A 41,381-nucleotide genomic window follows, 5' to 3' on the forward strand; every position below is an offset into this window, starting at 1 on the left:
CAGCAATTCCAAATTCAGAACGAGTCTAGGTCATTTCAGCTAATTGACAACCCTTGAAGGCGTTTGATTTGTACAAGAGAATGAGGGTTTCAGCCCACACAATTTTTGAATTTGGAATTGCTGTACGATCTATAAACAATCGCTATTGACTATTCACCATCCACCCTCCACTACTTATCCGATCTATAAACAATCGCTATTGACTATCCACCATCCACCCTCCACCATCCACCATCCACTACTTAACCGCCACTCGTCGCTCTAAACTAGCTTGCAACATCGGTGTGTGGCTTACAGAGTCATTAGCGATCGTAAATAGCGGATTGGAGAGAATACCTGCTAGGGAAGTCGCGATCAATGTGGCTAGGGTAGCGACTTGGAGCGGGCGCATTCCAGGGAGATTCCAATTTGTAACTGGGTAGTTTCTGACGACATCAGACATTTCGTTGGGTTCTTTGACTACCATCATCTTGACGACGCGGAGATAGTAGTAGATCGACACGACACTAGTTACCAATGCTAGCAAGACTAGACCGTAAGCACCAGCCTTCCAACCTGCCCAGAAGATATAGATTTTGCCGAAGAAGCCAGCCAGGGGCGGAATGCCGCCAAGAGACAGCAAACACACGCTGAGTGCGAGGGTGAGGAATGGATCTTTTTGGTATAAGCCAGCATAATCGCTAATCCGATCGCTACCCGTCCGTAGTGTAAACAAGATGACGCAGGCAAAGGCACCCAAGTTCATGAATAGGTAGACAAATAGGTAAAATACCATACTTGCATAACCAGTCTCCGTACCAATTACCATTCCAATCATCACAAATCCAGCTTGAGCGATCGACGAATAGCCTAGCATCCGTTTCATACTCGTTTGGGCTAGTGCGACGACATTGCCCAACACCATGCTCAAAATTGCGAGGGCGGTGAAGACAAAGTGCCACTGCTCGATGACTTGCGGGAAGGCGGTGACTAGTAGTCGAATGGCTAGTGCAAATCCGGCAGCTTTGGAACCGACAGACAAAAACGCCACTACAGGCGTGGGCGAACCTTCATAGACATCGGGTGCCCACTGGTGAAAGGGTACCGCCGAAATCTTGAACGCAATCCCAGCAATCACAAAGATGAGAGAGACAACTAAGCCCAATGATAGACTACCACTCGCATTGGCAATGCCGATCGCGATTTCAGGGAGGGTAGTCTCGCCGCCAGATAGTCCATAGAGGAGCGAGACACCATACAGAAACACCGCCGAACTCGACGCGCCAATCAACAGGTATTTTAAGGCTGCTTCATTCGATCGCGGATCGCGCTTCATGTAGCCAGTCATCAGATAGGATGAGATACTCAAAGTTTCTAGTGACACAAAAATTGTCACCAGTTCAGTTGCCCCAGAGAGCAGCATCCCACCCAAGGTAGCTGTCAACAAGATCGTCACAAACTCAGCCAAAGCAGTCCCAGTCTGCTCTACATAGCTAATCGACATCAAGATCGTCACTGCCGCTGAGAGGGCAACGATTCCCCGAAATACCACACTGAGCGGATCGCTCGTATATTCACCAAAAAACGCGACCGGATTGGGATTGTCCCACTGCAATACTAGAGCCACAATCGAGGATAGCAAGCCGCCGACTGCGAAGTAGCAGAGGCTTCTAGCAGCACTCCGCCCCAAGATCAAGTCTCCCACCAGCACGCCCAACAGCGTAACGATGACGATGACTTCTGGCAGAATCGCCCCAGTATTTAACTGGACAACTAAATTATTAAAATCCATAAGTATTTAACTTTATAAGAATCGATCGCCGTCTTTTGCTTTGAAATACATACTTACTCCCTTCCCAGTGACAAGTTAGATTGTGAATAGTGAATGGTGGATGGTGGATGGTGCGATCGACAAGCAACAACCTATAGATTCGGCAAAGCCGACGCTACAAAGGACGTAAGTTGTCTATTTTTTAGGTGGGAATGGAGTAACAAGCTTTTCGATCTTACCGTAATGCCGCAACCAAGGTGAAGGGAGTTGAAAGTTAGAGATATTAACAGCTATTGCGCTATCATCCACCATTCACCATTCCCTCTCCACTCCCCTTACTCCCGATTTGACAACGAACAACAATTGATATCATTCAGACAAACCTTCCCCCATTGGAGTGCCCAGCGGACTAGTGCCACGCGATTATCGACACCAGTGCCAGCTTTTTCGAGAATATTGCTAATGTGGTTGTCCACAGTGCGCTTGCTGATATCTAATCGATCGGCAATATCTTTGTTAGTCAAGCCAGCAGTTATCAGTTCGATGATTTCTGTTTCTCGATCGGATAGCATCGCAGGTGTTTGCAGCTTATCATCATTGGTCATCATCCCTGCCTGTGTAAATACCTGTGTGGAGTCTAAATCATTATCGATAGGATCGATTCTAATCCCTTTCTCTCACAAGTGGCGAACTCGTTGGCGTAGCTGTAGCATTCACTGCTGCTGGCAATCGCACTCAAACATCGCTCGAATTGATAAAACTACCCATTACCCGCCCACAGCACCGTAACTTGGCATAGTAATCACAGCTTACCAGATCCTCGGATCGATCGGTCAAGCGATCGATCCCGATCCCATTCCTACCCATCTGGATGCCCGAACTGTGGATATAGTCTAAATCGCCCAAATGCAGCGCAACATGATCGGTTTTTATTGGCGTCCCAAAAAAGATTAAATCTCCAGGCAACAGATCGGCGATCTCGATCTGCTCGACAACAGCTTCCTGCTGATATGAGTCACGCGGGAGCCAAATCCCCTGCGACTGAAATGCCGCCTGCATCAAACCCGAGCAATCATAATCAGGTGCCACCGTACCACCCCATAAATAACGATTCGGTACCTGCATCGCCGCTTGAGCGAATGCGATGATGTGGGGGATACTAGCGGCAATCGTCGCTCGATCGATCTGCCGTGGTTGATAAATAGCTGTTGCCAATTCTAGCCGATCGAGATCGGCAAGTTTCAACCAAGCAGGATAATTATCCTCGCACAATCGCACAGGGATTGCCTGCTCGGTTGCAGTTAGCGATTCGAGTCGGAGCTGGCGATGAACGGCAGCTTGTGTCGCCAATCCTTGACAAAGTGGCGAACTGTACAGATCGATATTAGTGCGACACCGATATTCAACGGTAGTAGATAAGTCCATGATGATTAATTACCGAAGGTCATCGATATTTGTCCCAGCCTACTTAATATATTCCGTTCGGCAGTGATTTTCGGATCGATACTCAGCGATCGCCATCACATGAGATTCACAACTGAGCGGCTAAAATTGGCTTCATAGCATCTAAGCATGTCGGTTCGCTCTCAATCTAGATTTCTTGCTAGTGCAGAGTGACAATTACTCGATCGACAACCCAGATCGCGATCTCCGTATCTGGATGTAATTTTTCTGACGGATCTGGGTATGTTAATAATGCCGCCAGTTAAGTGCTCTCGATCGATTAGGCACACGGGGACATCACCAGTAGCAGCAATCATTCCAAATTTTATCTTTATTGAGGAGTCATCGATCGTGGCGATCCGACCACCCAAACCTAGCTCCGATGGTTTCACCTTGGTAGAACTACTCGTAGTTGTGATTATCACTAGCATCATCATGGGGCTGGCAATCCCGTCCCTAATGGCATTAAATAAACCGTTGCGTGATGGCACATTGCAATTCAAGAGTCAGTTGAGCTTGATTCGATCGAAGGCCATCTCTACCAATCAAGCCTATCGACTCCGACCTAAGTACCCTACTACAGCTCAATACCCAGCAGCAACCGCGCAGAACTCTACGCTCATCACACCCCACAGCTTTATTGTCGAATATGCCGCCAATTGTCAGGTAAGTACATATGGAGATCCTCTTCCTGGGGGCAATGTTGGTTGGCAATCAGCACCTGACTTAGACCTCGATCTACCAGCAGCGGCTGGTGTTGCACCTTTACCAGTAACTCAAGTAAATGGAACTGCTGTCACAAGCGCAACATTTACGATGGTACCTGCCAATGGCGCGTCACCGATCTCAGTTCCCGCCGATCCCTATTTAAATTGGAGTATTTGTTATGACAACCGTGGTGTTGCCTTCGCACCAGTATCTTTAACTTTAAAAGATTTTCAGGGTAACAATCAAGCTGTATCTGTACAGATTAATGTTGGGGTAGTTGGTAGTCCAGACATTCGTACCTACGATCGCACTGGTGCGGTAATCCCTGCCGATTCCCAGGGGAATCCTGTTTTTTAAAGTAGATTGAATTTTAAAATTATGAAATTAATATTTTACAAAATTAATCCCAAAGATCGTGGATTTAGCTTGCTTGAAACAGCGATTGCACTGACCACATTGGGCATCTGCCTTGCCTATGCTATGCCACTGTTTTTATATGCCAAAATCAATAACTCCAAGAGTGATATTCAGACTGGAGCACTGATCGTAGCGCAACGAGTATTTGATAACGTGCGATCGCAATCGATTACAAATTTACCTTCAAACGATGGTTATGCCTCGCCCTTGGCTACCAATCCTGTATCGAAACCCATCGATGTGGCAAACCCTACTCCACAGGAGGAACTATTAACTAAAGCGATGGGAAGGCAATACAAAACAACAATTACTTATTGTGAAGGTAATAGTGTTACCAATCCAGTCTGCGGTGCCCAATATCGACAATTTAGAGTTCAAGTAAGTTATAATGGAACCAATGTATACGATCTTCAAGGTACTTATACGGAATTCGACTAAAAATCGTAATTCTGAAAAAGGATTTACATTATTAGAACTAATTTTTGGTCTAGTAGTCATGGTCATCGTGGGCGGACTTTCCATGAAGTCTTTGCTCGAAGCTAGTGCTAGTTTAAATAAAGATAAAAAGAGTATTGATTCTAGCCAGAATTTATCTGCTGTCTTAGAAATTATTGGTAATGATATCAGGCAATCTGGAGAGAAAATCAACGATCCATTTTTTCCGACGATCGAATTTAAGATATCAACAGAACCAGGCTCGATGCTTGGTTCATCCAAAGTCGTAATTCGTCGTTCTGTAACCGATCCCTTAACTTTGTGCCGAGCTATTAACGCCGGCACAACCATTGCCAGTATTCTTAGTACAACACCACTGCCGATCGTCGTCGCAGATAGCACTCCCGCAACCGTAACCCTATCTCCCAATTGCGATCTTGGCACCCAGACTAGTCCATTGGCAGCGGCGCGCCCTCAAACGGGTTTGTTATTACCGCCACCGACTGCGCCGCTAGCCACCGCAACGTCGCTCCCATCTGGATCCCTAGGATTAGTCCTGCCCATACCATTGAGATTAGCTCGGGACTATCGATGTCAGCTTGCCGATCCCAATCCGGCGATGCCCTACAACTCTCCCTCACAGCCAGCGGACAAAGAGTTTTGTACTGGTTTGACAGCACCGCTCCCAAAGGTCAGAATAGCTTTATCTGATGGCAATGGACGCATCCTCGTTTTTAATCAGCTTGATGAAAAAGCCGATTCTAGTAACAGTTCTACATACAATAATAGCCCAAGGAAATATGGTATCGAGGTAAATACTACCTTTGCCAATCCTGCAGATCCGGCGATTGCCAGCAATGATATTGATAGTAATGGACAGGTCGATGTAACTTATAATGTCGGTAGCCCAATTTATTTAATTGAAGAACGAACTTATACATTAGACAACCAAGGCAATTTCCAATTGTCAGTAAATGGCGGTGTTCCGACAACTTTGTTGTCAAAAATCGCCCACTTTAGGGTTTCAGCCAAGACCTATACCGATGCAACCAACAAGACGGTCAATAAGACGCCAGCGGCTGCACCATCAAACTTCTTATCAACAGATATCTGTCCGAATGTAGCTGCTACAGCTCCAAATGTACCCCCATTTGCCGATCAACCGACAACAGCAGCCGCAACGGCGGACGCACCTCAATATATTTGTAAGCTCAATTTCAATAGCACTGTAGCACCAACACCCATCAACTGGAAAATGATTGCAGGAGTCAAAGTCGAGCTACAGTCCAAGTACAATGCTGCTGGACAAGCTTCTGAGACTTCCACCAATCCGGGGGACATCGCTCAAGTAGCTGCTGCGAAGCAGAAGCTATCTGCCAAGGCGGAGTTTTTTCCGCGCAATGTCCTCTCCAGGTAAGTGCGGTATGCTGGTACCAGAGAGTTGTAGTTAAGTCTGGGGGTACGGATGAGTGGACAAGGTTCGCAGACAGTAGCAGACAGATTTTTTGGGAGTATTGTTTATTTGCTCCCACTGGCGCGGGTATTCTCGTTTGGGGTATTCGTATTTCAACAGTTACCGATCGTCCAGGAATTATATCTACCATTAGCACCATTGCTCGCGATCGATAACAATCAAATTGGTGGCTTCGTCTTATTCTTCGGGTTATATCTCGGCGTAGTCGCCAATCCGAAGATTAGTCGGTTCATCAGGTTTAATGTGCTCCAGGCAATTCTGATCGGCATTTTGCTCTCTTTGTGTGGATTGCTGCTTCAGTATGTGTTGTTGCCGATTCTGGGGTTGGGACCTGTGACTCAAGTCTTGATGAATACTGTCTTCTTCGGCACTTGGGCGGCGGGGATTTATGGGATCGTCATGTCAGCTTTGGGCAAATATACGGAGATTCCGCAACTTTCCGAGACTGCTCAGATGCAGGTCGATCGCTACTAAAATGATTGACGCGATCGAGTCCGATCTGTCATAATAAGGGGCTGTCTATAACTACGCTCGGATCGGGTCGCAAACAACTTCAAATGTCTCAGCCAGCACATTGAGACTACCCGTACGGCATCACATCATCAAAATCTATGACTTACGCAATTATCGAAACTGGTGGCAAGCAAATGCGAGTCGAGCCAGGTCGCTTTTATGACATCGAATTGTTACCCGGCGCGCCTGATAGCACCGTCTCGATCGATAAAGTATTTTTGCTTGAAAACAATGGCAGCATCCAAATCGGTCAACCATTAGTAGCTGGTGTCACCGTCGAAGGGACTATCATGCGGCACTATCGGGCACGCAAGATCATCGTCTACAAAATGCAGCCCAAAAAGAAAACCCGTAAAAAACGCGGTCACCGTCAAGAAGTTACTCGCTTGATGATTGACTCGATCAGTGTCAACGGTGCAGTCATCGCTGAAGTTGAAGAAGCTGTCGCAGTCTAGAAATTCAACTTCAGCCATCTGAAGAGGTATGGTGGTAAGAAATTCTCGATCGCATCAGGTTTAGTCGTCGCAATACAATTTTAGTAATTTGAGGTAATTATGGCTTCTAAGAAGGGTACAGGTAGTACTAGAAACGGCAGAGACTCTAATGCCCAGAGATTGGGTGTCAAAAAGTATGGTGGTGAAGTTGTCAGAGCTGGCAACATCATCGTGCGTCAACGCGGTTCATCTTTTCACGTTGGTAATAATGTCGGTTTGGGCAAAGATTACACCATCTATGCCTTAGTCGATGGTGTGGTGACTTTTGAACGTCGTGGCAAAAACGGTAAGAAAATTAGCGTTTATCCCGTTCCAGTCGCAGCTTAGGATTGGTCGGCGATTAATTACAAAAATCGGGATATACATCGTGATATATCCCGATTTTTGCTTGCGTACTTTATTTGCAGCGATCGTCAACGCTAATATCGACCGGAAGCTCAGACCAGATCGATTCTGCTATGAAGATGCCGCCCAAACGAGGTAGAATATTAGGCATCAGTCTGGCAGATAGTGTCTAAATTGTGAAACACCTGTTCTAGAACGATTTGGTTTACGCCAACATGAACGGCGACGGTCAGAGTGCTAGTTTCTAGATACCACACCTCTTGGCGATCGCTGTTGAATTCACCAATCATCAGCTTTAACTAAACTAGTCATGCTCGATCCGAATCTGGACGAAATCCAGTTATTACCTGAAGAATATGCCCGCTATTCGCGGCATCTGATCCTCCCAGAGGTCGGCTTAGACGGTCAAAAACGCCTCAAAGCCGCCAGCGTTCTGTGTGTTGGCACGGGGGGACTCGGTTCGCCGTTGTTGCTGTATCTGGCTGCGGCTGGCGTTGGTCGATTGGGCATCGTTGATTTCGACGTGGTAGACCACTCCAATCTCCAGCGTCAAGTCATTCATGGTACTTCCTGGGTCGGTAAGCCCAAAATTGAATCGGCGAAAGACCGGATTCAGGAAATCAATCCTTATTGTCAAGTAGATCTCTACGAGACCGCATTAAGTTCGACCAATGCCCTAGATATCATTCGTCCTTACGATATCGTTGTCGATGGGACAGACAACTTCCCCACGCGCTATCTAGTTAATGATGCTTGCGTCTTATTAGATAAACCCAATGTGTATGGGTCGATTTTCCGGTTTGAAGGACAGGCGACAGTCTTCAACTATCAGGGTGGGCCAAACTATCGGGATTTGTACCCAGAACCACCACCACCAGGAATGGTACCTTCCTGTGCCGAGGGTGGTGTTTTGGGCATCCTCCCAGGCATTATCGGGGTGATTCAGGCGACCGAGACGGTCAAGATTATCCTCGGGCAGGGGACGACTCTCAGCGGTCGGTTGGTGTTATACAATGCACTAGAGATGAAGTTTCGCGAGTTGAAACTGCGTCCTAATCCCGTGCGTCCAGTTATTGAGACACTCATCGATTACGAGCAGTTTTGTGGCATTCCGCAAGCACAGGCGGCTGAAGCGGAGCAACAAAGTATGTTGGCAGAAATGACGGTGACGGAACTCAAGCAACTCATCGATAGTGGTGCTGATGATTTTGTCCTCATCGATGTCCGCAATCCCAATGAGTATGATATTGCCAAGATTCCTGGCTCGATTTTGATTCCGCTCCCAGATATCGAGCAGGGAAAAGGGATCGAACAGGTAAAAGCAGTCCTCAACGGTCATCGCCTCATCGCTCATTGTAAAATGGGCGGTCGATCGGCCAAAGCCCTCGCCATCCTCCAGGCAGCCGGAATTGAGGGTACGAATGTCAAAGGTGGGATCCAGGCTTGGAGTCGGGAAGTTGATGCTGCGGTCTTGGAGTATTAATCTCTAAATTTGAAATTTATCCCTCGATCGATGTCTATAACTGGGATCGATCGAGGGATTTAGATTGATAAAAACCAAGAGGATTAATTACGGATAAAACCCGCCTGAATACCGCGATCGGGATCGCGGAGTCTGATTCGGGCCAGATCGTAAGCACAGGGCAGTTTATTTGTCCAGCAGCGCGGCAATCCACTCGCAGGTGCAAAATAAGTAACATCATTCACTTGACGCTCGATCGTCGCAGTTTGCGCGATCGCGGGTGGTAACAATAGCAGCGAGTAACTTGTCTGAACCCTAATGATGGCAAGGACTAAAGCGATCGATAACAGTCCGAGCGACGCAAATTTGATGGGAGCAAGTGTCAGTCTGACAAAGATTGAGTCGATCGCCAGATGCGATCGGCAATAGGTAGCCAAGGCTAAGGCTGGTACGATAAATAAGTAAGGTAGCATAAACCGATTGAAAGGGGCTGTAAGTAAGAAGAATCCAATTCCTACTCCAGCGATGGCGATCGCGACGATCGAGCCATGACGGTGCGAACGGGTTTTGAGCAAATAAATCGCACAACCAATGGAAATGGCAATCATCCCTGCGGTGAACTTATTACCACCAGAGACAATCCAATGTTGAAATGCCCACACCCAAGGATGGATGCCTGGATCTGGTGTACCATACCAGCTAATCCAGTGATGGGTAGAATTTGCCGTCGCTCGATCGTTGACAATCGTCCAAGGTAAATCCAGGCACAATGCTGAAGATGGATAGAGCGGACAGCCAGAAGTAGTCACACTCGATAGCAAAAATGGTATCAACAATAGGCTCACCACTGCTAAGATTCCGATCCGCTGTCCGAGCTTAACACCGAATCCAGCTCGAAACACAAACCATAGCCCAGTCACGAGTAGCAGCGGTAGAGTAACTAACTTGATCGAGACAGCACCAACTGCCAGTATTAACGGTACGATCTGCCGTTCTTGGGCAAACTTTGTCGCAGCATTGGTCTCAACAGCAACAATCGCCCAGACTGTCATCGCCACAATCAGCAAAGCGGGAATATCTGGGGAAGGAGAAACCAAAATAGCGGGCATCAGATTGGCACCCATTGTCAACGACAGTACGCAACTGTAATAGATCGTTATAAACCAGTCGCTCAGTTGTGCCTGCTGCCGCAGTAATCGATCGATCCCGATCGAGAGCTGTAAAATTGCCAACAGTAAGACAAACCCATTGGCAGTCGCCATCGTCCGATCGCTCAACCACTCAGGATTTAGCGGCGCAGAGAAGGCAAACCAGGCAGAAGTAAAGCCAAAATTGGGAAAGAGTAATGCGAGTCCTGGCACCGTCCCGAACTTGGCGAACCAGTGAACCAGACTGTAGTGATAAAGTCCCGAATCATCCCAGATTACAGGTTGAGCAAACAAGGCAGCAATCGCGATTGCCGCACTTACATAGATCGAAATCTGCCGTTTTGAAATGCGCTTGGACAGTGCAAACAGCTCTAATCGCGTCGATCTCATCGAGAGTAGGAAAAAAATTATCAGCAGCCCACCACCGAACTGCGGTGATAATGGGACGACTAACGCACTCGCTAGGAGTGCAATCGCGATCGTCAGCATTCCCAACCACACCGCAATTATCGCCCGATCTCCGACTCGATCGACCGATCGAATTTTCAAGAGATTCAACAATCCGAATCCGCAGCCACCGCAACCAATTAGCAGTAGCGTCCATACTAGGATGAAATAAAGCATATCGATCGCATCTGTGGTTTAGGTAGGATTTGGCACTTGAGGTACAGATTGCCGTTCGGAAAAGAAACCGATCGCATTAGCCGCTTGAGACAAGAAGATCAGCGCACTCAGACAGATCGCGATGTGGGATGGCACTTTGGAAAAGGGATAAGTAATCAGTCGAAAATAAAAGGCTAGCGGCTCGACGGCAATCCGCTCCTGAGTGCGATCGGCGCGGATTTGATGAAAACAAAATGCGCCTCGCCCATAGTTAAAATGCTGTCGCCAAAATGTGGGCAAGCTGAGATGATGGGCGTGATAAATCTGCGCCTCTGGTACATAAACCATCCGACCACCGCGATCCAGCCAGCGGTCGCAAAACTCGCGATCTTCGGCGGCTGCTAGGGGAAATGTGCGATCGAACCCCCCGATTGATTTAAAGGCTGCTGTGGGCAAGGCGAAGTTATTAGAAGCAAAAAAATTGGCTTTCATCTCCCCTTGGTTGTAATAGTCGTAGAGATAATCGATCGCGAGTTGGCTGGCGGTCGAGTACAGATTTTCTGGCAGTGCATTGAGTGTCTGTCCGCCCAAGAGCGCGGTGGGGTTCGATCGAAAGCGATCGGCAAAGGCGGTAAGCCAGTTAGCCGTCGGACGACAATCATCATCTGTAAATGCGATGAATTTGCCCGTGGCGATCGCGGCTCCAGCATTGCGGGCACTCGCGGGGCCAGCATTTGACTGTCGTAATAGTTGCAGATCTAGCTCGGTTTTGAATCGATCGACGATCGGATCGAGGGGAGTTTTACTCCCATCATCAACGACAATTACTTCAAAATCAGCGTGGGGGTAGTCAAGTTTAGCGATCGCTTCGAGACAGATCTGGAGTCGATCGGGACGATTATAAGTGGGAATGACAATCGAGAATTGACACAGCGGCATAATTCAATATTCCTAACAAACAATAGCGGTAATTTAGTTTGATGTTTTGGCATTCGGTCGAGCCATAAACAATCGCACGATATTTAGGAGATGCTTAAATAAGTTGGGTGACAATAACCGAATCGATCCGATGTAAATAATAGCTCCCAGCACCGAATTTATTGCTACTATTAAAATTGGCGAACTCCAGCTCGAAATTAGAATCTGGCGAGTAGATAAAATCACAATTGACATGAAGATACTGCTAGCTAAAGGGACGGTAAACTGTTGTAAGTAAGTTAGCAACCGAACGTGAATTAAACGGCTGACAGCCCATTGACCGATCGGAAAAACTAGACAACTGCGAATCACAAAAGCTGCGGCAACAGCGACAATCCCCCAACGGATCGCGATCGCAAATCCAGTTAAATTCAACACCGCAGACAACAGCGATAGCCATAGACTCCAGCTCGATTTACCCATGGCAATGAACACCGAGCTTTTGAAGAAGCTAATCGACTGGATCATCCCAGCGATAATTAACACTTGTAATACGGGGATTGAAGGTAGCCATTGGTTGCCAAAAATTTGGACGATTAGTTCCGGCGCAAGCACACCCACACCTGCAAAAACTGGAAAAGCGATCGAACTGGTGAGTTGAGTTGCCGTATAAAAAGCCTGACGAAACTGCTCTAAATCATTTTGCAACCGTGCAAAAGTTGGTAGAGCAACTTTTTGACTTGTTTGGACGAGTAATTGCTGCATGACACTGAGAATCCGATAGGCGATCGAGTAGTAGCCCAATGAGATCGAACCCAGGAAATAACCGATTAATAAATCGTCAGCCCGACTATTTAAGAACTGCAAAAAATTAAAGCTGACGATCGGCCATCCAATCTGAAATAGTTCGCGAAAGTGGGCTACCGAAAATCTCAGTTGCGGTCGCCACGCACTCATTTTCCACAAGCACATAACCGCGACCAGCTCTTGTCCGAGCTGTTGACCAACCAAAGTCCAAATCCCATAACCAGATAATGCCATAGTAATACCGATGACACCGCCAGCGAACGTCCCAAACAGCACGCAAGTTGCAGTTGCTTTGAAATTAAAAGCCCTTTCGAGCAGGGCTTGCTGGACGTTACTACAGGCATTAATTACAAATAGCACAGAGCATACTTGCAAGATCGGAGTTAGGAGCGGCTGCCGAAATCCAGTGGCGACCCAATCTGCACCAAACCAGCCGATCGCCATCAAGCTCAGACCGATAGCTAGACTCGACCAAAACGCCGTATCGAGGTGTTCCGCTTCCAACTCCTCGATCTGAATTAAACTTTGGGCGAATCCCTGCTGCAAGAAGATTTGCAAGAATGCCAGAAAAATATTTGCCATCGCCGCCAGCCCGAAGGCTTCGGGAGTCAGCAACCGCGCCAGCACAAAAAAGACGATTAGCGATCCAGCTTGAGATCCCCAATTCTGTAAAACAGACCAAAAAATCCCCGCGATCGCCTTCTCTTTAATGCTCATCTATCTATGTCAACACCTCGCAAGAGTGTGTACTATGGCGATAATTGGCGAGCATCTGCTGATAGATCTCGATAAAGCGATCGGTACGTTTGGCTTCGCTAAAGTGGGTTAGAGCGCGTTCTCGCCCTGCTTGCCCCATCTTTTCTGCCAGTTGTCGATCGCTCAATAGCTGCAACAATGGCTCGGAGATCGCTGCGACATCTTTTGGTGCTACCAAGAATCCGGTGAGTCTATCTCTGACGATTTCGGTTTGACCGCCCACCGCACAGGCGATAACGGCGGTACCCCGCATCATTGCCTCGGTCGATACATTGCCAAACGGCTCCTCCCACTGCGACGGTACGACCTGTACCCATGCCCCTGCAAACTGCCGTTCCATTTCGGCAACGGGTAGATGTCCGAGCCAGGTGACAGCGTGGCTCACGCCCAGCTCGATCGCTAAGGTTTGCAGCGAACTTGCTTGAGTGCCTTGTCCAGCAATTAGCAGCCGCGCCTGTGGCACATGTGGTATAACGCTGGCAAACGCCCGCAGCAAGATTTCTACGCCTTTTTCCGGTACGAGCCGTCCTGCAAAAACTACAGTGGGCGGATTTTGCAGTGGCGGGCGCAGCGGACGTTCGGGTACGCCATTGTGAATGACTTCCACTGGGGCAATCCCTTCAGCTTCGAGTTGGGCTTTCATGCGATGGCTAAGCGCGATAACGCGATCGAAGACGTGTTGCCAGCGCAGCCAAAGCTGCCGTTGCACCATCAACATAGCCCAGGATTGCGGGGTTAGACAGTGCTGCTGCAAACAAGCTAGTCCTGCAATCATCTCGCATGAATCCCCGTTGGGTAGCGTTTTTGTCCCTTTCGGACAAATAGCTCGATACATAGCGGCCTGATAAACACAGGGCACATCTCTCAGTAGTGGTAAAATTAACGGCGAAAGTTGTCCCATAAAAATGCGGACATGAACCACCTCTGGTTGAAAATCACGTAAGATTCGCCGGAGTGTGAAGTAAGCGGAAGGGTTAATCGTTTGGGTTAAAACCTGTAAGCGTGTACTACTACCAAAACAAGCATCGTCAGCTAGCAGTTCACTCCCGGCCACCGGAATAATTTGGCTGGTTAATAAACGGACATCGTGACCGCGATCTCGAAGTCCTTGACGCAGCGACAGCATTTGCAATTCCGCCCCCCCCGTAGCTGTGCCAATGTCATTGAGCAATAATATTTTCATGCTGCTCCTGAGCGATTGAAGGGGGTACGGATCGGGGTGTAGGGGTGAAATATTGTTTGGCATAGCGATCTGTAATATAGCGATTGAGCAGCTTTTCGATCGGAGCCAACAAGCCGTACATCACCACTTTTTCCAGCCAACGGTTGCTAATGCCGAAGGTCAATCGCTTGACGATCGGCATTAAAATCGTGTTGCGTCGTCGCCAGCCTAGTGCTTTATATTTCTGTTTGAAATAACTGTTTTCGGTCAAATCCCATTTTTGTTGCAATCGACTCAGGCTCGCTAGTTCCCAAGCATCGCTCCAGCGCAACATATAAAAGTGCCAGTCGCTTAATGCCAGGGGCGATGAGGGTACGTAGGTAGCCAGACTGTCTGGCTCAAAGTACACAGTCTCCCCTGCTTGCGCCACTGCTAGACAGAAATCCACATGATCTTTGGTGTTGAGCATCGCTTCGTCAAATTTGCCGAGCCGATCGAAAATATCGGTGCGCACTAGGGCACAGTGAAATTCGCACAGCTCGGTTTGAGTGCGCTGAAGCTGCGATCGAACTTTTACCAAGGATTGCCCCTGTCGATACATCTTCTCGCGCAAACGATTTTTGCCATGCACATCACGAACGATTCGCAACTCGCCACCTGCAAAGTGAATATCTTCATGCAGGGGCAAATACTGACACATCAATGGTCCCACCACCGCCGCGCCTGTTTCATTCGCACAGTTCACCAATGCCTCTAGCCAACCTGGTGTCACCACGACATCATTGTCCACAAACACAGTATATTTGGTGTCAACGCTAGCTAAACCAAGATTGTGCGCGCGACTTGGTGACAGATAATAGTCGGTGCGGATCGACGTAAATCCTCGCGCCTGGGCTGCTGCTTCGAGATATTGCCGTACCTGTGGCGGCGAATTGCCATCTACATACACTAGCTTGTACGGCATGTGGGTATGCGCAAAGATACTTTCTAGTGATTCGCGAGTATAGCTAAATCGTTCGCGGGGAACGACGACGATCGTTACTTCAGTCATCGAGGTAAATTCTCCAATCAGTGCAAGTTACACAGCGGTTGCTCGTTCGAGCAAACTTTGTTCGGCAGTCAACTTTTGTTTGGCGGTCGTCCACTGTTCTTTAGTAAACTCTTCATGATAAGACCGTTCGACATTTACATTCCACAGGTCGTGCTGTTCGCCCAAAATATTCTGGACGGCAAGCATGGCTGTCAGCATCGAATGATCTTGATTATTATAACGGTGCATTCCATTTCTGCCGACGGTTTGGAGATTTTCAAATGTCTCTAGATAGTCCTGAATTACCTGGAGATGCTGACGATATTCACCGTCATAAACTGGATATGCTTTGCGTTGGCGGATGACGGTACCATCACGCACATCACCAGGTAGAACGCCGATATTCAGATCGATCGCTTCCTGGGTTGCCAGCGCGATTAATTCTTCGGTCGATCGATTCCACAATTCATCGCTATCATTGCAAAAATATTCCATTCCCAAGCAAGTTTTACCTGCTTCAGGTACCATTGCTGGACTCCAGTTCTTGAAGTTCTGAATTCTGCCGACTTGAAACTCTGGACTGTGAATATAAATCCAATTGTCAGGAAACAGATCGTCGCGATCGATAATCAGAGCCACAATCAGAAAATCTCGATATTTTAAGCCTTTGGCTGCGGCAATAACTGCTGGTGGCGGGAGCGGATCGAGACACTGTAACAAGGCAGTTACAGGCATCGTCGAAATAAACGCATCCGCTTCAATCTGTTGGAGTTCGCCATTTTGCTCGATCGTGATACTATCGATCTGGTTACCCGATCGCGCAATCCGCTTCACCGTTGTATCCAGTCGCACCTCACCGCCTTTTTGGTCGATTAATTCCTGAGTGCGTTCCCACATCATTCCTGGGCCTAAAATTGGGTAATCAAATTTTTTAATCAAGCTTTTGGCATTTTGACTACCAAACACCGCATTGATGACAACTCGCCGCAGGGACATACCATTAATCCGCTGTGCTGCCCAATCTGCGCGAATTTGGTTGCAGGGAATCCCCCACACTTTTTCGGTATAGGTTTTGAAAAAAGTCCGGTAGAGACGCTCGCCAAATTTATCGGTTACCCATTCTTCAAATGTCTCTGGCTCGGGTGTCAGCTTGAGAGTAGACTTGAGCTTGGCTTGGAAATAGCTCATCACCATCAACAAGCTGTTGGCGATGCCGACATTTGCGAGGGTATTGGATACAGATAGTGGGTAGTTATAAAACTTGCCCTGATAATAAATCCGCGATAGGCGCGGGACTTGAATGAATTCTGTATCGAGAATTTCATGCCAAAAGCGATCGACCTGCGGGACTTTGGTAAAAAACCGATGTCCGCCGATATCAAATCGATACCCTTTGTACATCTCGGTGCGAGAGATCCCTCCGACGAGGGGGGCTTGTTCTAGGACAATTGTTTCAATGCCACGTTTGACTAACTCATAGCCTGCTGTGAGTCCTGCTGGGCCAGCACCGACGATCGCGACTGGGTATCGTGTCATGTATTTTCCCCAATTGATTTGCTTGGTAAGGATTGTTTGAGCGCGTTCTATACAAACTATAGATTAAATTATTTAGCGGATTCTCGATTTATACATGATTGATATGTTAGCAGTTTTTTTGAGATCCATCTGCATATTGTCACAGCGTGTGGTTCACGATTCCAAAATTTCTAGGAAATTGGGTTCGCGGGGTGTAGTCGGCTGAAACAATCTATAGTATCAGCGGATAACTCCATCGCAAGACTTCATTGACAATAGAACATTAAGTCAGCTAAGATTTAGGATTTATGATGTCGAAGCCATACTCTATTGCAGTAGAAGCACTCCTTAGAATCAAGCATAAGATCGATATCGTGGTAGTTGGAGCCAATGATGGCATGGTTAACGATCCGATCTATGAATTCTGCATGAAAAATTCAGACAAATCGAGTATTTGTCTGATTGAGCCAAACCCTACTTTAATTCCATATCTGCGGGAAAACTACTCATCCCATCCCAGTCACAAAATTGCTAATTGTGCGGTTGGCAAAGACGGGATACTTACTCTTTATGCAATTAAAGAAGAGTTTTGGCAAGATTTTCAACCTGATTATGCCAAGGGATGGCCCGTACATAGAGCGTCAACAGGAATAACATCAGCAAGTAGAGAGCATATCGAGCAAGCTCTGGCATCTCATCCAAACATCAATCCAGAGGAAGCGATCGTGGCTCTTGATGTACCATCAAAAGCACTGGAAACAATTCTGCTAGAGCTTAGTTGGCAAATTCCTATTGATGTTCTTCAGATTGATGCTGAGGGACATGATGACTCAGTCATCTATGCTTCCAATCTGCAATTGACTAAACCAGCACTTATCTACTTTGAGTCCCGTCATATCCCAGCAGACCGAATTCAATTACTTTTAGCCTACTTGTCCAGCCACAATTATCGGACTTATGAAATCGGTGGCGATACCCTGGCAGTTAATGGTCGAACCAATCTAAGATATATTTATCTCAATGGCATTGTCATGTTCTTCGCGTGGGCCTGGAAACTCCTGAAACGGTAAATGCCATCTGTTAAATGTTAAGCTTTTTGGGTTCCTCCGAGCTTTTGGTGAAAGTGGACGAGCGATCCGCTTCACTAAATGGCGTAGATTACGTCTTCGATCGAACGAAATGTTTCCCTCAACGCAAGCAATCCGGCGATCGCCAACATCAGGAACGATCGACGTAGCCTCTCACGATCGATCTCACAATACGCTATTTGGCGGATGTGTGATAACTATGTAATCGGTGTGATTTCAGCTTTAAACGAAGATAAGATATTTTGACATAAATCTGCACGATTTTAGACCGATGCTTCATGATTCGGAAATTTCCAACAGCTTGGGCGCAATGTTTGCATGTCGGCTGAATGAGTGATATCGAATCGTACCGATCGCAAATGCCAGTCCACCATACAGAAAGTATAACCAGTGCCAAAATATGGTTTGACAAGCAAACCACCAGCCACGCTTGGAGTAGAAAAATTGGTAAACGGGGAAGTTCAGCCAGAGGAAAGCCCCTCCCAATCCAGCGGAGATCGCCACAGCACCGCTCCACCAAAATCTAGATCCAAGGGCGATCGCTAAGCAGTAAGCGAGGACGATCGAGATCCGACTAGACATCTTGAGATTGAGATCGTTAATAAACTGGCGATCGCGCCAAATCAGCTCAGTCCAAGGTAATGCTCGATAAAAAAACTCAGCTCTAAGTAGATTAAGCGGTTGCCAGCATTTGAGATGTTTTACCCAAATGGTTTTACATAACTCAATTCGATAGCCTGCCTTTTTGAGCCGATAGCCCAGATCGATATCTTCGACTGACGGATAACGATAATTCTCATCAAAGCCACCCAGTTCGAGGAACACATTGCGGCGAATTGCGCCACACGCGCCCCAGAACGTCGCAGCTTCTGTAGACCCAGTTTGATGAGTGTAATGATGAAATAAATTTTTGTATTGTGACAAAAAATTTAGCGCACCAGGCGCATCATCATAAGAGCCAATTAAGGCAGCGATATCCGATCGGTCTTCAAAGAATTTCATCACCTGCGGCAGTGTGTCAGCATGAATTGTCACATCAGCATCGAGAAATAACAATATGTCCCCTGTGGCAACTTTAGCACCACGATTTCGCGCTCGTGCTGGCCCGCCTGCTGTCGGAAATGTGAAGACTTTTGCCCCAAAAGAGCGTGCTAGTTGCTCGGAATTATCTGTCCCTCCATCCACAACGACAATGACCTCAGTCGCTGGCGAAATGAACTGCTTGAGACTAGATAGGCATTTTTGGAAACTCTTGCCGCCATTGTGTACCGGAATCACGATCGAAACTATCAAATTGCAGATCTCCTTGGATTCTAACTGCCAGTACTGAACGGCATAAATTAAGCGATCGGTTTTTATGCTCTCCCTGCTCCCGCTGCCACTTTGGCAATTTGAGAGCGACTTTCTTCATATTGTGGTGTTCGTCGGGAGAATTGACGCAAACATCTAAAAATTCGATCCGTCGTGTACAATTCAACAGCTTTTGGTACCATTATGAACCGAGATTACGATCGAAACTATCAAATTGGATACCTCCTTGAATTTTCAAAAGATGTTTGAAAATTAGGTAAGTGGGTAAAAATCGCTAGCCAAAGTGTCCAACGGCTCAGTCGGGCGATCTTTGGCACAAGCTGCCGTAGGCATACGTACCTTTGATTTGATGATGAATTGGTGGCGATGCCGTCAGAGACTTGATTAAAATAAGTTGCAGCGTGTTGACAACAGTCTCAAATTATATCTAGATTTTGAGTGTAAGCGGAGTATGAAGATAAGATTATGGGTGATGCCAAACGACGGAAACAAACCGGACTGCCGGAAGCGAAACGGATTGTCTCGTGGTTGCCACTAACGACAGATCAATCATCGGAATTTGTGCGAGTTAGCACTCGATTTGCTTGGATTGGGATTGGCTTGCTGGTGCTTGGCTGGGTGACAGTGCGCTTGATTGGACCAACTTTTGGATGGTGGCAACTTGTGGGTTAGATGTCTGCTGAGTACGGTAATTAGGGTAGCGATCGATCGCTACCGCCAGTAGTTAAAATGTCATAATGAGACATGGATATGAGTCTATCTACCTATAAATTAGCGCGACTCTTTACTGGAGAGACTACTGTGCCTACGGTAGGCTACGCCAACGACGACGCTCATTACAACTACGCCACAGATTGGATATGAACTCTTCAGAAGCACGCTCCTTAACTCGCTCATATAGCCAGGAAGATGTCCAACAAATTCTGAACATTGCGCTAGCACAGCATCCTAGCAATGATACTGCATTATCCTACGCTCAGTTATTGGAAATTGCTGATGAATTGCGGATTGCACCTGAGACACTGCAACTAGCTGAAAATAAGTGGCTGGTGCAACAGAACAATAGTGCGAAGTTTCAGGAATTTGACACCTACCGCAAATCGAGATTTCAAGATAAATTAGGCAAATATACGATTACCAATACTTGTTTGGTAGCATTAAACTTCTTGACTGGATTTGGAGTCCCGTGGTCTTTATACGTTTTGATTTTTTGGGGGATGGGTTTTGGGCTAGATGCCTGGAAGTTCTTCTTTCAGCGTCACGGGCAAGCTTATCAACGTGCTTTTCAAAATTGGGAGCGTAAGCAAAAAATTCAAAAATCAATTACTGGACTAATTGATAAATTAGTTTAAAAAGTTGACAGTTGACAATTGCGGCGCGCGCTCTTGGTTGGGTTGCCAACCCAACCAGGTTCCCTCCAGGTATAGCGCGACAAGACAGACAGCGATTCGCGATACGTAGGCTCTGCCGTAAGCGCAAGGCGCAGGCTCTCGGTTGCGCGCAGCGTCTCCGAAGGAGAGGGTCTAGCGACCCAAATCACGCGGAGGTTCCCTCCGCATGTGTTTGGGTCAAGACAGCGAATCAGCAAGGCATCGACCTGGAGGTGTATCCTTCACTGGGCGGGTGACAAAGGCGAGACAGGTTGTGTGCGTCAAGACAAGAGAGCGAAGTTTTTAGGATGGGGATGCGAGCGGATGCGTTCCCGCCTTTGTTTCTAGGGCGATGGAAACGCACCAAGCAGACCCCACTCTAACAACAATTCACCTAAAAGGTGGGGGATTTTCACCCCTGTTCTTTGTTAATATGTCTCGACCGAAGACCGTTAGCAACCGCTATATTTTACCCCGATCGCTCGATTGCCATCAGCATTAGCTGTCAGTGATTTGGCGACTGCTAAAACTAGGTTATTACCGCTGGGTTAACAAAATCGATGATGAAAGCTTCCCAAATTAGATGCGTCGATCGCGGCTTGATGCGGAAAATGTTGGGTAATTTGCGATCCTTATTTTGCCGCCAATTCTATTCCAAATACTTGAGCAAAAACTTTATTGACCTTGTAGCCGGAATCGATCGATTCAAGTGGATCTTTCCGCAGGCGATGGCGCAGACAGAGTGCGATGATCCGGCTGATGTCATCTAGAGTCACCTCTGTCCGCCCTTCAAAGGCGGCTAAAGCTTTGGCAGCGCGGTTGGTCACAATATCACCTCGGAGTCCATCTACATCGCATTCGGAGCAGACTTGGGAGATTTTCACGCGCAGATCGTAGTCGAGAGTGACACTGGCTAGTCTGGTTTGAGCGTCAACGATCTGCTGTTGAAGTGAAACCTGTTCGGCTTGATATTCAGTTGTAAATTGATGTGGATTTTGGTCGAAATCCGATCGCTGTTCGACGATTTGAACGCGGAGTTCTGGCTCTTTCACAGTCCGAATTTCGGCGTGCATCCCAAACCGATCGAGTAACTGAGGGCGCAGTTCGCCTTCTTCAGGATTCCCCGAACCTACCAGCACAAATCGTGCGGGGTGACGGATCGAGATCCCTTCGCGCTCGACGGTATTCCAGCCAGAAGCCGCCGAATCAAGCAAGACATCGACGAGGTGATCGTCGAGGAGGTTGACCTCATCTACATACAATATGCCCCGATTGGCTTTGGCGAGTAGTCCAGGTTCAAAGGCTTTTACCCCCTCAGCAAGAGCTTTTTCAATATCGATCGTCCCGCAGACGCGATCTTCAGTCGCCCCCAATGGCAAATCTACCATCGGTACTTTTTTGGTGGAGACTGGAAAACTGGCATGAGTTGTCAAAAATTCTTGACGCAGCTCCTCACTCATCAGATCTGGATCGCTCGGATGGCTATTGAAAGGATCGCCTGCGACGACATCAATTTCGGGGAGCAGATCTGCCAATGCCCGAATAGTAGTAGATTTCCCGGTACCGCGATCGCCCATGATCATCACCCCACCAATAAATGGGTCGATGACATTCAATAACAGAGCCAATTTCATTTCCGCTTGCCCGACAATGGCAGTAAATGGAAATACAACTCGACGTGCTGTAACGGGCGATTGGACAGTAGCAGCCACAATGATTACCTATCTTAAATAATTTTGACGATCAACCTTTATTATAAGGGTTAGCGGTGCGGCAACACAGTAGCTCCCAGGATCGGAGCGATGAAAATGCCGCTGATTGGATCTCCTTCACGTGAGGTGTTCCGACCGGAAAGATGTCCAGCAGATTAGTGGTGCTCGTCTTGAGCTACAATATTTTCTTGAATCACATCTCGATCGATATCAACATCGGCACAATCTAAACTATGACAATTAGATCTTCTAGAGCGGCTGCAACGGGATTTATTAAAGACTTTCAAGACTTCGTGATCAAAGGCAATATTTTTGACTTAGCGATCGCTGTAGTCATGGGTGGAGCCTTTGGTAAAGTAATCGATTCCCTAGTCAAGGATGTGATTACTCCAGCGATTCTCGAACCCTCGATCAAAGCCAGTGGTGCAAAAGATTTGGAAGGATGGACGGTTGGCGCAGCTAAGTTGGGCTTATTTTTATCAAATATTATTTCCTTCATCGTGATTGCATTTGTCATCTTTTTGATGGTTAGAGCGATGGCAAAATTCAAGCGGAAAGAGGAAAAAATTGAAGCCTCAGATACCAAAGAATGTCCGTACTGCTTATCGGTAATTCCGATCGCCGCCAGCAAATGCAGCCATTGTACTTCCGAGCTACCGCCAACAATGTAGATGTTGGTTAGGCGTAGGGTGTGTTAAGCGCAAGCCTTATGAGCACCAATATCCGCTCCCAGGGATATGATTTAGAATCGCCATAACGTTAATCGATTCTAATTAATCAAAAAGCTAGTACACCATGTTCGATTCATGGTGCATTAGCTGTTGGTAGATCGTTAATCACAAATAATTTGCACCTGGATGAACTAGTGCAAATCGATCGCCTCAATTGCTTTAACTGCGGCTTCTAGGGCGATCGAGATATGCGTCCAATGCGTACCACCTTGGCAAAAAGCCGTATAAGGTTCGCGCAGGGGGCCATCGGCAGAAAATTCCGACGTACTCCCGTCGATAAATGTCCCACCCGCCATGATCAACTCGCTCTCATAACCGTGGAGCGTACCAGGTACCGGATCGACATAAGCATCGATGGGTGAATTTTGTTGAATCGATCGACAAAAAGCGATTAATTTCTCCCTGGAGCCGAGTTTAATCGCTTGAATCACATCGCGTCGCGGTGCTAGCGGCAACGGATTGACGGGATAGCCCAATTTGTCGAAGATATAAGCTGTCAAATGATTGCCCTTCATCGCTTCCCCTACCATTTGCGGAGCGAGAAATAAGCCTTGGAACAGCAGGCGATTTTGGTCGAAGGTAGCACCACCTGACGAACCGATCCCTGGTGCTGTCAGCCGACAGGCAGCCGCTTCTACGAGATCGGTTCTCCCTGCCACATAGCCACCACCTGTGACGATCGTGCCGCCAGGATTTTTGATCAGCGAACCAGCAATCAGATCCGCACCTACTGCTGGCGGTTCGCGATCTTCGACAAATTCACCATAGCAATTATCTACAAAACACACAGTGTCAGGATTTTGACGCTTGACGACTTCCACGATCCGTCCGATTTGGGCGATCGATAGTGACGATCGCCACGAGTAGCCACAAGACCGCTGAATTAAGACCATGCGGGTGTGCGGTGCGATCGCCTGACTCAAGGCATCCCAATCAACCTCTCCGTCGCTCTGAAGTGCCAATTCACGGTACTTGATGCCGAATTCCAGCAGCGATCCCTGTCCTGTACCTCTAGTGCCGATGACTTCTTCCAAGGTGTCATAGGGCGCGCCAACGACAGATAGTAGTTCATCCCCTGGACGTAACACGCCAAATAACGCACAAGCGATCGCATGAGTCCCCGATACAAACTGGACTCGCACCGCTGCCGCCTCAGCACCCACAATTTCGGCAAAAACTTTATCGAGCGTTTCTCGCCCCAAATCGTCGTGTCCGTAGCCGCTGACACTGCAAAAATGTCTCACCCCGACGCGGTAACGCGCATAAATTTCCAAAACTCTTCGGAGATTACCCTTGACTTGACCGTCAATACCATTAAAAATCAGTGATAGTGCCTGTTCTGCTGCTGGAATGAGTAATTCGCCGTTCATGATTCGATGGGGTAAATTATTTGTTGACTGGAACCGATCGCAGATCGGGCATGATATTCAAACTCTCCATAGGTTATCTCAATGACTGTTGCCGCATCAACAAAACTTCGTCTGGACTGGACGATGATTATCGCACTCGTAATTTTTCACATTGGTGCGATCTGTGCTTTTTTGCCGGGATTATTTAGCTGGAACGCTGTTGGCGTAGCACTATTGCTGCACTGGATCACAGGTGGGTTGGGGATTACACTCGGCTGGCACCGTCTGCTCTCTCACCGCAGTTTCCAGGTTCCCAAGTGGTTGGAGTATTTCTTTGCTTTTTGCGGCACGCTAGCATTGCAAGGTGGGATTATCTGGTGGGTGGGCTTGCACCGTCACCATCATTTGCACTCGGACGAAGATGTCGACCATCATGACTCTAAGAAAGGCTTCTTGTGGAGTCACGTCCGCTGGATGTGTTTTGAGATTCCCGCAGAGAGTGACATTCCCCGTTTCACCAAGGACATTGCCAACGATCGCTTTTATCAATTTTTGAACAATTACTTTTTCCCCTTACAAGTTGGGTTGGGCATAGTATTGTATGCGATCGGTAGTTGGCCGTTCGTGTTTTGGGGTGTATTTGCCAGATTGGTGCTCGTTTATCACTGCACTTGGTTGGTCAATAGCGCGACTCACAAATTTGGTTACCGCAATTTTGAAACCACCGACAATTCTACCAATTGCTGGTGGGTTGCACTCACTACCTATGGTGAAGGCTGGCACAACAACCACCATGCCTACCAATACTCTGCCCGTCATGGGATGAAATGGTGGGAACTCGATATCACCTGGCTGACGATTCAGGTACTTCAGGTGTTTGGTCTAGCTACCAAGGTTAAATTGGTCGAAGCAGTAACTGTTGACGAGTAGCCTGGATCTGGGCAGCAGGTGAGCTGACGTAAATTAGTCTACCAAATTGTCGAATGGGAATGACGATCGGCATTCAATTACTGAGGACATTGTTCTCCGCTCATCCCTGTTGCAAACTACTTGAGGTGTGCTATTATGTTTAAGCGGTAAATTAATTCCGTTTAAAGCGCGAGTGTAGTTTAGTGGTAAAACTATAGCCTTCCAAGCTATTGATGTGGGTTCGATTCCCACCACTCGCTTAATTTTATACCAAATCAAATTTGTACATTAACTAATTATTTGTCACTGTTAACAGATTAGTGTCAATTTAACTAAATATCTGTCATCAATTGCAGACTTTTTTCACCGTCATGGGAGATCTTCACATCCCACATCAATAGCTTGCTTTCAACTATTCAGATTGTAACTAATTATAAACATTTCTTGCGAAGAATCAGCTCGACACCTGTAAAAAGATCGCCTTCCAACCACTCATCACAAAGAAGAATGGTTGCGACTTTCCAGCCAGGAAATATAAAGTGGGTAGACTAACTTCCAACCACTCATCACAAAGAAGAATGGTTGCGACCCTTGCTCGGTGCCAGTTAACATCCCCCAGGTTTTCTTCCAACCACTCATCACAAAGAAGAATGGTTGCGACGGAAGGGTATAAATAGACCATACTCCGCAAAGATTTGAGGCGTGTCGATCGCGAACCTGGTCACTCAGACTTCCCGTACTAGATATAAATTAGATCGATCTGTCGATCGAAATCATTCAGAAGCCATAGCTTATCTAGTTTTGAAGACTTAGCGCGAACCTCCCAGAAAAGTTACCCTTGCTGTAGGTTCGCGGTAGCTTCAAAGAATAGTTTCCACAGCTGTTTCTTGCTAGCTAACATGGTTTGGTAGTCAGACAAAAATCGTTGGAAGTAGTGCAGTTGCCTCTGACCGCAGCCGATTGTGAATTCGTGTTCGCTAATACCGCCGATATATAAGCCGATCTTTCCTTCTGAGGTAAGGAACCACATCAAGTCCATATTGCTTTCTAGAGTGATGGGAAATGGGGCTAGATCGGGTCTTTCTAGTAATTGGGACTGCCATCTTGAGGCTTCCGCATTATCGATCGGAACATTTTTAGTTGCTGATTCTAATGTTGTAAGGATTCGCTCTCCAGTGAAATCTCTTCCCTGTGGCAGGCGGTTTTCGAGTTGTTGGGTGAGGCGTTTGACTTGATTCTCGATTTTACTGCGATATTTGAGGAATTTTTGGGTGTCTTCATCGGTAGTTGATGGGATCTCACAGCGATTTCTATGCAGGAGCCATTTTTCACTAGTAAACAAGCAGCGGAGATTTCTGGTTGTACCTTGCGTCAATTGCAATATTGGCGTGAGAAGGAGATTGTCGTACCGACGATCGGATCGACGGGAACGGGACGGAGTATCTACTACAGTCCGAAGGAGGTAGTGGAATTGGTGGTGATGGAATATTGTTTGCGATCGGGATTGAACTTCGATATCGCTGCTGCTGTCCTCAAGTTGTTAAAGGAAAAGTCAACAGACCTAATTCAGACCATCTCTCAACCGTGGTTATTTTCCTGGAATGAGTACGAACAGAGGTTGGAGATGGTCGATTTTAATGAGCAAACAGCAATCGAGTGGTTGACAGATAGGCGCGTCGTGATTCCTCTGTGGTTGGAGCAATGGGGTTGAGTAGTTTCAACGACAAGTATACCGAAGTCATAGCTTGGATAAAATCCCCGATCGCGTTATTTGTAAGTCTTGAATATAGCCATTTAAAGTTCCGAGTTCAGATTTCAGTATTTTGACTTATGACTCGATTGAATCAGTTTGAGTTGCGGTAAGAGCAAGTAGCCGATCGAACAAGGGATCGCCAAAGGCTAGTAGACGGAGAGAAGAAGATCGCTCTTCAAATACTTCGGGATGAAAAGTAACTAAATAGGGCTTATTTTGAAAAATAAGTTGCCAACATCGATCGCCTTGAGGGCTGAATTCAACTCCTTGAGATTTGAGCAGTACAGAAGAGGTAAATAGAGCCTCAATCCGATCGTTAGTTAGGGTTATAGGGGCGAAAGGGCGGCTGGTTTCAGCTAAATCGGCGCGGACATCAGCTTCGAGCATTTCGTCGAGTGCAGGGCGGAGTGGAGGAGTGTCTAAGATCTGTTCAAACTCGGATAATAGTACATCTTCTTCTTCAGGGTCGGTACTCATGACAGCGCGTTCGATGAAAGTGGGGACTTGGGCAAGAATTGGTTGGAGGTTGCCCACGACGGTGGCAAAGGCATCGATGCGTTCGCGGAGTCGGCGATAGACTTTGGCTTCAACGGTGCCATCGTAGTAAAAATTGTGGATACGGACGGTGGGATAACGCTGTCCGATGCGATCGATCCGCCCGATCCGTTGCTCTACGCGCATGGGATTCCAGGCGAGATCGTAGTTAATCAAGATACCGCAGGTTTGGAGGTTTAAGCCTTCGCTGGCAGATTCTGTACAGAGGAGAATATCAATTTTGCCATCGCGAAATAGACTTTTGATCTTCTCTTTGGGGACGATTTTCCATTGACTATCCTGATAAAGTTCTCCCCCTCGCCCAGAATAACAGGCTACTCCGGTCGTGCCAAAGCTGGCTTGGAGGAAGTCTCGGAGATAGTCCATTGTGTCGGTGTATTGGGTGAAGACGATCGCACTATCTCGCGCTTGAAGTTCACACCTGAGTACTTTTAGGAATTGGGCACATTTAGTATCTTCTCCCGTGCGATCGAATTGTCGGAGTAAATCTTGTAAATATTCGATTTCTTGGGGATGGACTGATTCGGCTAGTGCTGCCAAACTATCGATCGCACTATCATCTAAATCGTCTAGTTCTAATAGATCGTCTACGCTCAGACTAGTTGGTTTTCCGGTGAGCAGATCGTTGAGACGGCGGGTGAGGGATTGTTGAATTGCGTAGAAGGAACTAGTTAAACGTTTGCGATACAGCGTCATCAGAAAGCCCAAGGCTTTACGATTTTGCTTTTGGGCGAGACGGTAAAAGTCGCGGACATAACTACTAACCGATCGATATAAATCTGCTTCACGCAATGGTTCGAGGGTAATTGCCACATCCCAGACTTCCCGTTGAGGGATGTCTTTAGCCAGTACGCCCAGGCGATAGTATTGGCGCAGAGTATCTCGCGTGTGGCGAAACATTAGATCTTTAAGTGGGTTATTGGCTGTTAGGAACTGGCGCGAGGCGGTGATAAATGTCTCATCAGCCAGCAGTTGACGGGGATTGGTGATTTTGCGCCCACGTTGCCAGGTATCGGAGAGTTTACTGGCTAAAAGTCGATCGCGAGATTGCCAATATTGCTGAATGCGCGGACAGGGTTTACCGCCGCTGGTAAAGTAATCGACAGATAATTGTTGCCAGAAGGCGAGAATTTGTGGATCGCCGCTTTGGGTTAGGTATTGGAAATAGTTGCAGAAGTTATCGCCGTATTGCCAATGTCCGGTTAATCCCAATAGGTGCAGTAAATCGAAAATCTCGATCGGATCGATCTGCATTGGGGTAGCCGAAAGCAAGAGTAAGGCTTGGGTGCGATCTTTTAATTGGCGCATCAACTCTAGGAGTCGATTGGGCGTATCTTGACGGTTTTGGGGGGATTTTCGACGGGCGTGGTGGGCTTCATCGAGGATGACTAAATCCCACGGCTGAGAGGCTAGGAGTTCTCGCATCCGATCTTGACGACGGACGAGGTGGCTGGAAGCTAGGATCAGATGATGACTATCCCAAGGATTTTCTGTGAGGGGGATGGATTGCCCAAACGGATCGAGGAGTTCGCCTTGGCTGAAGCTGTGGAAATGGAGATTGAATTTTTCGCGGAGTTCGCTTTGCCATTGGGGTTGAACGCTGGCAGGTGCGAGAATCAGAATGCGTTTGGCTTTTTGGGAGACGAGGAGATAACGGAGAATTAAGCCCGTCTCGATCGTTTTCCCCAAGCCTACTTCATCAGCAATCAGCGAGTTGCGGGGAAATTCGGCGACGTAGCGGTAAAGGATTTTGAGTTGATGCAGCCAAGGTTGAATTGGGATGGAATGGAGAACATAGGCAAGACAACCAGGATCGGTATGGAGATTGTGGAGCCGTTGAAAATCTTCGATTTCAGCAACTGTGGGACAGGCATCTTGCCTGTCTTTAAAGTCCAAACTATCATCAATTACTGGCGGGATTGAATTAACTTCATCAGCAGGAAGTTGACTAGGCGCGATCGAGCGTCCATCAAATTCTAGTTCCTGCTGCCAAATCGGAGCTTGCTTGGGCGTATATCTCAGCAACCGTTGGCGGACGGCATCGGGGATAGTAAATATCGCTACATTGGGGGTTTGGTTCGCCCACAACCGATCGAATCGTTCTGCTTCGAGTTCCACCCGTTCCCGATCGCGTCCGCCTTCCCAGTCCAGATAGACATGGAAGGATTCGACATTGGCATACCAACCACCGAGAGATTCATTATTGGAACCGCTGAACGCCAATCGATCGCCATAACTATCGGTGATAATCCCCACTTTCTCGTGGAATAAGCGTTCTGGTGCGAGCTGAGTAATGGGATCTTCTGGGGAACCATCAGATTTTAGGGGGATGGCAATGCGGAGATCGAGATAATTGTGTTCGATCAACCAACTGAGTAACTCGAAGTGCTTGAGTTGGCTCCAGTTTTGAGGTGGAGTCAATGCTCGATCGAGTGGCGCATTGAGAGCATCCCGTAGGCTATAGCCTTGACGGATCGCTATGATATCTTGGGGGCTAAATTGACAGCCCATAATCAACCGAATTTTGCCCTGCTGGGCAAGCATCGCTCCAATCCCCCGTGCCACACTACTGAGAATCGCACTATTAAAGAATCCAGCCTTGCGATCGTATTGACTGGCACGTTCGAGAGCGGGAATATAAAAATCGACGATCGGATTGTGGGTATCGCTGGCATAGCCAATTCGCCAAGGATAATCGCGGAGCGCAGGAGGATTAGACATGATTAAAATAAGGATTGCTGAACGGTGCCCAAATCTAATTCCTGTTGAACGTAGATTACTTTCGCCTTAATCTCATCCATTGCCAGCCACAGATCGGCGAGAGCTTGTTCTTCGGGGATGCGTTTTTTACTATCTCGAATTAGGGGAATTACTTTCAAAGTGACTCGATCGCGAGTGCCAATTGACGGGCATCATCAAAGGGAAATTCACGGGCGCGGAAGGCATCCCAAGCCAGTAGATACCAAATCGTCAGGGGATCGAATCCGGCGGTATCGATGTGGGCGAGTTTGCGAAAGCGATAGTTTGCCACGGCTTTACGCGCTTCGGTAAAAGCCTCCTCTGGGCGGACTTCCTCACCGCTACTATTGAGAATCGGGTAATGGCGCGAAAAGACATTCAGCGCGGGGCCAAATGCTGACAGATAGAGGTCGATTCCATCAATATCGTTGGCTTCAAATTCGGGGGCACGTTCTTCGACCAAATTAGCCACCTCTGGGCGCAAATCCTCCCACCACGCGCTACCAGCATTGGGATCGCGTTTCCGACAGACGAGCAAGACAGTACTAGAAACCGAGTTTTTCTGAGCTTGGTGGAGGTTTTGGGGATTTTCGGTACTGACAGCCCAAGACGCGGTAATTTCAAACCCCGCATCAATCAAGGATTTGGCAAGAATGTCCCACGCTCCAGAATCTTTGTGGTTGAATTGGACGGTCATTACTCCATCATCTCGGAGGACACGATAGTATTCAGCAAAAGCCAGAGCCATCTTTGCTTCATAATCTTGGTTTGCAAGTTCTTCGGGGCTGCTTCCCATGCCCCGAAAGCGAGAGGGATTAGCAACGGCTTCCCGATCTTTATCGGTTAGTTCTGACCAAAATAGGTCAGGAAATATATCGCCTAAAGTCCGTTTTTGCCAAACATAGAAAAAGTCTGAAAGCTCGGCATATTGAATCGTTGAATAATAAGGTGGATCGGTGATAACAACATCGACAGAACTATCATTAATATGAAATAGAGCATCAGCAGAAGCCATTACAATACTAATTTTCTCTGGTTCCAAATTTCTAATTGTATCTGTACCTGTGGCTTGGGCATCCTGCCCAAGATATCCAAATTCATCAGAGATATTTAGATTTGATATATTTGAGGAGTTTGACAGGTTTGACAGGCTGGAAGCCTGTTCCACAATTTGCTTGTCTTTTTCTGATAATTGCCAGAAGAATGGATATTCTTCAGTTACCGAGCAGAGATTAGCCTTGACAGGATTTTGTCTGATATATTCCCAAGTGTTTAAAAACTCTCGTTCATCTCTAATAATGCGATCGAATCGACTATCCTGCCATACTGTACCAATATGAGTCATCACCTTAGCAACCTGCTTTGCAGTATAACTCTTGATACTATGTAAAATACTACTGAGCGACCAATACTCTTCTGGTGATTTGGACAGTGGTTGGATTAACAGATGAACATGATCTGGCATGATAACCACAGTATAAAGCTGATATCTTTGCCCATCAAAAAACTTACAGGCATCTAAAATAACTTGTCTGGCGGCTGATGTTAACTCTAGCCGATCAAAGGTATTAAAAGTAATAAAATAGATAGAGCCATGCAATTCCCAATGAGGAAGTTTTCCCCAGTTGCTATAACCAATCTTCAAATTAGGATCTCCCCTCAAATCCTCACCTGTGGGCTGGGCATCCTGCCCAGCATTATCATCAATACATAAATCAAAATCTGTTTCAGTTAAATTTGAGATGGTTGCTGAATTTGATGGGTTGGACAGGCTTCTAGCCTGTCCCACAGGTTGCAGGAGGTTATTAATACTTTGATTTGCTCCAACTAAGGAACAGAGATTTTGATAATCTGAAGTAAAAGCATCAGAACACCAATTCCATAATTCTCCAGCACCACTAACTTCAGGATAATTCCACATTAAATTGAGAGAATGTTGTGCTGATGCTCTCTTAGAACCAGCCCTAGATGAATCCCAACTAGCCAATCTACAATTCATATCAGCACATCGATCGAGTACCAATGCTAAATAAGTTGCGATCGCATCCACTCGATCGGGTTCATATTCAAGTCTCAGTTTTTCCTTTGCCTCATTGATAATTCCTACATAAGTAACCAATGTCAAAAGCTGACGGGGATTAAACAAATTAGACCATTTATAAATCCCATACCTAATTAATTCATCTGTTTTTGAACCGATCGAGATTTGAGTCTCAGGTAATTTATCATTTGTTTCTAAGGTCGAAACAGCTTTTTTAATTCCATTAATATCTAGCTTTGTAGGAGTTCTAAAATCGAGACTAGTTTTACCTATATGAAATGCAGTGGCATAAAGTTGATGTCCAAAATTACCGGATTGCGCCTGTGATTTAATTACTCCATCTTCAATCACACTGTCACAATTAGGACATTTCCCAACCCCACGACTAATAGTAGTCGTCGTACTCGGATCGTATTCCTCTCCTGACTCAAGCACGATCGAATCACCCTTCCCCTTCTTCCCTTTCACCAATTCAAAATCCACCCGTTTCTGCTCAAGATTCGGAATCGGGCGCACTGCATACCAATCACTAGTAATTTTCCGAGCCTGTCCCTTCCCAGCGTAATTACTCGTTTTACTCAACCACCAATTCGGACTTAATGGCACAACCGACTCACAACTCGGACATACCACCGTATGCGCCCACAAATAATTCTGCACCGTCTCATTCGGCTCAGAGGGAAAAAACTCCGCCAACCGCTTCTCAGCCTCATCCCCAACCCACTTCACCCACTTATCGATATCGTGCTGTAAATCGGGGCCAAACTTGAGCGGAAATTCGATAGCAGCTTTCATCGTTACCACCGCCACCGGATTCAAATCCAAAGCCAGCACATTCAACCCATACCGCGCCGCCTCAAACGGGATACTCCCACCCCCAGCAAAAGCATCCAACACCGTTGGCGTAGAAGTTCCCCACATCCCCTCGCACAAAGCATGAACCTGTTTGATGCGCTCTGGTGAAGGCGGCGTTTTGTATAGCTTCGTCTCCTTGTTGCGATATTCCCGCTTCTCCAAGCCCAATAGATACTCAAACTCCTCCATTGACACATCCGCAGGCAAAATCGAACCCAACACCGAAGCCCGACTGAAAGATAACGGCTTCCGCGAATACCACCGATGCAAACCCTTAAAGGGATTCCCCCCATTCTCGTAATACACCTGCTCATTGAGCAACTTAATCGGGAAAATCTTTTCGATGAAAACAGGCTTACGTTTAGTCATGGGGAATCCGAGAAGGCACAGAAAAAAGGCAATTCAGCCTATCTGAATCATAACCTTCGACAGCAACTATGTCCCTCAATCTGCTACCAACAAAGATCTTTCATAGCCAAGATTCTAAAATTCTTGTGGGATGGGCATCCTGCCCATCTTAACCATGCCTAATACCAAACCTCATCAAACCCCCTCTAATGTATAAGCTGACGCTGCTTGACGATGCGATCGCGTCTAGTCTTGACTAGTTGAGGTAAATACTGATTTTTCTCATCCTGTCCGGCAAAACCCAAGCGATTGTAGATCGAACCCCCAATCCCAGGAATCAATTCTCCTTGCTCATTACGATCGTCGTCTTCAGCAAAGTAGAAAAACTGAAACTTATTGGCAAGATCGGGACTAAAGGATTCGGCTAAACTTTGTTTGGCTTGATGATAAATAACTGGTGCAACGATGAAGATTTCTTGAGGATCGATTTTTTGAATCAGATTTTCTAGATTAGTCCGAACGACACAAGCCCCAAAAATTACCGACTTAACCACAATTAAGTAATTAACCTGCTCTGTCGTCGGTTCTTGGTACTTCTTGAGAATGGGTGCCACAGTCAGCTTCAGATCGTCAAAAACTTCGCGCTGATTCCAAAAGCAAGCAAAATCAAGATGCGAAACCTTAGCTTCTAACCGTTCCAAGATCCCTTGGGCAAGAAAATCGGCATCTTCCACCGTCGCCGCTAGATAAACCCTCGATCGCTGCGGATCGATTTTAGCTAGTAAAACATCACCCAAATTTCGCCCCAAGGATAACATTGCCTGCTTATAATCATCAGGCGAAGTTGCTCGATCGGCAATGCGATCGAGTAATTGCTTAGTTTCCGCTCCGGTGAAATCTGAGTAGATTCGAGTCATAGTAATTTCTCTAAATCTTCAAAACTCTGAGGTTGATATTGTTTGACCCGTGCTTCAAATCTCCGAAAGTCTGGAGAATCCACACTGTAAGGCAAGTGTCCGGTTTCCAACCCATCGAAGTAATCCCACTCAAACACTCCTTTAGCAAAGCTAAATTTAAAGTCTGAGATCTGAGTTAATATCAAGTTTACTTGAGGATCGATCTCCATGTCACGATCGAAGATACGAATATATACGGGATGATAACGCCGATACTGTTCGAGAATGCCGCGCACTGACGGATCGGTACAAGTCAACCAAATCGAGAGCAAGGACGTTGCTAAATACTCTAGCTTGTCTGGTTCAGGCTGCTCGAAGGCAGAAAGATCCGATAATCCGGCGCGAAACTCAGGGCTTTGTTGAATCAGTCTGACTATATTTGGTTCGTAGGGAAAATACAAGACCTCTGTGAAATTGTGCAAGCCAGAGGGCATAGTCGTCTGGAGACTTTGCTGTAACTCCTGAGTCGAAACAACCAGAAATAATCTACAGTCGATCGAAAGATACTCGTTAAGCTGTTTTTGGCATTGAAAATCACGCTCGATCGAATTCTTGCCACCGCCCCAAGTAATCGTCCGAACATTCTTGAGTTGATAGTGTTCTCTGATGCCGTCTAAATCGATAATCAAATCGTCTACAAATGCTTTGACCTGACTATGTAGCTGAATTACCGCTCCCGTCTCAATTACAGCCTGTGCCAGCGTCACTAATTTGTAGATCGCAAAACTATCTTCGTACCGTCCGCCCTTCTGAGCATTAATCCCGCCTCGGTTTTTGTAACCCAAGTAGTCCCACGCGGCAGCGTCGAAGCATTGGATAATATCTGACTCTGTGTACATGAAATGTTAATCGCCCAATAATACCCGAATTGCCCGTAAAGCACGATGCCTGTCACCATTACTCACTTTAGCAAACCAGTAGTGCGCCTCCTCATTACTCATCGCCATTACACCCGCTGTAATATTGGCAATCCGTTCTAACTTCGACAAGGGTTGGAGAGCTTGAAACAGTAACGCCAAATTGACACCCGATAACTCTGTGAGAACATAGGCGTTTTGGCGAGAGTGTTTTAATGTCTTGGGATCGTAGTTATTAACCTTGAGACAGTCATACACCGCTTGCCGTGCTTGTACCAAAGATTGTCCCTTCAGCCGCCCAACTCGCTTGGCAGCAGGGCGACGTTTTTCCCCCGCTTGCTTGTAGGCGCATTGGTATAGCTCCAGCGCAAAATTATTATTGTCGATCGGGACAACCCGCAGTTGAAACTCTTGCACGACAGACTCTCCAGGTAACATTTCTATTCTCTCCCCTTCCCGTCCTTTGGTCTAGGGGAATGCAAACAAATTTAAGCCTGACTCAGACAGGCAAGATGCCTGTCTTACAGATGATTGTGGGACAGGCATCTTGCCTGTCATCCACATCCTCAGTCATAAACCACCGTCACCGCTAGATGTCCCCGTTCGATCGGATTTCTGCCCAGTGTCTGCTCGATCGATTGCATTTCCGTTCCTTCCGGTAAAACTGGAGTAGCAAAATTCAGCCGCATCTTCAGTGAAACCTCCGCCCGCATCTCTGGATCGGTCAAAAAGGTATTCACCGAACTAGCTAAGGTTTGGAAGCCCTTAATCTCCCCCTGATATTCCAACCGCAGAAACCGCTTGCCAGTTTGAACGGTGACTAATTGGTCGATTTCGATCGGGAAGCGCATCAATAAGGGTAAGGCAGTAGTCAGCTTGCGGTAGTCTACAATCTCGGAAACTGTTAACTCTAAGCTCTCAACGGCGGCAATTTTGCGATCGTGGACTCGATCGCGCCACTCATTGAAAATACTATTCAAACTACCCACTGGTAGCTCCACAGGGTTAATTTTGACCGCATAGACACCCAATTGAGTTGCTACCAGAGGATCGCCGATTTCCCCCTCACTGCGATAAGAAGTCCACTGTACTGCCTTAGCTTCCTGCGATAGCACCTCCCCATCGCCATAATCAACCACCAGTTTAAATAAGCTGGTACTGGTAATCTCGCCCGTATATTCATCCGCCGGACGGAAACTATTGGGAACTAAGATCCCATCTTGAAACAACTGTACGTCGATCGCGCCGATCGCTCGCCATTTGACTCTGACAGGTACTTTCTGACTATCTGGCTCCCCTGGTAAAGTTTGGGCACTAAGTTCGATTTCACGGGGGACTGGTAGTTGGAGAATCCCACGTCGATACAATACCTGGCGATCGGAAAATTCAATATTATCGGGAATAACCACCTTGGCTTGGGGCGTATTGATATACACGCGATCGCCCATTTTTAGATCCCACTGTCCAGCTTCTAAGCCAGCGCGAATAGTCGATCGCAGTTTGAGGATCTCGCTTTCCACGAAGAAATTGAGTCCCAAATCTTTAGCAAAAGCTTCCTTCAAACCCTTGGTGGTAATTGACTCCAATCCTGGCGACCAGACTTTCTGCAAAATGTAAGCAGGGGCGTAGTTAGGCGCATCATCCGCCCGAATTTTCTGACAATCTTTTAACGCCTTGAGAATCACATCTTGGTTATTTTTACCCTTGAGATCGCTAGTATCCTGCACGGGTAAGGTATAGTGCATCAACCCTTTAGGAGCTTTGATTAGATCTTGGGCTGGGTAAAATAAATGGCGGTAAGCATTCGATAGAGCAATCCGCACTCCCAAATCTAATTCCCCTTCCTTCTTTTTCAGTTGCTTCTGCTGACTTTCCGAGAGATCGGCTAGTCGGTGTTCTGATTTGAGAATATTCTTAATTGCTAGAAACTCCCGCGCTAGTTCGCTGGCTCGTTCTAAGTCAACTTTATTAGCGACTAGGAACAACAACCGATTGCGAAAGATCCGAAACTTCCCAGATTCTCCCGTTTGCTGAAAAATCTGCTCGATAATTGTTGGCGCAGGATCGATCGAAGATGTGACCATCGCCTCCTGAAAATCGATGATAGACAGGGTAATTTCATCGGCGTTATCATCTACATCACCTGGACTAGTAGGGGCTGGTACGAGGCGGAAATAGCGGGTAGAGAAGATCGAATCTCGACGTTTTCGCAGTTCCTCCTTTGCCTCACCACGTCCAACTTGTTCTTTCTCCTCCGCCACAATCTTATTGATCGATGGTTCTTCCTTGAATCGAGCGATCGTTAAAACTGGATCGAAGTCCAGATACCAAGCTACCTCTGTCAATCGTTCCAATGCTCGATCGACGAAATTAGTATCGCCTCCTGGCATTAGCAATGATAAATTTAACTCGGCTTGGCGAATCCCAGCAACAATCCCTTGATTGATCGAATGGAGAAAAATCGTTCGCCCTACCCAAGTAGAAAAAGGAGACTTTCCGGCGGCTAACCACTCCCGATCCTGGATTTGGGCATGAGCCTCGCGCCCACTGGCATTATACAAATCTGCCTGAATCGGTAGGCGCATCAGTGGACGTTGTAGCCGCGAAGTCAGTTCATTGGTAATCTCATCATCGATACCTACAGGTAAATGATGAGGGTGAATCATCGGCAAAGCAATTCCCTCTCGCCACAGATAGCGAGTCGCGATCGCAAATAGTCGCAGTGCCCCTCGCGTCCGATTGAAGTTGGGAATTGAGGCAATCTTTTTGGTTAATAAATTAAATAGTTCGGGATGAATCGGATAGCTAGCTTCGATCGTTTGAGTATAAGCTGCATCTTTACAGCCATCGGGGAGATGGGCACGACTCGATCGATAGGCTTGCAGATATTCCTGAGCAGCTTTTTTAGCAGCTTTATCATCGACGCTACTAAACAGCCGCTGTTTAACAATGTTGTAAATTTCCAGATCGGTGCTAGGAGTCAGAATTTTTTCCTGTCGCGCCGAAGCCTTGATCGCTTCTTGTAATTCCGTGGTGTCATCGGCAAAACTATCACTTGCAGAAGCTAGGGAATAGACAAATACTAGATTCTGACAGGAACCTGCTAAATCCATCAGCGCGAACAAAAATGCCACCACTTGTCCGGCTAGATCGCTATTACCGACCTTTACCGCCTTGGCTTTACGAAGATACTGAGCAATTTCATCAAGTACGATCAGCGTCGGTCGATCGCCAATCAATCTTTGCAATACACTAGTGCCAGGACTAACTTTTTGTTCGTCCGAACCCCGTAATAATTGATAGCCATCAATTCCCCCAATTTGATAAGCAATCTCACCCCAAAGCGTATAAGTCGAGATACCTGTATCAGCGTGAAAGTCACCATTCGTCGGGTCTAAATCCTGCCCTGAAATCGCCGCAATCTGCATCGGGCTAATCGGAATCTGTTCCAATCGATCGGTAAATCGATCTAACCCTGGAATTTGTCTCCCTTGCCGTGCCAGATGCCAGAGCGCAATTTCATCGTGGGTTTTCCCACCACCGAAGCTAGTTTCTAACCGAATCACTGGCGATCCTACCGTTGTACCAGTTAGTCTGCCAAAGACTTCCGCAATTAAAGTCTTTAAACCCGCTGTGGGAAAAGTGTTAGCAAAGAAAAGTTCTGGGTTCTGATAAACTGGCGGCGCATTACCATCAACAACCAGCTTGAGCTTGGCTGCAAACAAATCCAGAGACAGCTCTCCCGATAATATTTCTGTTCGTGGAGTACAAGTATCTAAAATTGACAACAGCATGATGCTTTTTCCCTTAAACCAATCTCACCTTGGTCTATTGTGGGTTGAAAAGTCTCAAAGATCTACAGTCTAAAGGAGAATTGTCAGATCTAAATCGACTTCTGACATTCTTTTATCTCCCCAAAGGACGTAAAACACCGCTGGCACCAACCATCCACCCATAAAGCCGGAACTTTAAACCGCGCTCCACACTTGGGACATTCAGATAACAACCTCAATTGATGCTGATGACATCGATCGACACTCTTCAACTGCCACTCAATTCGATGATAGGGCGATTCGCCATAACAAGCCCCACATAACCGAATCGGTTCCATTTTCATCCCCATTCCCTCTGGTGGCAGCATCTCCATCAATCTCTCAACCTCAACACCCACAACCACCGCTAAAGCAGCCAATTGACTCGGAGATGGTGGCGGATTAAACCGAAACTTTTCCCATCGGGAAATTACTGTAACACCAAACCCCGCCGCGCTAGCTAGTCCACTTGGAGTCAAATCATTCGATCGACGAAACCGACCTAAAAAATGACTCAAACTCTCTCCAGGTAAAGGTTCGATCTGAAATAACCAAGCTTGAATCTCCTCAACTTCCATTATCTATACTCCGCTGACACTTCCTTCAACGTATTCACATCGATCTTTACCAAACCCTTCTTGAGCGATCGAATTGCCGCCTCTCGCAGAATCATATCCATCAACCCGATATAACCGCCAGTAGCCTCACCCAGAGTCTTTATCATCGTCTTCCCCGTCAGATTTGATGGAGTAGGCAACCGTAACACCTGCTGCTCCCAAATCTTCACCGTCCGCTCAAAATCTTCCCCCGACAACTTCCCAAACCGATAACAAGCCCGAAACCGATTGTAAACTTGTTCATCTCGCTTAATCACTGCATCCAAGCGATCGGTACCCACCAAAATTACCGAGATCTGTAAATTATCAAATATATCCCGCACCTCCGCAAAAGTTTTCGGTTTAAGACGATCTGCTTCATCAATAATCAACATCTCCACCTGACAACCTTTAATCACATGTATCGTTCGATCGCGCATTTCTGCGATTCGTCTCTCTCTTGTCACTTTATACTTCAAATGATTTAAAATCGCATTGTTGAAGATGATTCGATTTAAAATCAGATCCACCATCGGTATAAAAATGCTTTGGTAAACCATAAGTTCCCCATTCTTTATGAAGTCCGTATTCTTCGCCATACTGCTTGGGTAAAATTGCATGACGTAATGCCAATGCAATAAGTTGAGAACTCGGTGCGTTATATCCCAAATTAATTCCTACGATGCAGCGGGAATAACTATCAATCACCGTTGTTAGCCAAGGACGAGCTAGTAATTTACCCTCTGAATCTACCAACAAAATATCTGCTTCTGTGTGGTCGCACTGCCAGACTTGATTGCTATATTCAATTGATAGATCCTTGCCATCACGAGTTTTAACAGACAATCGATCGCCCCGCCACCCTGGACTACGAATACTTTTTGCCTTCTCTTGTCGATCGATAATTAGTTGCAGTATCCGATATACAGTCATGTGGGATGGTGACAATGCAGATGGAATTACTGGTGCATTGGCATCAGCATCAGTCGTCGATGCGATTGGGTCAAGAGGACTTAGATTTGAGTCATTGTTATGGATGAGCATAGTCGATCGATTACTAACTCCATTTTAAGTATAAAACAACTACGTTAGGATAATGACAACTAGGATGTTAATTTTTACAGCATCGATTTGTGCTGAAAATCAGTAAGATAGAGCTATCTGATTAAAATAGATCGTTCAAAAATGTTATGGCAATGATGATACTAATTACTATTCCGACAGTTGACACTTAATCCGTTAAATATCTGTGATTCCAACTAGTTAAATCGGTATGATAGCAGTCGCCACATCGGTTAAGACACTCTAGATCTCAGTCCGCGTAGCGATGCGCGATACGTAGGCTTTGCCGAGGGTTTAGCGACCCAAATCACGCGGAGGTTCCCTCCGCATGTGTTTGGGTCAAGACAGCGCATCAGC

35 protein-coding genes, 1 tRNA gene, 2 pseudogenes and 1 CRISPR repeat array are annotated in these 41,381 nt (G+C 46.8%); of the genes and pseudogenes, 14 read left to right on the forward strand and 24 right to left on the reverse strand.

All coding sequences use genetic code 11. The features are described 5' to 3' along the window. Positions 1 to 238: 238 nt before the first annotated feature. The 3 genes from ACEW9I_RS03725 to ACEW9I_RS03735 all read right to left on the reverse strand — a co-directional run bounded on the left by ACEW9I_RS03725 (position 239) and on the right by ACEW9I_RS03735 (position 3,175). Complete coding sequence (locus ACEW9I_RS03725) at positions 239 to 1,771, reverse strand: NAD(P)H-quinone oxidoreductase subunit N (RefSeq protein WP_373539026.1); 1,533 nt, start codon at positions 1,769 to 1,771, stop codon at positions 239 to 241. A gap of 314 nt (positions 1,772 to 2,085) precedes the next feature. Further along, entirely contained in the window at positions 2,086 to 2,403 is a 318-nt protein-coding gene (locus tag ACEW9I_RS03730) for a LuxR C-terminal-related transcriptional regulator (protein WP_373539059.1), read from the reverse strand. A gap of 82 nt (positions 2,404 to 2,485) precedes the next feature. Next, complete coding sequence (locus ACEW9I_RS03735) at positions 2,486 to 3,175, reverse strand: NlpC/P60 family protein (protein WP_373539027.1); 690 nt, start codon at positions 3,173 to 3,175, stop codon at positions 2,486 to 2,488. Between the two features lie 270 nt (positions 3,176 to 3,445). On the opposite strand from ACEW9I_RS03735, the gene ACEW9I_RS03740 reads away from it, so the two are divergent. From ACEW9I_RS03740 to rpmA, 6 genes are all read left to right on the forward strand, one after another. Next, positions 3,446 to 4,258, forward strand: a complete 813-nt coding sequence (locus tag ACEW9I_RS03740) for a Tfp pilus assembly protein FimT/FimU (protein WP_373539028.1) — start codon at positions 3,446 to 3,448, stop codon at positions 4,256 to 4,258. 21 nt (positions 4,259 to 4,279) lie between these two features. Then, entirely contained in the window at positions 4,280 to 4,756 is a 477-nt protein-coding gene (locus ACEW9I_RS03745; protein ID WP_373539029.1) for a type II secretion system protein, read from the forward strand. Continuing rightward, positions 4,707 to 6,170 (forward strand): type II secretion system protein J, encoded by a 1,464-nt coding sequence (locus ACEW9I_RS03750; protein ID WP_373539030.1) that lies wholly within the window; start codon positions 4,707 to 4,709, stop codon positions 6,168 to 6,170. The genes ACEW9I_RS03745 and ACEW9I_RS03750 overlap by 50 nt, the downstream gene beginning before the upstream one ends. A 48-nt stretch (positions 6,171 to 6,218) precedes the next feature. After that, a complete protein-coding gene (locus ACEW9I_RS03755; RefSeq protein ID WP_373539031.1) occupies positions 6,219 to 6,701 on the forward strand; it encodes a Tic20 family protein in 483 nt (160 codons plus the stop codon). A gap of 137 nt (positions 6,702 to 6,838) precedes the next feature. Then, positions 6,839 to 7,195: a 50S ribosomal protein L21 gene (gene rplU, locus ACEW9I_RS03760; protein ID WP_373539032.1), complete on the forward strand. Its 357-nt coding sequence runs from the start codon at positions 6,839 to 6,841 to the stop codon at positions 7,193 to 7,195. A gap of 99 nt (positions 7,196 to 7,294) precedes the next feature. Then, entirely contained in the window at positions 7,295 to 7,561 is a 267-nt protein-coding gene (rpmA, locus tag ACEW9I_RS03765) for a 50S ribosomal protein L27 (RefSeq protein WP_373539033.1), read from the forward strand. Positions 7,562 to 7,722: 161 nt separating this feature from the next. Here the strand turns inward: rpmA and ACEW9I_RS03770 are convergent, their stop codons facing one another. Next, a complete protein-coding gene (locus tag ACEW9I_RS03770) occupies positions 7,723 to 7,869 on the reverse strand; it encodes a hypothetical protein (protein WP_373539034.1) in 147 nt (48 codons plus the stop codon). Positions 7,870 to 7,889: 20 nt separating this feature from the next. Here ACEW9I_RS03770 and moeB point away from each other — a divergent pair, with 20 nt between their 5' ends. Further along, positions 7,890 to 9,062: a molybdopterin-synthase adenylyltransferase MoeB gene (gene moeB / locus ACEW9I_RS03775; protein ID WP_373539035.1), complete on the forward strand. Its 1,173-nt coding sequence runs from the start codon at positions 7,890 to 7,892 to the stop codon at positions 9,060 to 9,062. A gap of 83 nt (positions 9,063 to 9,145) precedes the next feature. On the opposite strand, the gene ACEW9I_RS03780 is transcribed toward moeB, so the two are convergent. Genes ACEW9I_RS03780 through ACEW9I_RS03805 form a run of 6 tightly spaced genes read right to left on the reverse strand, consistent with a single transcriptional unit; the run spans position 9,146 to position 17,001 of the window. Next, positions 9,146 to 10,813: a hypothetical protein gene (locus ACEW9I_RS03780; protein ID WP_373539036.1), complete on the reverse strand. Its 1,668-nt coding sequence runs from the start codon at positions 10,811 to 10,813 to the stop codon at positions 9,146 to 9,148. A gap of 18 nt (positions 10,814 to 10,831) precedes the next feature. Then, on the reverse strand, positions 10,832 to 11,731 hold the full coding sequence (locus tag ACEW9I_RS03785) for a glycosyltransferase family 2 protein (RefSeq protein ID WP_373539037.1): 900 nt from the start codon (positions 11,729 to 11,731) through the stop codon (positions 10,832 to 10,834). Between the two features lie 33 nt (positions 11,732 to 11,764). Further along, positions 11,765 to 13,234, reverse strand: a complete 1,470-nt coding sequence (locus tag ACEW9I_RS03790; RefSeq protein WP_373539038.1) for a lipopolysaccharide biosynthesis protein — start codon at positions 13,232 to 13,234, stop codon at positions 11,765 to 11,767. 4 nt (positions 13,235 to 13,238) lie between these two features. Continuing rightward, positions 13,239 to 14,456, reverse strand: coding sequence for a glycosyltransferase family 4 protein (locus ACEW9I_RS03795; RefSeq protein WP_373539039.1), 1,218 nt, complete (start codon positions 14,454 to 14,456; stop codon positions 13,239 to 13,241). Further along, a complete protein-coding gene (locus ACEW9I_RS03800) occupies positions 14,434 to 15,486 on the reverse strand; it encodes a glycosyltransferase family 2 protein (protein ID WP_373539040.1) in 1,053 nt (350 codons plus the stop codon). Before ACEW9I_RS03800 ends, ACEW9I_RS03795 begins: the two co-directional genes overlap by 23 nt. Positions 15,487 to 15,513: 27 nt before the next feature. After that, complete coding sequence (locus tag ACEW9I_RS03805) at positions 15,514 to 17,001, reverse strand: NAD(P)/FAD-dependent oxidoreductase (RefSeq protein ID WP_373539041.1); 1,488 nt, start codon at positions 16,999 to 17,001, stop codon at positions 15,514 to 15,516. A 287-nt stretch (positions 17,002 to 17,288) separates the two neighbouring features. Between ACEW9I_RS03805 and ACEW9I_RS03810 the strand changes: the two genes are divergently transcribed. Then, positions 17,289 to 18,050 (forward strand): FkbM family methyltransferase, encoded by a 762-nt coding sequence (locus tag ACEW9I_RS03810; protein WP_373539042.1) that lies wholly within the window; start codon positions 17,289 to 17,291, stop codon positions 18,048 to 18,050. 294 nt (positions 18,051 to 18,344) lie between these two features. Here ACEW9I_RS03810 and ACEW9I_RS03815 read toward each other — a convergent pair whose 3' ends face one another. Beyond that, on the reverse strand, positions 18,345 to 19,361 hold the full coding sequence (locus ACEW9I_RS03815) for a glycosyltransferase family 2 protein (RefSeq protein WP_373539043.1): 1,017 nt from the start codon (positions 19,359 to 19,361) through the stop codon (positions 18,345 to 18,347). Between the two features lie 483 nt (positions 19,362 to 19,844). Here ACEW9I_RS03815 and ACEW9I_RS03820 point away from each other — a divergent pair, with 483 nt between their 5' ends. Then, entirely contained in the window at positions 19,845 to 20,051 is a 207-nt protein-coding gene (locus ACEW9I_RS03820; protein ID WP_373539044.1) for a DUF2839 domain-containing protein, read from the forward strand. Between the two features lie 188 nt (positions 20,052 to 20,239). Beyond that, complete coding sequence (locus ACEW9I_RS03825; RefSeq protein WP_373539045.1) at positions 20,240 to 20,731, forward strand: 2TM domain-containing protein; 492 nt, start codon at positions 20,240 to 20,242, stop codon at positions 20,729 to 20,731. Between the two features lie 650 nt (positions 20,732 to 21,381). On the opposite strand, the gene bchI is transcribed toward ACEW9I_RS03825, so the two are convergent. Then, positions 21,382 to 22,461: a magnesium chelatase ATPase subunit I gene (gene bchI, locus ACEW9I_RS03830; protein ID WP_373539046.1), complete on the reverse strand. Its 1,080-nt coding sequence runs from the start codon at positions 22,459 to 22,461 to the stop codon at positions 21,382 to 21,384. 233 nt (positions 22,462 to 22,694) lie between these two features. Here bchI and mscL point away from each other — a divergent pair, with 233 nt between their 5' ends. Further along, complete coding sequence (gene mscL / locus ACEW9I_RS03835) at positions 22,695 to 23,132, forward strand: large conductance mechanosensitive channel protein MscL (RefSeq protein ID WP_373539047.1); 438 nt, start codon at positions 22,695 to 22,697, stop codon at positions 23,130 to 23,132. Between the two features lie 191 nt (positions 23,133 to 23,323). Here mscL and ACEW9I_RS03840 read toward each other — a convergent pair whose 3' ends face one another. Continuing rightward, complete coding sequence (locus ACEW9I_RS03840) at positions 23,324 to 24,562, reverse strand: aminotransferase class I/II-fold pyridoxal phosphate-dependent enzyme (protein WP_373539048.1); 1,239 nt, start codon at positions 24,560 to 24,562, stop codon at positions 23,324 to 23,326. Positions 24,563 to 24,643: 81 nt separating this feature from the next. Here ACEW9I_RS03840 and ACEW9I_RS03845 point away from each other — a divergent pair, with 81 nt between their 5' ends. Continuing rightward, a complete protein-coding gene (locus ACEW9I_RS03845) occupies positions 24,644 to 25,471 on the forward strand; it encodes an acyl-CoA desaturase (RefSeq protein WP_373539049.1) in 828 nt (275 codons plus the stop codon). 168 nt (positions 25,472 to 25,639) lie between these two features. Then, positions 25,640 to 25,710, forward strand: a tRNA-Gly gene (locus ACEW9I_RS03850). A gap of 221 nt (positions 25,711 to 25,931) precedes the next feature. Further along, a CRISPR array of direct repeats spans positions 25,932 to 26,111; the repeat unit is 37 nt; unit sequence CTTCCAACCACTCATCACAAAGAAGAATGGTTGCGAC. A 171-nt stretch (positions 26,112 to 26,282) separates the two neighbouring features. Here ACEW9I_RS03850 and cas12k read toward each other — a convergent pair. Beyond that, positions 26,283 to 26,792 (reverse strand): type V CRISPR-associated protein Cas12k, encoded by a 510-nt coding sequence (cas12k, locus tag ACEW9I_RS03855; protein ID WP_373539050.1) that lies wholly within the window; start codon positions 26,790 to 26,792, stop codon positions 26,283 to 26,285. Between cas12k and ACEW9I_RS03860 the strand changes: the two genes are divergently transcribed. Continuing rightward, complete coding sequence (locus ACEW9I_RS03860) at positions 26,763 to 27,161, forward strand: MerR family transcriptional regulator (protein WP_373539051.1); 399 nt, start codon at positions 26,763 to 26,765, stop codon at positions 27,159 to 27,161. The genes cas12k and ACEW9I_RS03860 overlap by 30 nt on opposite strands. Positions 27,162 to 27,278: 117 nt before the next feature. Here the strand turns inward: ACEW9I_RS03860 and ACEW9I_RS03865 are convergent, their stop codons facing one another. From ACEW9I_RS03865 to ACEW9I_RS03910, 10 genes and pseudogenes are all read right to left on the reverse strand, one after another. Beyond that, positions 27,279 to 30,479, reverse strand: a complete 3,201-nt coding sequence (locus ACEW9I_RS03865) for a DEAD/DEAH box helicase (protein ID WP_373539052.1) — start codon at positions 30,477 to 30,479, stop codon at positions 27,279 to 27,281. Between the two features lie 2 nt (positions 30,480 to 30,481). Continuing rightward, positions 30,482 to 30,637 (reverse strand): hypothetical protein, encoded by a 156-nt coding sequence (locus ACEW9I_RS03870; protein WP_373539053.1) that lies wholly within the window; start codon positions 30,635 to 30,637, stop codon positions 30,482 to 30,484. Beyond that, entirely contained in the window at positions 30,634 to 33,762 is a 3,129-nt protein-coding gene (locus ACEW9I_RS03875) for a DUF1156 domain-containing protein (protein WP_373539054.1), read from the reverse strand. The genes ACEW9I_RS03870 and ACEW9I_RS03875 overlap by 4 nt, the downstream gene beginning before the upstream one ends. Before the next feature lie 185 nt (positions 33,763 to 33,947). Further along, positions 33,948 to 34,658 carry a hypothetical protein gene (locus ACEW9I_RS03880; RefSeq protein ID WP_373539055.1) on the reverse strand — a complete coding sequence of 237 codons (711 nt, stop codon included), beginning with the start codon at positions 34,656 to 34,658 and terminating at the stop codon, positions 33,948 to 33,950. Then, positions 34,655 to 35,536 carry a hypothetical protein gene (locus ACEW9I_RS03885; RefSeq protein WP_373539056.1) on the reverse strand — a complete coding sequence of 294 codons (882 nt, stop codon included), beginning with the start codon at positions 35,534 to 35,536 and terminating at the stop codon, positions 34,655 to 34,657. Before ACEW9I_RS03885 ends, ACEW9I_RS03880 begins: the two co-directional genes overlap by 4 nt. Before the next feature lie 6 nt (positions 35,537 to 35,542). Continuing rightward, positions 35,543 to 35,971, reverse strand: a complete 429-nt coding sequence (locus ACEW9I_RS03890; protein WP_310426569.1) for a hypothetical protein — start codon at positions 35,969 to 35,971, stop codon at positions 35,543 to 35,545. Between the two features lie 149 nt (positions 35,972 to 36,120). Further along, entirely contained in the window at positions 36,121 to 39,348 is a 3,228-nt protein-coding gene (locus tag ACEW9I_RS03895) for an ATP-binding protein (protein WP_373539057.1), read from the reverse strand. A gap of 89 nt (positions 39,349 to 39,437) precedes the next feature. Then, positions 39,438 to 39,944, reverse strand: a complete 507-nt coding sequence (locus ACEW9I_RS03900) for a TniQ family protein (RefSeq protein WP_373539058.1) — start codon at positions 39,942 to 39,944, stop codon at positions 39,438 to 39,440. Further along, a pseudogene (locus ACEW9I_RS03905) lies at positions 39,944 to 40,453 on the reverse strand (TniB family NTP-binding protein); the annotation flags it as partial. The gene ACEW9I_RS03900 and the pseudogene ACEW9I_RS03905, both read right to left, overlap by 1 nt. Before the next feature lie 4 nt (positions 40,454 to 40,457). Further along, positions 40,458 to 40,904: pseudogene (locus ACEW9I_RS03910) on the reverse strand (transposase); the annotation flags it as partial. Between the last annotated feature and the right edge of the window lie 477 nt (positions 40,905 to 41,381).

The sequence above is a fragment of the Chamaesiphon sp. genome (genome assembly GCF_041738855.1).
Lineage (GTDB): Bacteria > Cyanobacteriota > Cyanobacteriia > Cyanobacteriales > Chamaesiphonaceae > Chamaesiphon.

What these genes read in the sequence shown, in the direction of transcription:
- ACEW9I_RS03745 (WP_373539029.1), top strand. Translation starts at nt 4,280, where the DNA reads ATGAAATTAATATTTTACAAAATTAATCCCAAAGATCGTGGATTTAGC.
- ACEW9I_RS03755 (WP_373539031.1), top strand. Translation starts at nt 6,219, where the DNA reads ATGAGTGGACAAGGTTCGCAGACAGTAGCAGACAGATTTTTTGGGAGT.
- ACEW9I_RS03800 (WP_373539040.1), bottom strand. Translation starts at nt 15,486, where the DNA reads ATGACTGAAGTAACGATCGTCGTCGTTCCCCGCGAACGATTTAGCTAT.
- ACEW9I_RS03900 (WP_373539058.1), bottom strand. Translation starts at nt 39,944, where the DNA reads ATGGAAGTTGAGGAGATTCAAGCTTGGTTATTTCAGATCGAACCTTTA.
- ACEW9I_RS03770 (WP_373539034.1), bottom strand. Translation starts at nt 7,869, where the DNA reads ATGATTGGTGAATTCAACAGCGATCGCCAAGAGGTGTGGTATCTAGAA.
- ACEW9I_RS03845 (WP_373539049.1), top strand. Translation starts at nt 24,644, where the DNA reads ATGACTGTTGCCGCATCAACAAAACTTCGTCTGGACTGGACGATGATT.
- ACEW9I_RS03785 (WP_373539037.1), bottom strand. Translation starts at nt 11,731, where the DNA reads ATGCCGCTGTGTCAATTCTCGATTGTCATTCCCACTTATAATCGTCCC.
- moeB (WP_373539035.1), top strand. Translation starts at nt 7,890, where the DNA reads ATGCTCGATCCGAATCTGGACGAAATCCAGTTATTACCTGAAGAATAT.
- ACEW9I_RS03895 (WP_373539057.1), bottom strand. Translation starts at nt 39,348, where the DNA reads ATGCTGTTGTCAATTTTAGATACTTGTACTCCACGAACAGAAATATTA.
- ACEW9I_RS03805 (WP_373539041.1), bottom strand. Translation starts at nt 17,001, where the DNA reads ATGACACGATACCCAGTCGCGATCGTCGGTGCTGGCCCAGCAGGACTC.
- ACEW9I_RS03780 (WP_373539036.1), bottom strand. Translation starts at nt 10,813, where the DNA reads ATGCTTTATTTCATCCTAGTATGGACGCTACTGCTAATTGGTTGCGGT.
- ACEW9I_RS03865 (WP_373539052.1), bottom strand. Translation starts at nt 30,479, where the DNA reads ATGTCTAATCCTCCTGCGCTCCGCGATTATCCTTGGCGAATTGGCTAT.
- rpmA (WP_373539033.1), top strand. Translation starts at nt 7,295, where the DNA reads ATGGCTTCTAAGAAGGGTACAGGTAGTACTAGAAACGGCAGAGACTCT.
- rplU (WP_373539032.1), top strand. Translation starts at nt 6,839, where the DNA reads ATGACTTACGCAATTATCGAAACTGGTGGCAAGCAAATGCGAGTCGAG.
- ACEW9I_RS03790 (WP_373539038.1), bottom strand. Translation starts at nt 13,234, where the DNA reads ATGAGCATTAAAGAGAAGGCGATCGCGGGGATTTTTTGGTCTGTTTTA.
- ACEW9I_RS03880 (WP_373539055.1), bottom strand. Translation starts at nt 34,658, where the DNA reads ATGACTCGAATCTACTCAGATTTCACCGGAGCGGAAACTAAGCAATTA.
- ACEW9I_RS03885 (WP_373539056.1), bottom strand. Translation starts at nt 35,536, where the DNA reads ATGTACACAGAGTCAGATATTATCCAATGCTTCGACGCTGCCGCGTGG.
- ACEW9I_RS03725 (WP_373539026.1), bottom strand. Translation starts at nt 1,771, where the DNA reads ATGGATTTTAATAATTTAGTTGTCCAGTTAAATACTGGGGCGATTCTG.
- mscL (WP_373539047.1), top strand. Translation starts at nt 22,695, where the DNA reads ATGACAATTAGATCTTCTAGAGCGGCTGCAACGGGATTTATTAAAGAC.
- ACEW9I_RS03840 (WP_373539048.1), bottom strand. Translation starts at nt 24,562, where the DNA reads ATGAACGGCGAATTACTCATTCCAGCAGCAGAACAGGCACTATCACTG.
- ACEW9I_RS03810 (WP_373539042.1), top strand. Translation starts at nt 17,289, where the DNA reads ATGATGTCGAAGCCATACTCTATTGCAGTAGAAGCACTCCTTAGAATC.
- ACEW9I_RS03740 (WP_373539028.1), top strand. Translation starts at nt 3,446, where the DNA reads ATGCCGCCAGTTAAGTGCTCTCGATCGATTAGGCACACGGGGACATCA.
- ACEW9I_RS03735 (WP_373539027.1), bottom strand. Translation starts at nt 3,175, where the DNA reads ATGGACTTATCTACTACCGTTGAATATCGGTGTCGCACTAATATCGAT.
- ACEW9I_RS03820 (WP_373539044.1), top strand. Translation starts at nt 19,845, where the DNA reads ATGGGTGATGCCAAACGACGGAAACAAACCGGACTGCCGGAAGCGAAA.
- ACEW9I_RS03875 (WP_373539054.1), bottom strand. Translation starts at nt 33,762, where the DNA reads ATGACTAAACGTAAGCCTGTTTTCATCGAAAAGATTTTCCCGATTAAG.
- ACEW9I_RS03825 (WP_373539045.1), top strand. Translation starts at nt 20,240, where the DNA reads ATGAACTCTTCAGAAGCACGCTCCTTAACTCGCTCATATAGCCAGGAA.
- ACEW9I_RS03860 (WP_373539051.1), top strand. Translation starts at nt 26,763, where the DNA reads ATGCAGGAGCCATTTTTCACTAGTAAACAAGCAGCGGAGATTTCTGGT.
- ACEW9I_RS03750 (WP_373539030.1), top strand. Translation starts at nt 4,707, where the DNA reads ATGGAACCAATGTATACGATCTTCAAGGTACTTATACGGAATTCGACT.
- ACEW9I_RS03795 (WP_373539039.1), bottom strand. Translation starts at nt 14,456, where the DNA reads ATGAAAATATTATTGCTCAATGACATTGGCACAGCTACGGGGGGGGCG.